Here is a 57,671-nt window from a genome sequence, read left to right as displayed (position 1 = left end):
CTGGAAGCGGGGGAGAAGGGTGTCGACAAGCTGCACGCAGCGGGGTGCCCCGAGGTGACCGGCCAGGAGCAGGGATTCGGTGGCAGGGCGGCCGCGGCGGGCTTGGATTCCTTCAGATCGAGGTAGCTTGCGGCGCGGTAGGCGAGAAACACACCGCGGGTCTTGTCCTAGTGTGATGCGCCGGAAATCGCGGGCTTAAATCTCTTGCTGGTTTTCGGTGGCTGATGGAGTGACCTTGGTGAGGTAATCGGCGAGGGATCTGAGGATCTCGTCGGCGGTCTTGGTCCAAGTGAAGGGCCTGGGGCTCTCGTTCCACGAGACGATCCATGCCCTGATGTCGTCTTCCAGCGCCTTCACCGAGGTGTGGATGCCGCGGCGGATGAGTTTGTCGGTCAGCAGGCCGAACCACCGCTCAACCTGGTTGATCCAGGAGGAGCCGGTGGGGGTGAAGTGGACATGGAATCGAGGGTGTCTGCCGAGCCAAGTCTTGATCTCGGGTGTGTTGTGGGTGGCGAAGTTGTCACACACCAGGTGCATGTCGAGTCCGGCGGGGACCGCCTTGTCTATCGTGACCAGGAACTTCTTGAACTCGATGGCCCGGTGGCGACGGTGCAGTTCGCCGATGACGGTCCCATCCGCGATGTTGAAGGCAGCGAACAGGCTGGTGATGCCGCGAGCAGGGGCTCCAGCCGCGTCTCCTTGATCGTGAGCCCGGATCGCACGACTACGCGGGCCGCGGTGAGCGGCGATGCCGCACACGTGTCCGGGAGCCAGTTGTGCCGGTGTCGGTTCACTTCGAGGGCTGGTCACTGTGATCGTCTTGGAGCGTGTGGCGACGTTCCTGTTCGCGCTTGGAGTACGCGGCTGCCCGGATCGCCTCGTCGCTCTCCAAGCCCGACCCCAACGCGCCGCCCACGGTGGCGACCGAAGCGACGAACCAGGACAACGTCAAGTACTCCTCGGCGTGCAATGGGTTTCGTGTCACGGAAGCGAACACTTGATCATTGAGGATGAACAGCGCCCACACCCAGTTGATGACCATCAAACCCACGTAGCAGACCAGCACCCCGATACCTACGGTCACGACCGTCGAGGCGTTGTAGAGCCGCGCCCTCTGCCTCGCCTCCGGCGAGCTCTCTGCTGATCGGTGCCACAGCTCTGCGTCCACGATCAGCCAGCCGATCATGATCGCGGCAGATCCGACCGTGGCGATCACGAGGCGTGGCGTGCTCAGGGACGCGGCCAGCCTCCAGACAGTGGAGTTCACGGTGGCGACTGCTCCCGTGGCGAGTGCGGCCGCCAGGGCTTTCGACAAGCCCGGAACCAACCGCCACGGCCGGTTGGCGCGGACCATACCGACGAGCACCCGCAGGTAACCGCGCGGCCCGCTGACGACGTATCGAAGATCGTCGGTCTCCTCTTCACCGGTTGGGCCCGGATGAACAGGCGCGAGACGATTGACGAAGGGCCCCAGAAGCGGCCGACATCGTGGAGGTCCTTCAGCCTCAGTAGTTCGCGGACCCGCCAAGCCGAGCACGGCATCTTCGACGGCCCGCCGGGCCCTCGTCTGCAGCCGCAGGCCTCCCAGTGAAGGAAGAGAGAACAGCGCCAAGCCGTGTTCGTGATTCAGATCCACCGCGAGCTTGCGCCCGTGAGAGTGCAGCGGAAGGTCGGTGAGAGCCACGACGATGTCCCAGTTCTCCGCGCTGCCACGGTCCATGATCCGGCGCATCAAAGCGGGCGGGTCCTCCGTCCCGGAGGTGAAGGGCTCACTGACAACCTCGACGTCGAACCGACGCCCCTGGCCCGACTTTTGGGCGAGCCGAGCAGGAAGTGTTCGGGCCATGCGCTGCGCGATCTCCGTCGGCGCGTCCGGATCCGCCAGGAGAGCCACGACCGTAACGCCCTGAGTCGACACCCGCATGAGCGGACCCTCCTGGTCGGCTGTCCCGCGAACCCGAGTGCCCACAGACGCCGCCGAGGTAACGTCGACGCCGCGCGACACGCTGGTCTCCGCCAGCAGGTCGCAGGCAGTACGGCCGGCCCTCCTCGTCTTCCCGGCAAAGGGCTGCTCCCACCACCGGGTCGGCATCGCTTGTGCCACCGCGAACCCGCTCCGGCACGCGCTGCACGCCGCGCCAATCGACCACCCCGCTCTTTTAGCGAACTCCAGTGGCCAGACCGTCATCCCACAATCCGCTCCACCACTATCCGCCAGACCCGTACGGGCCAGCGTCACCGAGCGACACCGCGACCCAGCAGCTTGGGGACCCTGTCTATACGCGTCTGCGCCTAGCAGATCGCAAGTTCCGACAGACGGCCCCTGTCAGTCTCCTGATCTGCTATTCCACTTGCTGGGCCGTCGCCTATATCGGGAGTCCCGAGCTGATCGGACGATCGAGTGTGGCGGTGCTCCTCCTGGCGCTGCAGATTGCCGCGATCGTCTGGCTCGCGGTGCGCCACCGCGCTCATGCCGCTCGCCAGGATGCGCGAGTGGCCGAGATACGCGCACGGCTCGGCAGGCGCACTGACGGGTGGCGCACATGAGGACGGGCTCCGCGGACAATGCGCTCGTAGTCGTCGTCTTCCTGATCTTCGCTGCCGGCTGCCTTTTCCTGTGCGTCATGGCGGCCCCCGACAAGGACGAGTTGGGTGAGTTCTATGTGGGCGGCAGAAGCCTGAAGACCTGGCAGAACGGGTTCGCCATCGCCGGCGACTACATCAATGTCCTGGGCGTGATCACCCTCATCAACATCGTGGCCACCGCAGGCTACGACGGTGCGCTGATGGCAACGACCATGACGTCGTCACTCATCGTCCTGATGGTCGTCCTTGCCGAACCCCTTCGCAATGCTTCCCGCTACACGATGGGGGACGCAGTGGCGGGCGCCTGCCCCAGCGATCGGTCCGCGTTGCTGTCTGCGTGGTCACAATGGCTGTGTGCCTGCCCTCCGTTACCCTGCAGCTGGCCGTGGTTGGCAGCACGATGAGCGCGTTGGTGGGCCTGTCGGGGCAAGGGGCGACCATTTTCTGCATTTTTTTCGTCAGCGCCCTGATGATCTTTTTTCCGACAATGGGCGGCATGCGTGGCGCCGGCATGGTCCAGATCGCCAAGATCATCGTGCTTCTGGGTACCCTGCTTGCCATTGTGATCATGCTGTTGAACCGGTTCCACTGGGACGGGCACGCACTGGTCTCGGCGGCTGAGCACGGCAGCGGGGCCGGTGCTGCCTTCCTACATCCGGGCAGTGCTGTCTCTGCCAGCCGTTGGGACCTGCCCGCTCTTCATCTCACAGTTCTGATGGCGGCCATGGGACTGCCTTCGCTGGTCATACGACTGAATACCGCGCGCGACGCGCGGTCGGCACGCGGCTCCATGCGCTGGGCCGTCGGGTTGACCGCAGGTTGCACCGTCCTGATCGTGATCGCCGGAGTCGGTGTCGCAGCAAGCAGTCGTCGGCAGGCAAGCGGACTTCGGAGGCCTCGGTGGGCTTCTTCAGCTCGCAAGCGCACGTGACACCGGCAGTATCCTACTGTCCGTGTCCGCCTGTGCACTTTTCGCTACCGGGCTCGCCTCCACCGCCGGCTTGATCATGGCCGCTGCGACCTCAGTTGCGCACGATCTGTTCGCGCACGCCATCTACCGGCACCGCCCTCCGGAGGCGCACGAGGTGCGAATTGCTCGCATGGCCACCGTCGTCATCGGCGTCGTGGGAGCCGGACTTGCCGTGCTGGTAAGCGGCATAAACCTGAAGGTGCTGGCGTCAGCGACCTTGTCCCTTTCCGCCTCGGCCGTGGCCCCGGTCCTGCTGTACTCCTTCATGTGGGCCCGCTTCAACAGGACCGGTGCGCTGGTTGCTCTCTACGGGACTCTGAGCCTGGTTGTGGTGCTTCTTGCCTTCTCACCACTGGTCTCCGGTAATCCTCAGGCCCTGTTCCCCGACCGGGATTTCCAGTGCTTCCCCCTAACGTGGCCAGGGGTGATCACCATCCCCGCGGGCTTCGTCCTCGGATGGCTGGGGAGCGTGATGAGCCGCCCAGCCCCAGATTCGGCTTCCTATGCCGACGCACAACGGATCGCCCTCCTGGGCCCCGACGTCGCAGCTGCTCAGAGCACCATGCCCTGAGACATCAGCCACCGGCGATCATGAGGCACGGGCAAACCACGGGTCTGCGCGTGGGCAAGAACGAACTGCCGCGCCGCTGGGCGTTTCTGGCGACGGACCGCCAGGGAGTCCTCGGTGCCATCGACCGGTACCTCGCGGGTGAGCGCGACGCCGGACAGGCCCTGGCCGGGAGCGGCCCGGAAGCCGCGCTCGCACGGGAGACTGCACTCGCGTGGACTCACGGCGGCAAGGTCGACTGGGGCGTGCTCGCCGACGACCGCCGACTCCGGCGTCTGCCTCTGCCTGCCTATCCCTTCGCCCAGGTCAGCTGCTGGGTGGATCAGGACCCCTCCGCACCCTCGGTGATCGAGCCGCTGGTGTTTCGCCACCAACTCCACCCCTTCCTCGGACAGAACGAGTCCGACGTCGACGGCCTGCGTTACGGCATGGACGTCCACCTCGACGACCTGCTCGACTACACGTACCTGCACGACAAGGAGCGTGTCGTCGTCCCCACGTTCCTCGTCGACGCGGCCCTGGCCTGCGCGAGTGTCTCCGGCTTCGGGACCGGTGCGCGGATCCGCGACCTGCACCTGGTGGGCCGCATCGACTGGCCGAAGGCATCACGGCTGGTAACGACCTTCGCCGCCGTCGATGGCTCCGGCCACGGGACCGTGTTCGTGCAGGACGCGTCGGGCGCTCGTACACCGGTCGCCGAGTTCGCCGCGCTGCCCGGCGACGGCCCCGATACCGAACGGTGGAAGGGCACGCCCGACTCGGGGATCGGCCAGGTTGCCCGTGACGCTGTCGGCTCCTTCACCCAGGAAGAGTTCCTCAGGGAACTGGCCGAAGGCGGCATCGAGCGCCGGCGGAGGTCCGACGGGGTGCGGGCAGCGCACTGGATGCCGGGCACCCGGTTGGTGCTCGACCTCACCGCGCCGGACCTCCAGCACAACCACGTGAAACGAAACGTGTCCGTTGAGCCGCCCGTTTTGGCAGCCGTCGCGCACGGCGTACAGCTCGTCGCGAAGCGGGCCGGCATGCCACGGTGGGCGAACCTGGTACCGCACCGGATGGGCGAGGTCGCCGTGTCGGTCCGCGACATCGCCGATGTGGTCCGGGTCGTCCTGGACCTCGTTCCCGGGGACGGAGGGCTCGGGGGGCGCATCCTGCTGCTGAACGGCACCGGCCGGCTCGTCGGCGAACTCACCGACGTGTGGTGGGGTGACGAGGACGCCGCGATGGGGGAGCCTCATCTCGTCCGCCGTACCGTCCCCGATGCCTTCGCGGCACCGCCCGGCGGTGCATCGGGGTCGATGAACGCGCCCGCTTCCCCGCCGACCGGCGCCGGCATGCCGACCGGAGCCGCGTCCGCCGACTCCGGCACCGAGGCGGTCGAGGCCGTCGCCGATGAACTGCGCGTGATCGCGGCCGGGATCCTGGGGTTCGAGGCCGACGAGATCGAAGCCACCACCCGCTTCCACGCGTTCGGGTTCGACTCGATATCGCTCGTCGCCCTCGCCGAGCAGGTGAGTGAACGGTTCGACGTGCCGATCGGTCCGGCGATCCTCTTCGACCTGGACACGCTCGACGCACTGTCGCGGCACCTGGTGACTGAGTTCGATGAGCATGATCTGGCCGGACGCCTTGCCTCGCGGACGGACTTCCGTGCACTGGAGGCCGCTGTACCGCCACCGGGCGCCGAGCAGCCGCTAGCGACCGCACACCAGCCTGTGGCAGCACCGCACCAGGCGCCGACCGCACGGCCCGCGGCAGCGGCGGTCGTAGAGGAGAACCTGCCGAACGGACACGGCACGCAAGGTGCCGACGGTACGCCGATGCCCGTCGCCGTCGTCGGCGCGGCCAGCCGGTTCCCCGGGGCCCGGGACCTCGACGCGTACTGGGCGAACCTGATCGCCGGCGTGGACTCGGTCGGCGCATTCCCGCTCCACCGTTATGACGGCGAATACGCCGCGGCCGCCGAGGCGGCCGACTTCCCGCGGCACGCGGCAGTCCTGGACGACGTGGACTCGTTCGACGCCGGCTTCTTCCGCATCTACCCGCGGGAGGCGGAACTGCTGGACCCCCAGCACCGTCTCGCGCTCGAGACCGTGTGGAGCGCTCTGGAGGACAGCGCGTACCGCCCCGCCGACCTGCCGGTCAACACCGGCGTCTTCCTCGGCGTTTCGGGAAACGACTACGCGACGCTGCTCAGCGCGTACGGCGTCGAGCCGGATGCCTTCACCGCGACGGGCAACGCGCACTCCATGCTCGCCAACCGCGTCTCTTTCGTGCTGGACGTCCAGGGGCCGAGCGAACCGATCGACACGGCGTGCTCCAGCTCCCTGGTCGCCGTTCACCGCGCGCTGGAGTCCATCCGGTCGGGCACCTGCGACATGGCCATCGCGGGCGGAGTGAACCTGCTGCTCAGCACGGGCACCTTCGTCAGTGCCCACCGGGCGGGGATGCTCAGCCCTGACGGACGGTGCAAGACCTTCTCGGACGCGGCGAACGGCTATGTGCGGGGCGAGGGCGTCGGTGCCGTTGTCCTCAAGCCCCTGGCGGCCGCCGAACGCGACGGCGACGCCATCCTCGGGGTGCTGCTCGGCAGCGCGGAGAACCACGGAGGCAGGGCCAACTCGCTGACCGCGCCCAACGCCGGCGCCCAAGCAGACGTCGTGGCGGCGGCTGTCGGCGACACGGACCCGGACACCATCGGGTACATCGAAACCCACGGCACCGGGACGGCTTTGGGCGATCCTGTTGAAGTACGGGCCCTGCGATCCGCCTTCCGGCGCCTGGGCGCCACGAACCGAGGCGTCTGCGGCCTGGGTTCCGTCAAGACGAACATCGGCCATCTGGAGGCCGCCGCCGGCATCGCGAGCCTGCTCAAAGTGCTGCTGGCCATGAAGCACGGCGTCCTGCCCGCCACACTCCACTGCCGGGAGGTCAACCCTTACATCGAATTGGACGGCGGCCCGTTCCACCTCGTGCGTGAGAACGAGACATGGCGAGCACTCGCCGGTCGCGATGGCACCCCGGCACCGCGGCGCGCCGGTGTCAGCAGCTTCGGCTTCGGCGGTTCGAACTGCCACCTGGTGGTGGAGGAGTACACCGCAGGCCCCGACACGCTGCCAAGCGACGATGGCGCGACGGTCCCCGCGGTTGTCGTCCCGCTCTCCGCTCGCACCCAGGGGCAGCTGTGCGATGTCGCGCGCAACCTGCTGACCCATCTTGGCAAGGAGCGTCACGCCGCAGTCCCGCTCGCCTCCCTTGCCTGGAGCTTGCAGGCCGGACGTGAGGCGATGGACGAACGTGTGGGCTGGGTCGTCGAGACCCACGAGCGGCTCGTCAAGGCCCTTGAGGCGTTCGTCACCGACGGCCGCGTCGTTCACGGCGGGGCCCGGGGAACCGTCGAACGCTCCGGCGCCGCTGACGCGCAGCGTCGTGCCACGGCTGACGACACGGCCGGGGACGGCAGCCTTCAGCGGATTCTGCTGGACTGGGTCCAGGGCGCCCAGCCTGACTGGCGGGCACTGTACGGAGCACGCACACCGAGGCGGGCGCACCTTCCCACGTACCCCTTCGCCCGCGAACGCCACTGGATCCCCGGTCAGGCGACGCACAGTGCCTCAGCACCGGCGGCCGATCAAGCACTGGCCGCACCTCTGAGCCCGGACACCGACGCGGGCTCCGCCTCCGAACGGGCGGGAACCGTCCTGTTGGTGCCTCGGTGGGCGCCACAGCCCATCACGGTGGACAGGAAGGCCGTGGCGGCCCCAGCGCGGCGCGTCGTCGTGCTGCACGACGACGCCGGCATCGCGCCGGACGCGCTCGAACAGGACCCCGGTGTGCGGTACGTGACCGTCGCCTCGAAGAAGAAGCGGCCCGACAGCTGGTTCCGCGACGTGACGTGGCAGTATCTGGAGATCGTCCGTGCGGCGGCGGCCGACGAGCGTCCGGGCAGGGCACTCGTACAGGCGGTCATCCCGGCCGGCGGCCCGAAAGACATGTCGTTCGCCCTCACCGGCCTGATGCGCACCGCCATGGCCGAATTCCCCCACATGGCATGCCAGATCATCGGATGTGAGGAGCCCTGGGAAGCGGAGGCCCTCGGTGACGTCCTCGCGGCGGAGGCCCGTGAGAGCGACGACGTGGTGCTGTACCGAGACGGCGCACGCCTGGTGCGCGCGTGGGAGCCCGCCGAGAACCCCCCACCCGGTCAGGAGGGGCCGTTGCGCCCTGCGGGCGTGTATCTGATCACTGGCGGTGCCGGTGGAGTCGGCTCCGTCGTGGCGCGCTGGATTGCCGCCGAAACCGTGCGTGCCACCGTCGTCCTGGTGGGCCGCTCACCCCAAGACGCTGTGATCGAAGCACTCGTCGACGAACTGCGTGCCACCGGCGCGGTCGCCCGCTACGCGCAGGCCGACATCTCCCGCTGGGAGGAGACGCGACATCTGATATCGGGCGTTCGCGAGGAATTCGGCCGGATCGACGGCGTGTTTCATGCGGCCGGGGTGATCCAGGACTCCGGGCTGATCACGAAGACGAACGACGAGTGGGAGGACGTTCTCGCGCCCAAGAGTGATGGCCTGCTCAACCTCGACCGGGCCCTCGGCCAGGCGCCGCTCGACTTCCTCATCGCCTTCTCGTCGGGTGCCGCGGTCACCGGGAACCCCGGGCAGTCGGACTACGCGACCGCGAACGCGTTCCTTGACGAGTTCGCCGCTATCCGCAACGCGCGCGTCGCGGCCGGGGAACGGAGCGGACGCACCATGTCCATCGCCTGGCCGCTGTGGGAGGACGGCGGGATGGAGGTGTCCCCAGCGGCCCTGTCCTACCTGCGGAGCAGCCGAGGCCTGACGCCGATGTCCTCGACCGACGGGACCGCCGTGCTGTCCCGGGCGTGGCGGCTCGCCGAGGACCGGGTGTGGGTCCACCACGGTCGGCTGGCCGATGTGCCGGCCACAGCGCGCCGTGGCAGCGCCGCCGGCTCGACGCGCTCCCGAGAAGAGGCCTCCCCGAGGCGCGACGACGGCGAAAGCCTCCGCCGTCTTGTGCAGATTTTCGCCCGCGTTACGAAGACCCCCGCGCACGCCGTCGACGTCGACCAGCCGCTCGGCTCGGCCGGTCTTGACTCGATCATGGTCATCCAGCTGAACAGAGAACTCGTCCTGTCCTTCGGCGACGTGCCCAGGACGCTCTTCTACGACCTGCCCACCCTGCGGGCGATCGCGGAGCGGCTCGCCTCGGTCGGCGCTGACGCGTCGGCCCTGCCTGCGCCGGACGGACCGGCGAAGCATGCCGCGGACGGGCTCCGGGTTCCCCGTGCCGGCACAGCCGCCCCGGCGACGGTCTGTCAGACGGCGCCGCGGGATACGGCGACGCCCTCCTCGCCGACAGATGAACCCATCGCCGTCATCGGGATGAGCGGGCGATATCCGCAGGCGGACGACCTCGACACGTTCTGGGCGAACCTGCGGGCCGGGCGGGACTGCATCGCGGAAGTCCCTGCGGACCGCTGGCCCTTGGCCGGTTTCTACGAGCGTGACCGCAACAAGGCAGTCGCATCCGGCCTCAGCTACAGCAAATGGGGCGGATTCCTCGAGGACTTCGCCTCGTTCGATCCGCTCTTCTTCCAGATCGCCCCCCGCGACGCCTACGTCAGGACCCGCAGGAGAGGCTCTTCGTGCAGGCGGCGTGGGAAGTGGTGGAGGACGCCGGGTATACGCGCACATCGCTGAGCGGCAACCACCGAAAGCGCGTCGGAGTCTTCGCCGGTGTCACCAAGAGCGGCCATGCGCGCCATGGCGCGGCTCGGCTGGCGTCGGGCGAGACAGTCGTCCCCGCGCTGTCGTTCGCGTCCTTGAGTTCGCGCACGTCGTACCTGTTGGACCTGAACGGGCCCAGCATGACCATCGACACCATGTGCTCGGCATCGCTGACCGCGGTGCACGAGGCATGCGAGCACCTGCATCGGGGGGCCTGCGACGTCGCCATCGCCGGCGGTGTCAACCTCTACCTCCACCCCCTGGACTACATCGAACTCAGCCACGCGGGCATGTTGTCGCAGGACAGTCGCTGCCGTAGTTTCGGCGGCGGCGGGCACGGGTTCGTCCCGGGCGAGGGAGTGGGCTGTGTCCTGCTCAAGCCACTGTCGAAAGCCGAGGCCGACGGCGACCGGATCCTGGCCGTCATCCGTGGCACCAGCGTCAATCACGGCGGACGTTCCAACGGATACACGGCGCCGCGCTCCGGCGCACAGGCCGAACTGATCTCCCAGGCCCTCACACGCGCCGGTGTCTCGGCGCGTGACATCGGATTTGTCGAGGCCCACGGCACAGGCACCGAACTGGGCGATCCGATCGAGGTGCAGGGGCTGACGACAGCCTTCGAACAGCACACCGGCGACAAGCAGTTCTGCGCGATCGGGTCGGTGAAGTCCGCCATCGGACACCTGGAGGCGGCGGCCGGCATAGCCGGTCTGACCAAAGCGGTCCTTCAGTTGCAGAACAGGCAGATCGCGCCGAGCCTGCACGCCGAGGACCTCAACCCGAACATCGCGTTCGAGCGGACGCCGTTCTTCGTCCAGCGTGAGCTGACGCCCTGGCACTCCGAGGGCCGGCCCCGGATCGCGTCTGTCTCCTCCTTCGGAGCCGGTGGGTCCAACGCCCACGTGATCGTCCAGGAGTACACCTCACCACAGCCTGAGGAGCACGTTCCCACCATGACTCAGTCCTCCGCCGACAGCACCGAGCAGCTCGTCGTCCTCTCGGCGCGCACCCCGGAACAACTCGCCGCGAGTGCCGGGAAGCTGGCGGAGTTCGTCACCCGCGATGACGTCGCTCTCGCGGACCTCGCGTTCACCCTGCAAACCGGACGCGAAGCGATGCGCGAGCGTCTGGCGGTCGTCGTCGACTCAACAGCGGACCTGCTGACCGCCCTGCGCGGCTTTCTGAGCGGAGCCTCTGCGGACGACGCCGACACCTTCGTGTACCGCGGCGCCTTCGGCGGCGTCGCCACGGGACTGATCGCCGAACTGACTGACGACGACGCGCGTGAACTGCTGATGGAACGCTGGGCGCGCGCCGGAAAACTGTCGAAGCTGGCCGCGGTGTGGGTCAAGGGGCTGGAGGTGGACTGGAACCTGCTGCACGAGGGGAGCGCCCGCCGCCGTATCGCCTTGCCCACCTACCCGTTCGCGCGTACCCGGTACTGGATCGGGGACCTGACCCCCGTCGCCGCGACCACCGAGGGGACAGGGCGGGACGTGACCACCGAGGCCCTCGCGCCGTCGTCCGCCGAAGGGGCCCACACACGGGTGCACGATGCGGAAGAGGTCCCTTCGGTGTCCGTCGCGCTCGATGTGGAAGTGCCGCGCATCGTCCGCGCCGTCCTCGCGGAGGCTCTGGCCATGCCGGAGACCGACATCATCGGCACGTCCGCATTCGCCGACTACGGACTCGACTCCATCCTCGCCGTCCGAGTCGCGCACGAACTGAGCAAGGCACTCTCGCTCGACTCGACACGAATGTCCTGTTCGACCACAGCTCGGCCCAGCGCCTGGCTGACTACCTGCTGACGTCCCACCGCGACTCCATCGAGCTCACCCGGCCCGCCGAGCAGGCCCTCGCCGCCGAGGGAGATGAGACCGCCGGAAGCACGGCCACGCCGGTCGCCCGTACACCGGCCCGAGCGCCCGGCAGCCGGCCGGACCAGGAACGGCCCCCCATCGCCATTGTCGGCATGAGCGGCCGGTTCGCCGGCTCGGACTCCCTGGACGCGCTGTGGCAGCATCTGGCGGACGGGGACGACTCGATCACCAGCACCACCCGGTGGGACGCCGCCACCGGCGACCAGATGGCCACACACACTGCGAGCGGCGGATTTCTCGACCATATCGACGAGTTCGACTCGCTGTTCTTCAACATCTCAGGCACCGAAGCACGTGGCATGGACCCGCAGCAGCGCCTCTTCATGGAGGAGACCTGGAAGGCCCTTGAGGACGCGGGATACCCGGGCCGTGCGATGAACCAACGACGCTGCGGCGTCTACGTCGGCTGTTGGGCCGGCGACTACCCCGGCGGCGAGGGCGAATCAGCCCCCGTACAGGGGCTGTGGGGCACCATGGGCTCGGTCATCCCGGGACGGATCTCCTACTTCCTCAATCTGAGAGGACCGGCGCTGGCGGTCGACACCTCCTGCTCCAGTTCCCTCGTGGCGATCGACCTGGCCTGCAAGGACCTGTGGTCGGGCGAGACGACGATGGCACTGGCAGGCGGGGTCTTCGTCCAGTCGACACCGCGCCTGTACGATCTCGCGGGCCGGGCCGGAATGCTCTCCCGCTCCGCCCGTTGCCACACCTTCGACGATCGCGCCGACGGCTTCGTGCCCGGTGAGGGAGTCGGCGTCGTAGTACTGAAGCGCCTCGACGACGCCCTCGCCGACGGCGACCACATCCACGGGGTGATCCGGGGGTCCGGCGTGAACCACGACGGCGCCACGAACGGTCTGACGGCACCGAGTTCCCTCTCACAGGAGCGCCTGCTGCGCGAGGTGTATGACACCTTCGGCATCGACGTTCGACGCATCGGCATGGTCGAGGCACACGGCACCGGTACGAAGCTCGGTGATCCGATCGAGTTCGGTGCACTGACGCGCGCCTTCCGCCAGGACACCGACGACACGGCGTACTGCGCCCTCGGATCGGTGAAGACCAACCTCGGCCACACGCAGTTCGCTGCCGGTATCGCCGGAGTGCTCAAGGTGCTCCTCGCCATGCGGCACCGGCAGATCCCGGCCTCGCTCCACTTCGAAGCACCCAACAAGGCGATCGGTCTGGAGGGAAGTCCCTTCTACGTGCCCATGCGCACCCAGCCGTGGAACACCCAGAAGGGGGTGCCGCGTTCGGGCGTGGTGAGCGCTTTTGGGGCCAGTGGGACCAACGCCCACCTCGTCCTGGAGGAGGCACCGGAGCCGGTCCGTGCCCCCCGCGCCGACCGCCCGGCGCACCTCGTTGTCCTGTCGGCCCACTCGCGTGAACAACTCACTGAGCAGGTGCGGCAATTGGCGGCGTACTGCCGCACTCGGCCGGTCCACGACACCGGCGACGTTGCCTACACGCTGATGGTGGGGCGGGAGCACTTCCGTTACCGCTTCGCCTGTGTCGTACAGGACCACGACGAGCTTCTCCGCGTGCTGGAGGCCGGGATCGACGGCCCCCGCGCCGTCGTCGGCGACGTGTCAGCGCGGGGCGTGGAGCGGACGGCCACGCACAACGAACGGGAGCTCCTGCGTGGCTGCGCCGACCCCGCGACCGGTGACGCCCACGCCCTGCGCACGCAACTCCATGCCCTGGCCGGCCTGTTCGTGCACGGGGTCGACCTGGACTACGACGATGCGTTCACCCCGGGCGCGTACCGCCGCGTTCCGCTGCCGACCTATCCGTTCTCTCGAGTACGCCACTGCGCCGCAGCGGATCCCATCGCTGAGGTGCGGTCCCCCGAGCCGTTCGCTGCCCTGTGCGCGACCGCGCCGGTGCCGGCCGAGGCCTGCGAGCAGCGGACCCGCGTCACCTTCGCAGACTTCCGGCGCTTCCTGGACGACCATGTGGTCCAAGGTCGGCGCGTCCTACCCGGCGTTGTGTATCTGGAGATGGCGAGGAAGGCGGCCGCACACTTCCTCGGCGCCTCGCCGACCGGCAAAGTCAGTCTGCGCAATGTCACGTGGGTGCGACCGATCACGGTCGACGACGGCCGCGGCGGCGCGGAACCGGCAGACGTCGAGCTCCTGATTCGCCCCGTGTCCGAGGGCGTCGCGTTCGAGTTCCGTTCCACAGGCGAAGAGCCCACAGTCTTCTGCGAGGGACGGGCCACACTGTCCGAAGACTCGCGCCCACCCCGGATCTCCCTGACGGAGCTGCTCCGTGACTGCCCGACCACCGTGTCCGGCGAACGCATCCACGAGGCGCTCGTGAACCGTGGCATCGACCACGGTCCGGCGCTACGCGCCCTCCAGGAGGCACACACCGGCTCCGGCGTGGTGGTGGCAAAACTGCGGATACCGGACGCCGCGCCACGGTACGAAGAGCCCTTCCTGCTGCACCCCTCGCTCCTCGACTCGGCCATCCAGGCCTCGGTCGCCCTGCACCTGACGGGCGACGGTCTGCCGCAGGGGACCACCGTCCCCTTCGCACTCCGACAGCTCGATGTCTTCGCGGCGTGCACCACGTCCATGTGGGCCGTCGTCCGCGCCACGGACAGTCCGACGGGGGACACGCCTCTCAGCCGCATCGACATCGATCTGCTCGATACGGCGGGGGAGGTGTGCGTCCGCATGACCGGCTACACCGCGCGGCAGGTCGCGGAGCGATCTCCCTCCCTGTTCGCTCCGATATGGGAAGTTCTGCCGCCGCAGTCGCTCACCGAACCCGTCCCAGCTCGCCACGATCACGTACTGGTCGTAGGCGCCAGCGCGGAACAACTCTCCCTGCTCGCGCACCAATACGATCGCATCACGACATGGCCCCTGCCGAGCACGGCCTCCATCGACGAGGTGACGAACACCCTGCGCGCGATGGGACCGGTCGACCACCTGGTGTGGGCGGCCCCGGACATGGCACCCGCAGCGACCGACGCGGCCGGCTTCGTCACCGCCCAGGCGGACGGTGTGTTCGCGGCCTTCCGCATGATCAAGGGCCTGCTGCGCGCGCAGTACGATCAGCAGTCGCTCGGCATCACCCTGGTCACTCGGCGTACCCAGGCCACACACGCCACCGAGCGGACGCTGCCTGCCCATGCGGGGCTGCATGGGCTGTTCGGCTCACTCGCACAGGAGTACCCGAACTGGGCCGTGCGCCGCGTCGACCTGGCCGACGATCCATGGCCGGCGGACTTGACGGCGCTCCCGGTGTGGGAGCGAACCGACTCCTGGGTGCACCGCGCCGGTCAGTGGCTGACCCGGCGGTGGGCGCCCTGCGAGGTCGAGGAGACGCAGCCGACCACCTACCGCGAGGGCGGCGTCTACGTTGTGATCGGCGGGGCCGGCGGCCTCGGTGCGGCCTGGACACGGCACGTGGTGGAGCGCTTCGGCGCCCATGTGGTGTGGATCGGGCGCAGTCCCAGGGACACGACCATCGACACGAGGCTCGCCTCGGTCTGCGGGCGGGGCAGCGTCCGCTACGTACAGGCCGACGCGGCCGACCACGAGTCGCTCCGGGCTGCGTACGACGAGATCAAGACTGAGTTCCCGCGCATCCACGGTGTCGTCCACGCAGCCCTCGTGCTGCGCGACCAGAGCTTCGCCACCATGGAGGAGGCCACTCTGCGCGCCAGTCTGTCGGCGAAGATCGACGCTACCGTCACCACGGCAGAGGTCTTCGACGGCGAGGAGCTGGACTTCGCTCTGTTCTTCTCCTCCGTGCAGTCCTTCGCGACAACGGCCGGACAGGGCAACTACGCGGCCGGCAGCGTCTTCCTCGACGCTTACGCCCGCCTGCTGGACCAGCACTGGACCTGCCCGGTCAAGGTCATGAACTGGGGCTGGTGGGGAAGCCAGGGCAGCGTCTCCTCCGCGTACTACCACCCTCGCATGCACCGGGCGGGACTCGTCTCCATCGAGGCTCCCGAGGCGATGGAGGCGCTCGACATCCTCCTCGGCGGTCCCTGCGACCAGCTGGGGTTCGTCAAGCTCACCGCGATCGACGCATTGACCGCGGTCGAACCGTCCGTTCGGACGACCGTACTGGCGCGGGCGGTCTCCCGGGTGCCCGCGCACGGTCTCACCAGCCAGGAGACCCGGCGGCGGGAAGAGCATCAGGTGCTGCGTGCCGTCGCCGAATGGCGCGAAAAGGAACGTGACCCAGCCCTCGGGCGGATCCTGCGAGCACAGCTCGTCGAGCTCGGAGTGGTGGCCCAGGCCGAGTTGACGCCCTCGGATGCGCCCGACAGCGCCCCCCACGCGAACGTCGAGGCGCGCCGTCGCCGTGCAGGCATTCTGGAGCGTTACCAGCCCTGGCTGCGGCAGGCGCTGTCGGTGATTCCGGAGACCGCGCCGTCCCTGAAAGCCGCGCTTGACGAGTGGGACGAACGACGGCGGTCCTGGTCCGTCGACCTGCTGGGTGTCGACGCCGAACTGGCACTGGTGACTGCGACCATGCAGGCGCTGCCCGACATCCTCACCGGCGTCAGGCGACCGACCGACGTCATCTTCCCCCGGGGCTCCTTCGAACTGGTGGAAGGGTGTTATCGCGACAACCCGGTGGCGGACGCCTACAACCACGCCGTACAGGACACAGTCGTCCGCCTGGTGACCGAACGGCTGCGCAACGACCGGAGCGCGCGGATCCGCATCCTGGAGATCGGAGCCGGCACCGGCGGTACCAGCGCCGGCCTGTTCCGAGCGCTCAAGCCCTTCCAAGACAGCATCGAAACCTACCTGTACACCGACGTGTCCAAGGCATTCCTCAACGACGCTCGCGCAACCCATGGACCCGACGTTCCTTACCTCGACTGCGCCCTGTTCGACGTGGAGAAGCCGCTGGCAGCGCAGGACATGGCGGAGGGTGGCTACGACATCGTCGTCGCCGCGAACGTCCTGCACGCCACCACACACATGCGTGACACCCTGCGCAATGCCAAGGCGGCACTGCGCGACGGTGGTTGGCTGGTGCTCAACGAGCTGTCCCAGTTCGACATCTTCAGCCATCTCACCTTCGGTCTGCTGGAGGGCTGGTGGCTGGCGGAGGACACCGCGCTGCGCATCCCCGGATCGCCGGCGCTCTCCGCCGAGGGCTGGCGCGAGCTCCTGGCAGCCGAGGGGTTCGGCACCATCGTGCCTGTGCTGCCACAGGCGGGCGAACTCGGCCAGCAGATCCTCGCGGCTGAGAGCGACGGAACCGTTCGGCAGGTCATCCGGGACGCGACTCCCCGACCGCTCGTCACACAAGCGTCGCGATGCGACACGGTGACGCCGCGTATGGCTGCGTCGCATGACCAGACGCAGAGGGAACTGGCAACGGTCGATCGGGCACCGGCGGCGGCCGATGCGGCCGATGCGCTCACGAACCATCTGCGCGCCGCGGCCGCCGAGGTGCTGGGCATACCAGCACAGGAGATAGACGTCGCGGTTCCGCTGACGTCGTACGGCCTGGACTCGCTGCTGGTCCTGCAGCTGACCAACGAGATCCGCGCGGACCTGGGCGACGACGTGCCGTCCACGGTGGTGTTCGAGGTCGAGTCCGTGGCCGGGCTGGTGGCGTACTTCCTGGCCGACCGCCCGGCGGCCGTCGACGCTCTGGTGGCCTCCCGGCCCGCCACGGCCGCCGTCGAGTGCTGGCCGCTGTCACGCAGCCAGAGCAGGATGTGGCGCGGGCTCCTGCGCCATCCGGGCGCCTCCACGTACAACGTTCCTCTCCTGTTCGAGATTCACGGGGCCGTGGATGAGGAAGCGCTGAGGCAGGCGTTCCGGTCGCAGACGGAGCGGCATCCGATCTTGGGAGCCGTCTTCCGGGAGACGGGCGGAGTTCCCCATATGGAGCTCGACCGGAAGCGTGGGATACCACTGGAGCGGGCGCACATTGCCGGCCCTTCGCGGGAAGAACAGCTCGACCAGCTGCGGGAGTTGGCCAACCGTCCGTTCGACCTGGCGGTCGGTCCCCTGGCACGGGCCCATCTGGTGACGCTCGATTCCCGCTCCCGGCACCCGCGGCGGCTGCTGCTCGTCACGGCCCATCATCTCGTCATGGACGGGACGTCCGCCGCGGTCCTGATGCGTTCACTGCAAGATGCCTACGGTGCAGCGCTGAGGTCGCAGGAGCTCCCGGCAGCCGACCCCAGTGAGGCGACCTTCGCCGACTTCGTCACTTGGGAGACGGCCCTGCTCGCCGGCCCTGAAGCGGAGCGGCATCGCGCCTACTGGGTCAATGAGCTGCGTGGACCACGCAGCGAACTCGTTCTGCCCCGTGACCGGTGGCACACCGAGAGCCTTGCGCCCCGTACCGGCATCGTACTCGCGAAGCTGACCTCGGATGTGACGGATGCCTTTGTCGCGCAGGCGCGCTCTCACCAAGCCAGTGTGGCTGCTCTTTTCCTCGCGACGTACACCGTCTTTCTGCACGCGCTGACCGGCCAGTCGGATCTCATCGTCGGATTTCCGACAGCAGCCCGCTACGAGGAACGGTTCAAGGACGTCATTGGCCAGTTCGTCAACTGCCTGCCGATCCGGGCCTCCGTGTTCGACGGTGAGAACTTCAACACGCTCCTCAAACGGGTGAGCCGAGCGATTGTGCAGGGCATCGAGCATGGTGCTTATCCTGTGTTGGAGATCGAACGCGCATTGTCGGCGGAAGAAGACGATGTGCCTGGCGACTTGATCGTCACCAATCTGATCTTCCAGAACTTCGAAGGGGCCTCGCTGTTCACCGGGGCGAATGCCGCGGTGTCTGGTCCCCTCGACATCAGGCCCTTCGACGACCTGCCGGACTCCGGCGAAATGCCCGTCACTGTCGAGATCTATCAGGGCCCCGACGGCTACAAGCTGTTTCTCAAGTACGACGCGAATGCCTTCGAGGCATCGACGGCGCAAGCCATGGCGAACGAGCTGTGCCTTGTCATCGAGTACGTGGCGCACGGGGCCAACTTCAGCATCGGTGATCGGCCGTGGCGCGACGGTGTATACGGGCCTGCGAGCCCCCTCACACGCGCCGACGCCATCGACAACTCCCACGAAGGGAACGAACATTCATGACAGGCGTATCCGTCGCCTCGTCAGCTCTTTGGTTGAGGCGTTTCCATCCCGCCCCCGACCAAGGGCCTCGGCTGGTCTGTTTCCCGCACGCCGGGGGAGCAGCGTCGTACTACTTCAAGCTGTCCCGCATGCTGCACCCTTTTATGGAGGTTGTGGCCGTCCAGTACCCGGGACGACACGACCGGCGCTCGGAGGCCCCGGTCGAGAACATCGCACGACTTGCCGACCTCATCACTGCCGAGCTGAAGGCGACCGACTCCCGTCCGACGCTCCTCTTCGGGCACAGCATGGGCGCATTGGTCGCCTTCGAGGTGGCACGCGCGATGGAACAGGGGGGAATCGCTCCGCTCACCCTGATCACGTCGGGACGTCGAGCCCCTTCGACGACACGTGCCACAGCACGTCCAATGCATCTGCATGATGACGCCGAAATTGTGGAGGAGCTCCGCGCCCTGGACGGCACAAACAGCCAGGTACTCGAGAACCAACAGCTGTTGGAGATGATCCTGCCGGCGCTGAGAAGCGACTATCGGGCCGTTGAGACCTACAGATACGTGGCGGGCCCGCGGCTGTTCCGCCCGATCGTCTCCCTCGTGGGGATGAACGATCCTCAGGCCACGATCGACGAAGCCCAGGCCTGGTCCCGGCACACGGCAGGCGGTTTCACCCTGCACGTGTTCGACGGCGGGCACTTCTACCTGGACACCCACGCTGAAGCCGTCGCGCAGGTGATCCGCAACCACTCCGCGGAAGACGTGTCATGAGTCTCGGGCACACCGCGCCGAACGACATCCCCCCTATTGGGAAAGCGGCCTCTTCGGAACAGTTGCGCTCGGTGTTCAGGCAGCACGCCGCCGGCGTCGCCGTCATCACGGCCCAAGGCGACGAGCCAGTGGGATTCACCGCCACCTCGCTCAACTCGGTTTCTCTGGATCCCCCGATGATCTCGTTTGGCATCGCTACGTCCAACGCGTGCTGGCCGGTCATCGCGGAAGCGCATTACGTGGGAGTGCACCTCCTGGCAGATCACCAGCGACAGTTGGGAGCCACCTTCGCCCGCAGCGGCGCGGACCGCTTCGCTCCCCCCACGATCTGGCGCCATGGGCCCGGCGATGTCCCCCTCCTGGACGGCGTCCTGGCACGGCTCGTCTGCCGCGTGGTCGCTCTGGTTCCGGTGGCAGGCCACCGCATCGTCGTGGCCGAAGTGTTAGACAGCGATCTCGGCGACCACGGCGGACCACTGGTCTACCAAGCCGGCCAATTCCACCGTCTCCAACCGATGTCATGACAGGCGAACGTGCTTGAGCACCTGTCAGGGCGGTTGCTGAGCGGTATTCACTCGATTCAAAAGGCTGAAATATGACGACCCATCGACATGTCGTTCATGTCGCGCTCGACGATCACTCGCTGGACGTGGACGCACTCGATTTCGACAACTACACGCTCACGTTGCTGGTGGACCGCCATACCGCCGGACGACTCCCGAAATCCGTGCTGGGCAGGTTCGCCCGTGTCGGCGTTCTGGATCTGCCGGACGGGGCGGGTGTGGAGGGCTACGACCGCGTGGTGGATGAGATGATCGACCTGGTGAAGGGGTTCTCGAAAGAGCTTGGCGACCCCTCGGCCATCGTGGGTCTGTACGAGTACACGACGTTGCCGGCGGCGCGCCTGCGCGAGCACTTCGGGATCCCGGGCACCGACGTCGGGACCGCGCTTCGCTTCCGTGACAAAATCCTGATGAAGGAGTCGCTGCGCGACGTGGTCCGGTTACCCCGATTCTGGCCCGTTGGAGCGGCCACGACCGAGGCGGAGCTGGCGGCTATCGCGGCAGAGCTGCCCGGAAAGGTCGTCCTCAAGCCCGCCCGGCAGGCTGCCAGCATTGGCGTCAAGGTTTTCCACCGGAGTGCGGACCTCCTGGAGTACGCGCGCACCACTGGAATCCAGGACAACCATGAGGTCGAGGAATTCATCGAGGGGACGATCTGTCACATCGACGGCGTTGTCCGGGACGGACGCATCCTCTTCCTCAGCGCTGCCAAGTACTTTCTCGGCAACAACCTCACCTTCGAGGACGAAGGCGAGTCGTACGGTTCGGTCACCGTCGACGATGCGGAACTGGTCGAGCGGATAGCGGCCTTCACGGACCGTGTCCTGGTGACACTGGGACTGCGGGACAGTTCCTTCCACCTTGAGCTGTTCCTGACGCCGACCGGCGAGCTGGTGTTCCTGGAGATCGGCAGCCGCTTCGGAGGGGGCTACAACAGCCGGCACCTCAGGACCGTATACGGCATCGACCTGGTGGGGGAGTCGATCGCGGCCTGTATGAACCTGCCGTCCGCGTTCACGACACCCACGACCCATCTCAAGCTCGCGACCGACCACCAGGGCGCCTCCGGCTGGTTCTACTCCGCCCTCTCAGAGAGGGCCCGCTGCCGGGTCAGGCGCATTCACGGCCTCGACAAGATACCGAGTTCCGTGGTCTACGCCGAAATACCCGAGATCGGTCAGCCGCTCAACGACGGGCCGGGTCTGCGGACGCCGTCCGGCAGCTTCGTCCTGGCTGGTGCCAGCTCTGCACATATCGAGCGGGACATGCGGCAGATCAGCTACTCGTACTCCGTCGAGGTCGACGTGGACGCCCGGTGACGCATCAACACCGACGGGCAGCGCGGGCAACCCCTTAACCCAGGCTGCCATCTGAAGCTGCCCATCACGACCTGTGTGAGAACAGGTTTCTCGCCGATCTGGCGAAACGAAAGTCGCGCCAACGGTGAAGCGCACGACAAACCAACCGTATCGCTATAGAAAAGAGCAATTATGCGGGTTCTTGGGATCAACTGGAAGCTGCACGACAGCTCGGCAGCACTGATCGACGGTGACGGCCGGATCCTGGCGATGGCTGAGGAGGAGCGGTTCATCCGTCTCAAGCACGCGCCAGGACGTTTCCCGGTCCACGCCGCTCGACACTGCCTGAAGGTCGCCGGGATCACCTGGCGCGACCTTGACGCAGTGGCCATGGGGTGGGACATGCGTCGCTTCCGGACCTGGCAGGACTCCGAGCGGGCCGAGATGTACGGCGAGTTGTTCGGCCCCGAGGCGGCGGGTGAGGCGGGACCGGAGTTCGTCTTCGTCGAGCACCACCTGGCCCATGCCCTGTCATCCTTCTACGCCTCCGGATACGAGCGGGCCGGCGTCCTGGTCGTCGATGGAAGCGGTGAGCTCGAATCCGCCTCCATCTACGCCGGCGATCGCACCTCGGGTCTCACTCTCAAACGGCGGTGGGCGCGCGGGTACTCAATCGGCTTGATGTATGAAGCCGCATCCGATCTGCTGGGCTTCGGAAGGTTCGGCGCGGGCAAGACCATGGGTCTTGCTCCTTACGGTGCGGACAGTGACAGCACACTCCTTCCCATGGGCGACCTGATCGGCGACGGAACGTGGCAGTCCAAGCCCCCCTTGGATGTTCCGGCCGATGTGCACTCCGAGACGCTGATCAAGGAGTGGAAAAACTACCTGTCCAGTCGGTTCGGTGTCGTGACCAGCGACACGGAACACCTGGACCGCGACCCGGTGGCGGTGCGCATGGCCGCCAGCGCGCAGCACACCGTGGAGGAGGCATACCGCGCCTTCCACGCTGAGACGGTCTTCCAAGCCGGCACCCCAGAGATCTGCCTGGCAGGGGGAGTTGCTCTGAACTGCGTCGCCAACGGCAAGCTCCCCGAACCGGTCTATGTCCCCCCCTTCCCTCACGACGCCGGCGTTTCGATCGGTGCGGCATGGTCGCTCTGCCCGCCGAAGCACCAAGGCGTACTGGAGTCGCCGTATCTCGGCACTGACCTGTCCGTCAGCGGGCAGCAGCTTGACGCACTGCACCGGTCGGGCTTCACAGTCACCGAGTTCACACAGGATGCCGTAATCGAGTTGCTGCTGGCGGGCGCTATCGGCTCGGTGGCCCAGGGCCGCGCGGAGATCGGGCCTCGGGCACTTGGGCACCGGTCGATCGTGGCTATACCCGATCCAGCTGATGTCCGGAACCGGATCAACACGCTCAAGAACCGCGAGCAGTGGCGTCCGTTGGCGCCCGTGACCCTGCCCGACTACGCACCGTCGCTGTGGCCGAGCCAGGGCCAGCGCGAACGCTACATGGTGGGCAGTGCCGTCGTATCCAGTCACGCCCGGAAGGTCATGCCGGCGGCGATACACCCGGTCGACGGAAGCACCCGTCCACAAGTGATCACGCCGGGACAGGCCCCGGTTGTCGAGACCCTTCTGCATGGGCTCAGGGCCGCCGGAGCGCCGCCGGTGCTGGTCAACACCTCGTTCAACGGCCGTAACGAACCCGTCGTGGACACCGCCGCAGACGCGGTGCGTACCTTCACCGACATAGGGCTGGACTTTCTGGTCCTCGGCGACCATCTCATCCGGCCCAGGGCATAGGCACGTGTTCCAACGGGTGAAGGCGACCAGGCCAGCGGATAAGGGGGAGGCAGAGAGCCCCGGGCAGCGGCGCGGCGGCATGTTCTCGGTGTTGCGGGAACGGAACTACCGGCGATTCGCGCGCTCTCAGATCGTGTCGCTGATCGGGACCTGGATGCAGCGGGTCGCCCAGGACTGGCTGGTGTTGAGCCTGTCCGGGGGTAGTCCGGTGGCGCTCGGTGCCGCTGCCGGGCTGCAGTTCCTGCCGATCCTCTTTCTGTCGCTGTGGGCCGGTGTGCTGGCCGACCGGGTGGACAGTCGCAGGACCTTGATGATCTTGCAAACCCTGATGGCGCTCTCTGCACTAGGGCTCGGACTGCTGGATCTCACCGACACCGTCCAGCTGTGGTCCGTCTACCTGTTCTGTCTTGTCCTTGGCTGTCTGTCAGCGTTGGACGCACCCATATTCGAAACCTACGTCGTCGAGATGGTGGGCACCGAAAACGCCGGCAGTGCCGTGGCACTGAATTCGATGAACTTCAACGTAGCCCGGATCATCGGGCCTGCCGTGGCCGGCTCGGCAATCGCCTGGGCTGGTACCGGCTGGGTCTTCATTGCCAACGCCGCGAGCTACGCGGCGGTGGTCTTCGCCCTGCTGATGACGGACAAGCACAGCTTGTATCGGATACCTCCCGCGCCACGAGCACCCGGGATGGTGCGGGAGGGGCTTCGATACCTGCGCGGACGGGCAGATCTGGGGGCACTCATGGTCCTGGTGCTGACGGTCGGTGTGTTTGCGAACTTCACGGCGTCCCTCGCAGTCGCGGCGGTCCAAATCTTTGCCCTGGGAGTCGACGGTTACGGATACCTGTCCACGATGCTCGCCCTCGGGATGCTGCTGGGAGCGGCTGGGGCGGTCCGACGTGGGGTCCGTGGACGACCCCGACTGCGGGTTTCCTTTGTCTGCGCAGCAGCGCTCGGCAGTGTGGAGGCGGTACTCGGACTGATGCCGACCGCATGGCTCTTCGGGTTGGTGCTGATTCCAGTCGGTGCTGTTCTCACGCTGTTCGTCACGGCAGCTCACAGCACGATCCAGCTCTCGGTTCCCCCATGGGTGCGGGGGCGCGTCATGGGCTTGTACATGATGGTCCTTCTGGGCGGCACCCCCCTCGGAGCACCCTTGAGCGGATGGCTGGCCCAAGTGCTCGGCGCTCGAGCGCCTTTCCTGGTGGGCGGCGCGGTTCTTGCGCTCGCCACCCTCCTTTCAGCGCTCCTTCTGCTCCGACGAGATGTTGCCTACGCCGCCTCAAGTCCTGGGAGCGACGGTGCAGATGACCGAGTTCACCGACACAGCAGTTACTGAGGATCGTCCTCGGACGGCACGTGCTCTCTACGCCCAACGGCCGCGGAAACCCGGGAGCGGACGCTGCGACCGATACTGCCCGGGACAACACCTCAAAGGAGATAACGAGCATGCCAGTAAGTTTCGTAGGCGGTTCTGAAATGACCAATGACGGTTCAGAGATACGTGCACGCTCTGGCCCGATGTTCGACAAGGACTACACCCTTCGCCTCGCGCAGGCGCTTGAAGAGTCCGGCTGGGACCACATGTTGATCGCCTACCGTTCCAACTACCCGGACCCTGCTCAGGTGGCCGCGTACCTGGCCTCGAACACCGAACACCTCGGTTTCTTTCTGGCGCATCGCCCGAACGTGTCCTACCCGACCTTCGCGGCCACCACGTTCGCGACGTTCGACCACGTCACCAACGGTCGGCTGACACTGCACGTCATCAGCGGAGCTTTCGACGACGACCAGCAGCGTGAAGGCGACTTCCTGACCAAGGACGAACGGTACTCGCGCACACGCGAGTACATGCAGATCGTCAAGAAGGCATGGACATCACGGGAATCGTTCGACTACGAGGGTGAGCACTACCGCTTCTCCGACTTCGTCAGTGACGTTTTCCCCGCGCAGCAGCCTCGGCCTGCGCTCTCCTTTGGCGGCTCGTCTGCGTCGGCCTACGCGGTCGGCGGCGCGGAAGCGGACATCTACGGGCTCTGGGCGGAGTCCCTCGCCGGCACGGCCGAGCAGATCAGCTCGGTATATGCGGCGGCTCGCGCGGCCGGCCGCACCCAGATGCCGCGCCTGTACTGCGGTTTCCGCACCATCCTTGGTGCCACGGAAGAGCAAGCCTGGGAGAAGGCACACCGTGTCGTCGACCAGATTCATGCGCGCAAACGAGGACTGAGTAAGAGCCAGGACGTCGCTTCCTACCGTCTGCGACAACTCGCCGAAAAGGCAGAGCACTACGACCGCTGCCTATGGACGGGGACTGTGGCTGCCACCGGCGGCGGGGGTCCCGTTGCGTCCCTCGTCGGCACACCAGAGACAGTGGCGGCAGCGTTGCTCGACTATGTCGATCTGGGAGTGGAGATCATTGCGGCACATGGCTACGACTACCTTGAGGATGCAGTCGAGTTCGGCCGTGAAGTCATCCCGATCGTGCGCGAAGGAGTTGCCAAGAGGGACGCTCAACTGCTGAACGAGATTTCCGCGGGGGGCGACAGCTGAAGGGCCGGAGGACTCTCCGCTCGTTCTCTGAGGCAGCCCCAGTCGGGCGAGGCCGGCGTAAGCGAAGAGGCGGGCGGTGGTGGGAGAGCCGGCGCCGTCCGCAAGGTGACCGGCGGCAAGAGAGCGTTCTCGACCGCGATACCCGGCATCAGGGTCAAGAGTGTTCCGAGTCATTCGGACCTCCTGCGGACGGCCGAGTGCTGCACCGGGCCGGGTCGTGATCGGACATCTCCTTAGCGTCTCCAATGGCGCCTTGGGCGTCCGACAGGGGAGAACAGCCACGCCGGTCCCACAAAGCAGCAACAGCCTCGCATGATCGTGAAGAAGACAACGGAGGAGAGAGATCCGGAGTGGCACCCGCCTGGCTTCCCGCCTTCGGACGACGTGCGCTGTCTCGCACCGAGGTGTCACACGAAGGGGGAACCCGTAGTGAGGAGTATGACACTCCTGTCGGAGCTCTTTCCGCCCGACATCCAGACAGCCGAAGAGTTCACGGACCCGAAAGGAGCGTTCCTTTTTCCTGAAGAAGAAGCCTATATCGGCAACGCGGTGGACAGCAGATGTCGAGAGTTCACTACCGCACGGCTGTGCGCCCGTCGGGCGCTCACCGCACTCCGACACCCGGCCGTGCCGCTGGTGCCGGGTGTGCAGGGTGCGCCCATTTGGCCGGCGAGTATTGCGGGATCAATAACCCACTGCGCCGGCTACCGGGCCGCAGCAGTCGCCTGGCGGGCGATGCCGTGTCCCTGGGGATAGACGCGGAACCGCATGCCCCGGTTGCGCCAGGCATCATCGGGATGGTGGCCCTTGCGTCGGAGCAGGCCTTGCTCGTCGAACTCACCAACCATGACCCCACCGTCCATTGGGGCCGCCTCCTGTTCAGTGCCAAGGAGTCCCTGTACAAGACGTGCTTTCCGCTCGTCGGGCAGCGGCTCGGCTTTGACGACGCCTCGATCGACATCGATCCTGACGCCCGCCTGTTGCGAGCCCACCTGCTGCGAACAAGCCGAGATCGGGAAGGCAGACGACTCCATGAGATCCATGGCCGGTGGCATGTAGGGCGTGGCTTGGTTCTCACCGCCTTCGCATGCAGGCCGTAGGAACCAGACCGCTCGACTTGTGGAGCGCCCACCATCCCCTCACGCTCGGGCCCCTCCCTGTGCGCAGCCGCCGGCCCGTCCGCGACCACCACCTCAGCGCCACGCTGGCCGGCGACCCCAACCTCGCCGAGCTTCACCGGCGGGAGGGCGTGCGAACGGGTTCGGAGCCACTCGCTTGTGTGCCGGACCTCCGAGTTTGGGCAACCCCCAGCATTTGCATGATCGGGCCGTGCCAGGTTGCGTTGATGATCGAGGCTGAGCGTCTGACACTGCGCCGCTTCCAACTCGCCGACGCGGCTCCGCTCGCGGCCTACCGCAACGACCCGGATATCGCCCGATACCAGGCGTGGCCCTCTCCTCTCACCCCCGAGACCGCCACCACACGGGTCCGCAAGTACCGGGAACAGGACCGCGAATAGCCCGGCTGGTTCCAGTACGCCATCGAGCTCACGGCCGAACGCAGCCTGGTCGGAGACCTCGGCGTGCTCCTCCACGACAACCGGATGGAGGCCGAGCTGGGCATCACCCTCGCTTTGGCCCCCCACCGCAGCGGATACACCCTCGAGACTGTCCAGGCCGTCCTGGAGCACCTGTTCGGCAAGGGGCTTTACCGGGTCTCCGCGGAATGCGACATCCGAAACGCCCCGTCTGCGCGCCTCCTGAAGCGTGCTGGCTTCCAACTGCAGGGCGGGCGGCCGGAGTTTACCGTGGACATCAATACCGGTGAGGGGACTGACACGCTTCTCTTCGGCCTGCTCGCCAGCCGCTGCCGGGAACCGAGGAGCCCGGACGGCGTGACTCAGCCGGATCGCCCAGCCCACGGCAGGCGAAGCAGCGGCGGTGTCAGGGGCTGATCGGGTTTCGCGGGCTCACCCCGGTGCCCGCATACACGCCGGGGTCCAGGGACCGCAGGGTGGCGTCCTCCCCGGCCTGCCGGGCCACGATCACCGAGGACATCGGATACAGCACCCGCCAGTCCGCCTCACTAGGAGCAGTTCATAGCGGCGGCAACTCCTCGCGGGCGGGTGCCCGACGCAGTCGGCACCCAGCCGCAGGGGACGCCGGCACGTGCGGCGTCCCCTACAGCAGTACCTACCTGGGTCATTCGGCTGTGACTGCGGCAAGCAACTCGCGGCGCACGGGGCCGGGATAGTGATAACGAGAAGCCCCGGCGCTCAATTCGGCTATCCGCTCTTTGAGACCGGGCCTTGCCAACACCTCCGGGTTCGCGAGGAGGCCGGTCACGTCGGCGACGGCACGCAGGACATCAGGGTCCTTCGCGCGTGCCGCTTCGAGTGCTACGCGCTTCTGCCAGAAGGGATCGTCCGTCGTGTAGCGCCGGCCCACCATCTCGTGATCCACCTCGGCCAGGCGGTGCCGGTCCCAGGCGTCAAAACCACGCCAGAGTGGCAGCAGATGACGCTCCGTCGCGGCGGCGAACGTCATCGAAAATGCCGTGGCGTCCTTCGTGTCAACAAGGCGCATTGTGTCCCGGAGCAGTGCAGCGTGCCGGAACGCGGTGGTCATGCCAGCGCCGAAGAACGGGTTGGTGGAGGCCCATGCGTCTCCCACTGCCACGATCCCGGTGACCACAGGCGCTCCAGCTACGACGACGGAACGGTGCGCGCTGCGTAGACCACCGGTGGCGATCACATCCGTGACGGGCTTCCCTTCAGCCCAAGGTGCTTCGGTTGGGTAGAGCTGTATCGCTCGGTGCCAGGCATCGCGGTTGCTCAGACCCCGGAGTTCCTGATCGCGGTCGGACGTCACGAACGTCACCGACCAGGTTCCGGAGTCACCGGGCAAGACAAGGATGCTGACGCTGTCGTGCTGAAAACCCGCCCATGGCGGCATTCGGGAGCCTGGGTCTTCGGAACGGAAGAACCGCGTGTAGTAGCGGAAACCCGCCTCCGCCCGCTGCTCGTACGGCGCGAGTCCCGCATCCTTGAGCATTGCTGCCCCGCTCGCAGCCCGGCCGGAGGCATCAACGACCAATTCGGCGTTGATCTCCTCGCCCCCCTCAGAGGCTACCCCTGTGACGCGCCGGCATTGGCCTGCGCGGGGCTCCTCCGTACACAGCCGGTTGACCCGGAGGCCACGTCGCACGGTAATTCCGGGGTGTTCCTCCGCCACGGCAAACAAAGCGGCCTCAAGTACAGGACGCCGTACGGCCACTGTCTCGAACCGGCCGTCATCCTCGCGCGGGCCGTCTATCCCCCCGACATGCCATGCTCCTGCGATGATGTTGTGGCTGACGGCGCCCAGGTCGAGCATACGGTCCACCGACTCGGGAGACTCCTTGGCCAGTAGGCGGAACCCTCCTGGCAATAGGAGGTGCGCCTGTGAAAACTGACGCACGCCGGGGCGCTTCCAACCGGCATACAGGTCGTCTCCCTTGCCCTTGGGGGGCGGTGGATCGCGGTCGACGAGGGTGACCTGCCTGCCTTCCGCCGCTAACAAGATTGCAGTCATCAACCCTGCCGGGCCGCTGCCCAGGATCAATGCGTCCGACACGGCTGCGTATATCCCTTCTGTGTCCGATGAAGTTCGGAAGTAACACCACACCAGAGCTGGTTCGGCGCTACTGAGCGCCACCGCCGAGCCGTACTCACGAGTCCATGCCCACCGTCTTCCAGAACCGCAGCAAGGCAGCGGCACCCTCTTCGGGAGCGCTCAGCATCCACCAGTGACCTTGGCCCGGCAGGCATTCCACATGCGCTCCGAGACGCTCGGCGACCTTCTGAGAGTTGATCTGGTCGTCGTAGGGATCACTCAGGGGCTGGACCACCAGGCCAGGGGCTGCTGTCCGAGTCAGGTCCGCACCCCAATGAGCGTATGGGTTGGGCGTCGCGGAGCGGTAAAGGTCCAGGATGCAGCCAGCCATGGTGGCGTCGAGTTGTGCACCCATGCCCGAGGCATCCTCGGCGGGAACACCTGCGGCCGTAAGCGCAGCAGTGGCAACGGTTGTATTCCCCCGTATGGTCTGCGCCCACTGTTCTCCTGCCCCCGAGGTCTGCCACAGTTGGGCCAGATCGTGCCAGACATAGTCGGGGTGAAGGATGGACGCGACGTCCATCGCCCAGCTGCGCAGCGGCAGGAAGCCCAGCATGGCGACGCGTGCCACAAGAAGTGCGCCCCAGTCGTGCCCCACCAGGTCGACAGGTCCTGAGATGCCACTCAACTCGCCTGACAGCCAGCGGACGTAGTCGTCCATCGTCGCACCGAACCCGGCTGGCCGCGGCGTCGAAAAACCGGGCAGGTTCAGGGCGAGAGATTCAGCTTGGAGGTGGCGCCGCAGTGGGTCCCAAAGGCGCCCGGTCTCGGGTACTCCGTGGACGAAAACAGCGGTCATCATTTTCCCGACATATGAATGGTCAGCTTCGCTAGTGGCTCTCTTGAGGCTCGTGTGCGTAGCTCATGGGGTGCTCCATGACCTCAACTCCGCTGCTCTGTGGGCTCCCCACGGACTGTTCGCTGCCAGGGTGTGCACGACGGGCCGGAGCATGGCCGGTCGATGAGGCAGACCGTCCCATCAGTTCCCCCTGTCGTACTCGACTGGATTCCCGCCCACTCAGCTGCCTGTTGGAGAGATGAACCCATTGGCTCTCCGACAGTGACCTCCGCAAGGAGATGCCACAAGACCATCAGGGCCGGAATAAAGCTGCCGACGCCCGGAATAAATCGCGCTTCCATGTCCCAGGCCTGTCGTCTCAGGAACGGTCTTCCGTGGGCCGTGCGGGCTCGTGCTCTCAGCGTTCGTCGGCTCGGGGTGGGGGGCTTCTATTCAGCGCAGAGCCGCCGTTGGTGTCAGTCTGATCCCATAGAAGACCGGCCGAAGCGTCAGGGCCTCCACTGGCTTGCTCGAGGGCATGGGATGCTGTTTGAGCGGTTTGGTCAGGCGTCTGGTTATGGGCGGGCAGCAGTCAAGGGTCCTTCGCTGCTGGGTTCTTGCGGCCGCTACCAGGGCGTCGAATGCGACCAACTGGAAAGGGTGTCAGCTCGTCTGTGAGTTCGGTGAGTCCTTTGCGCACCGTCGTTTCGCTGACGCCGGCCGCGCGCGACACCGCGCGTGTTCCTCCATGCCCAAGGTCACGGGCCTCTGCGGCCAGCAGCAAGCGCCGCTGTCCTTCGTTGAGATGAGGGAGCAACACCCCCAGCCACGACGCAAGTTGATTGGGTTTCAACTGGAACTGGAATATGGCGTACAGACACGCCCTGGTGGGATGTGCCCAAGCTGTACGGGCCGTGGACCACGCTGCACACCCGGTTTCGTCGACGGGCGGCGGACGGCACGTTTGAGCGGGTGCTTCGCGCAGCCCCGGCGAAAAGAGGAGGCCGCCGGCGTCATCGACCGGCTGGTGTCGGTCGACTCCAGCATCGTCCGCGTCCACCAGCATGCCGTCGGGGCGCTCGAGAAGGGGTTTCCGCAGCGGAGTGAGCGGCCCGCCTGAAAGATGCCCGATCATTCGCATGGCCTGTCACCAAGGGCACCTGCAGGTGCAGGGCGTACGGGCCTGGTCCGGACCGTCCTCATCGACGTGCCCCGCAGGCGCTGAAGGACTTCACGGGATAGGACACCGAGCAGGGCCGCCTCGCGACCGGATCGATCACCTCCACCACGACCGATGCCGAACTTGGCCGGTGGGCCAGCTGCGAAGACTGGACGTGGTCGGCGCGGACATCGCCTGACCCGGCCCCCGACACAGACGCCCTGGAATCCCGCGTGACCGAGCGCCGTGGGCTTGTCGCCACGGCGATCAGCTCGGGCCGCGGCGACACGGAGATCCCTGCATGAGGCTGCTTGTGGGGGATCGGCCGCCACACGGGGCTGTGAAGAGGCCTGACGTTACACAGCAAGGTTGCCGAACAGGGTTCAGGCGGCAGCGAGTTGGAGGAAGTCAGGAACGCCCTCAGCTTGGGCGTAGGGCTGGAAGCGGGGAAGGAGGTCGTCGATGAGGCGGACGCAGCGGGGTGTGCCGAGACGGCGGGCCAGAAGGAGGGATTCACTGGCGGCGGCCGCGGCGGGTTCGGGCTCCTTGAGGTCGAGGTGGCTCGCAGCACGGTAGGCGAGGAGAACGCCGCGGGTCTTGTCCCGGGCCGACGGCAGCAGCTGTTCGCCCTCGTTGATGAGCTGGTGGGCGCGGGCGGTGTCGCCGAGGTCGAGGAGGGCCTGGCCGGAGTCGACGGCGAGGTCGGCCTCGGACACCCAGGCGCACCAGGAGGGCCGATCGCCGCCAGCGTCGCTGAGATGCTGCTCGGCCGCGGCCAGGGCCCGCTGCACGGCGCGCCGTTCCCCTTGGTCGCCTCGCGCGGCGAGGGTGCGGGCCAGGCGGAGCTGCAGCAGGCAGCGGGCGGCGGGGTTCTCGGCGCGGGTCAGGGCGTGATTGAGGATGTGGGACGCGGTGGTGTGGTCGCCTCGCCAGGCGGCCTGGTAGGCGAGGTCGCTCAGCAGGCCGGCGCCCACGTCGTGGTCGCCTGCCGCGTGGGCGTTGTGCAGGGCGGCGATCCAGTTCTGGCTGGCGTGGGTGTGGCGGCCCAGGTCGAAGCGGTGCCAGGCGACGGTCTGGGCCAGGGAGGCGGCCAGGGTGTGCAGCCGCAGGCCGAGGTCGGCCGGGTAGCGGCCGTGGTCGAGCAGGTCCGTCACCGTGGCCAGGTGGGCATCCAGCAGGGCGGCGGTGTGCTGGCGCTGCTCCGTGGGCAGCGCGGCAAGGTGCCGGGTGGAGTCCTCGATGAAGGTGACGAGGTCCTCACCGACGAGTGTTCCGGCGTGTACCCGGGTGAGGTCGGCGGCCGGGCCGACCGCCCAGTCCGCGGCCAGCGCGGACACGGCACCGCCGGAGATCGTGAAGAACGTGCGGCGGTCCATCTCTGATCGAAGGGCCTCTCTGAGGGCGGGTACGGAGCTGCCTGGGCCGAGCGGCACCACGCCGTCGGTGGTGAGCGGCAGCCAGTTCGGCCAGTCGTTTGCCCGGACGATGTCCGCGGGCCAGCCGAGGGATTCGGCGATGTAGAGCTGGGATTCGTCGCTGGGCTGCACGCCACGCTCCCACTTGCGTACCCGCATCCGGTCGGTGCCGGAACGCAGGCCCCGGCGGCCGGCCGCGGCCCGCACACCGGCGGCCAGGGCGTCCTGGGTCATGCCGCGGGCGATCCGTGCCGCCGCTGGCGGGTGCTGACTGCTCGCTTCCACGTACTCCATGTAGCAGTCACCGGCGTGCATCTGGACGGGCGGCCGTCCGGTGCCGATGCCGAGCTCGACGATCCAGTCCGGCGGCCGCGGCCGGTTGCGCCGGCCGTTTGGACACGCAGCGTTTACTTGCCTACAGCCCGTTGACCCATGGGACTTGTTAGAGTGCTACTCGTTGGTAGCAATCAAGTGGGGGGCGGGGATTCTGTGGCGGCATCGCCACAGCTTTCCGGCGGGGTGCCGAGAAGGGTGACCTGGCAAGGGGGCCGGGTCGACCCGGGGCTTCCGCGTGTACGTATCACGCGGACATCGAACTCCAGTTCCCTCGCCCGCTGATCCGAACGGGTGAGACTGTCACATGGTTCGTACTCTGGTCGATTTATTGACCGCGCACGCTTCGCAACAGCCCGACCGCACCGCGTACCGGTACCTCGTCACGGGTGACTGTGACGGTGAGATCCAGGACATCTCCTACGGGCAACTGGCCCGCCGCTCCCAGGCCATCTCCGCCTGGCTCCAGGAGCGCGGTCTGGCCGGCTCCCGCGCCATGCTGTTGTATCCGCCCGGCCTCGAATTCGTCCCTGCGTTCCTGGGCTGCCTCGCCGCCGGTGTCATCGCCGTGCCGGGGGTGCCCCCGCGGGGACGGTCGCAGAACCACCGGGCCCTGATCCGGATGAAGCGGCTGATCGCCGACGCGGACGCCAAGGTGATCCTCGGCGGACGTGAAGTCATGGGCGCCCTGGGCGAGTTGGCGCAGCACCTGCCCGAGATGGACGGGATCACCTGCGTCACCACCGAGGACATCCCCGGCGATGCGGCCGGCTCCTGGCGCGAACCCGGCCTCACCGCCGACTCGGTCGCCTTCCTGCAGTACACCTCTGGCTCCACCTCCGCCCCGCGCGGCGTGATGGTGACGCACGGCAATCTGGTGGACAACGAACGGGTCGTCACGGAGCGGATGGGGCACACCCCGGACACGATCGCGGAGTACGGCCACGAGATGTACGTCAGCTGGCTGCCCGTGTACCACGACATGGGCCTCATCGGCCCGGTCCTCAACACGGTCTACCTCGGTGTGACCGCCACGCTCTTCTCGCCGCTGCACTTCCTGCAGCAGCCCCAGCGTTGGCTCAGCGCGGTCACCCGCTACCGCCCGCACACCAGTGGCGGCCCCAACTTCGCGTACGAGCTGTGTCTGAAGCACGCCACTCCCGGGCTCCTGGGGGAGCTCGACCTGAGCAGCTGGAGGGTCGCCTTCAACGGCGCCGAACCGGTTCGGGCCGCCACTTTGCGACGGTTCAGCGAGACCTTCGGCGCGGCCGGCTTCCGCCGCGAGGCCCTCTACCCGTGCTACGGCCTCGCCGAGGCCACCCTGATGGTCACCGGCGGCTCGGTGGACGCCGCGCCGACGCTGCTCGACGCCGGGGGGAGTGGCCCGCACGCGGGCGCTGCGGACGCGGCGGCGGTCGGCTGCGGTCGTCCCGGCCCCGGCCTGAGCGTGGTGATCGCCGACCCCGAGGGGCAGGAGGAGTTGCCCGAGGGCGAGGTCGGCGAGATCTGGGTCGGCGGCGCGAGCGTCGCCAAGGGGTACTGGCGCAACGCCCTCGCCACCCGCGAGACCTTCCGGGCCACGCTGACCGGCCGTGAGGGCCGCTTTCTGCGCACCGGCGACCTCGGGTTCCTGCGGAACGGCGAACTGTTTGTCACCGGCCGTCTCAAGGACCTGATCGTCATCGACGGACGCAACCACTACCCGCAAGACCTGGAGTTGTCGGCTGAGCTGTCGCACCCGGCGCTGCGGCCAGGCTGCACGGCCGCGTTCTCCGTGGACGGCGCCGCGGAGGGCGAGCAGCCCGTCGTCGTCGCAGAGGTGGCCCCCGAAATGGCGGGCGAGGCGGAGAAGATCGCCGATCAGGTCCGCAGCGCGATCGCCGAGGCCCACGGCCTGTCGGCGCGCGACGTCGTGCTGGTCCACCCCGGCACCATTCTGAAGACGTCCAGCGGAAAGATCCAGCGCCGGGCCACCCGGGCCGCATACCTCGACGGCACCTTGTCCGTGCTCGGCGTGCCCGTACAGAGGTGACGTCACCCGTCACCGGTGGGGCGCCCGCACCGGTGACGGTCCGCCCGAGGTACCCGCCGCACGGGACCCGCATCCGTCCAACTAGGCGGCCGTACCGGTCCCGTTCCGCGCGTACGGAAACCGCCTGAACCACCGTTCCTGAGGACACCTGACCCATGCCTGCGAACGAGTTCCCGAAGCAGTCCGCCGAGACGTCCGTCACCACATCCGAGGAACTGCGCGCCTGGCTGGTGTCGGCCGTCGCCGAGGCCGCCGGGCTCGACCCGCTGGCCGTCGACCCCGACCGGCCGATCGCCGAACTCGGCCTGGGGTCACGCCAATTGGTGAACATGGCCGCGGAGCTTGCCGCGCGGACCGGCCGGCCGGTGGAGCCGTCCCTTGTCTTCAACCATCCCACGATCACCGAGCTCGCCGACGCGATCCTCGGCGAACGGCCCAAGGCGGACGACGACTTGGCGCCGGGCGACGCCCCCGTGCGGGCGAGCGGCGGTGACATCGCGATCGTCTCAATGGCCTGCCGGTTCCCCGGTGGCGCCGACGACCCCGAGGCGCTGTGGCGGCTGCTGGCCGCGGGCGAGGACGTCATTTCCGAGGTACCGAAGGGCCGTTGGGGGTCCCAGGGGCTATTCGACCCCGACCCGGTGGCTGTCGGCAAGGCGTACAGCCTGCGGGGCGGCTTCCTCGACGGCATCGACCACTTCGACGCCCCCTTCTTCGGCATCTCGTCGCGAGAGGCCGCGGCCATGGACCCGCAGCAGCGGCTGCTGCTGCAGACGAGCTGGGAGGCGATCGAGCGGGCCGGGATCGTCCCCAAGGCGCTGCACGGCAGCTCCACGGGCGTCTACATCGGCCTGTACGACAGCGGATACCTCGCTTCGGCCTCGCTTGCCCAGCTCGACGGGCACATCGGCACGGGCTCGGCGCCCAGCGTGGCCTCCGGGCGCATCGCCTACACCCTCGGTCTCCAGGGCCCGGCGGTCACCGTCGACACAGCCTGCTCGTCGTCCCTCGTCGCCCTGCACCTCGCGGCCCGGGCGCTGGCGGGCGGCGAGTGCGACCTCGCGCTGGCGGGCGGCGCGACACTGCTGGTGACCCCGCGCGGGCACGTCGAGTTCAGCAGGCTGCGCGGGCTGTCGCCGTCCGGACGGTGCAGCCCGTTCTCGGCCGGCGCGGACGGAGTGGTGTGGGCCGAAGGCTGCGGTGTGGTCCTGCTGAAGCGGCTCGCGGACGCCCGCCAGGACGGCGACCGGGTCCTCGCCGTCATCAAGGGCTCGGCAATCAACCAGGACGGACGCAGCCAGGGACTGAGCGCCCCGAACGGACCTGCCCAGGAACGGGTGTTGCGCGCGGCCTTGGACGCCGCCGGTATCGAGCCGGACGACCTGGACTACGTGGAGGCACACGGCACGGGTACCCCGCTCGGCGATCCCATCGAGGGCCGGGCACTGGCCGCCGTGTTCGGACCGGGCCGCCCGGCCGCCCGGCCGCTGGGCGTCGGCTCCCTGAAGTCCAACATCGGTCACACGCAGGCCGCGGCGGGCATCGGCGGCGTCATCAAGACGGTGCTGGCCCTCGGGCACGAGCAGATACCGGCGTCCCTGCACGCCGAGGCGCTCACCGAGCACATCGACTGGGCGGGCAGCGGCCTGCGCGTGCCGGGCGGCGCCCAGGCGTGGCCGCGCAGCGGCGACCGGCTGCGCCGAGCGGGAGTGAGCGCGTTCGGGATCAGCGGCACCAATGCGCACGTGGTGCTGGAGGAGGCGCCACAGGATGTCGTACGGCCAGGAGCGGAAGCGGAGCCGTCGGGTACCGCGACTCTCTTCCCGCTCTCAGCCGGTACTCTTCCCGCCCTCGAGAGGCAGGCCCGGCGCCTGCATGAATTTCTGGCCGGACAGCCGCAGTTGCCGGTGCGGGCGGTGGCCGCGACGCTGGCCCACCACCGTACCCACTTCGAGCACCGGGCCGTCGTCCGGGCAAGCAACCGCGACGACCTGCTGATGGCCCTGCACGGACTGGCCGGGGGACGGCCGGAGACGGACCTGATCGTCGGTCCCCAGCAGACGGCCCCGGCAGGCAAGTTGGCGTTCGTCTTTCCGGGCCAAGGCGCCCAGTGGGCCGGCATGGCCCGCGACCTGCTTGCGCACGACCCGGTGTTCGCCGACGAACTCGACCGCTGCGACGGCGCCCTGCGCCCGTTCACCGAGTGGTCGGTGGCGGCCGTCCTGCGCGGCGACGCGGGCGCGCCGTCCCCGGACCGCGTGGATGTCGTCCAGCCGTTGCTCTTCGCCGTGATGGTGTCCCTGGCCGCAGTATGGCGGGCCCGTGGCGTACGGCCCGATGGGGTGATCGGGCACAGCCAGGGCGAGGTCGCTGCGGCCTGCGTCGCCGGAACTCTGAGTCTCAACGACGCGGCGGCGGTCGTCGCCCTGCGCAGCCAGGCCCTGACCGGGCTGTCCGGCACCGGCACCATGGCCGTCGTCGCCCTTCCCCACACCGACGTCGAGGCCCGCCTCGAAGGTCTGGACGGACGGGTTTCGATCGCCGCCGTGAACAGCGGCCGTTCGACGGTGATCTCCGGTGCCGTGGAGCCGCTGGCGGCGCTCCTTGCCGACCTCGACCGCGAGCAGGTGTTCGTCCGTCGCCTCGACGTCGACTACGCCTCCCACAGCACTCAGGTCGAGCAGGTCCACGGACTGATCGTGGACGAACTCGACGGCGTCACCACGTGTCCGACGTCGGTCGCCTGGTATTCGACGGTGACCGGTGAGCCGGTCACCGAGGAACAGGAGGCCGACTACTGGTACACCAACCTTCGCGAACCCGTCCGCTTCGCACCCACCGTCGAGCGCATGGCGGCCGACGGCTACCGCTACTTCGTCGAACTCAGCCCCCACCCGTCCCTGCTCACCGCGCTGCACACGATCGGCGAGGACTGTGGCCGCGAACTGGTCGCCGTCGGCTCGCTCCGCCGAGACGAGGACGGGCCCGCGTGTCTGGACCGCGCCGCCGCCGAACTCCACGTCCACGGACGGAAGATCGGCTGGCGTCGTCTGATTGCGGACACCGTGCCCGCGGACCTGCCGACCTACGCCTGGGACGCGCAGCGCCACTGGATCGAGCCCGAGTCCGCCGCCGGCGCCCCCGGCCTGTTCGACCGCTCCGCGCACCCGTTGCTCGGGATTCAGCTGCAGTCGGCGGACGAAACCCGCTGGACCTTCCGCAACGAGTGGTCCCCGTCGACCACCGACTGGCTGCCCGATCACACCGTCTTCGGCCAGACCGTGGTATCGGGTACGACCCTGATGGAGCTGTGTCGCGCCGCCCTCGCCGTGGCCCGCCCGGACGAACCGGCCGACGTCACAGACCTGCTCCTGCTCACGCCCCTTGTGCTCTCCGTCTCCGGCACGGTCGAAGTGTCCGTCGAGGTCGTCACGGCCGGCCCCGTTCCGGAGATCACTGTGCACAGCCGCCCGCGGGGTCAGGAGGCCACGGGCTGGACCCTGCACGCAACCGCCTCCGCTGACGCGGCGGCGCCGGTGACGGCGGGGCAGCCTCCGGTCCGGCCGGAGACGGCCGAACCCGGGTGGAGCCCGGAGACGTACGAGCGGCTGACCGGGCTCGGCCTGGGCTACGGACCCGCTTTCCAGGGCGTACGGGAGGCGGTGGTGACCGGCGGCGAGCTGCTGGCCCGGCTGTCGCTCCCGGACGCTGCCCGTGACCTGAGTGACCCCTACCCGGTCCACCCGGCGCTGCTGGACGCCGCGCTCCACGTGGCCGCCGCGTTCGACGCCTGCGACGGCCGGGTGCTGCTGCCGGTCGCGGTGGGCCGCTGCGCCCTGCATCACGGGGGCGCGAACGAGCTCATCGCGTCCGTACGGCGGACCGGCGGCTCCGGCACGGACCTCACGCTGGATGTGACGCTGTGGGACACCGACGGTATCCCGGCCGGCAGGCTGGAGGGCGTGCGGCTGCTGGCCGCGAATCCGGCGGACCTCATCAGCGGCTCGGAGAACGGCCGGCACCTGTACGAACCGGCGTGGACGCCGGTGACCGAAGAGCCCTCTGAAGGACCGGACAGCGAGTGGGTCGTCGTCGGCGACCCGTCCGACCCACAGGCCGCTGCGGCGCTCAGCGGACTCGAGGCGGCCGGGATCCGGCTCCGCGAGAGCGGCGGTGACGTCCTGGTGCGGTTCTGGTCTCTCCCGGCCGAAGACGACGAAATCGCCCTTGCAGCACACGAGCTGGCGGCAACAGCCCTGGCCGAACTGCAAGCCCTCATCTCGCATGACGTAGCGCCCACGCGGACCGTATGGGTGACCCGCGGTGCGGTCGCCGCCGGTGACGTGGACACGGTGTCCGGACTGGCACAGTCGGTCCTGTGGGGCCTGGCCCGCAGCGCCCGCATCGAGCACCCGGACCTCGGACTGACCCTGCTCGACCTCGACGGCTCCGACGATCCCGCGGACGCCCTGCGGGCCGCAGTGGCGCATCGCGGTGAGCCCGAACTCGCTCTACGTTCGGGCACGCTGCTCGCCCCTCGGCTGGTTCGCGCCCGCGCCGCCGATGCGGCCGTACCCGGCTCGGTGCCCACGGACGGCACGGTATTGATCACTGGAGGCCTGGGTGCCGTCGGTCGCCACATCGCCCGCCTCCTGGCCGAACGCGGCGTTCCCCGCCTGCTGCTGGCGTCACGACAGGGCACCGCCGATCCGCGCGCCGCCGAGGTCACCGAGGAACTCGCCGCGCTCGGAGCCGAGGTCGAGGTGGCGGCGTGCGACGTCGCGGACGCGACGGCCGTGGCCGACGTGCTCGGCAGTATCGGTGACGAGCTGCCGCTGAGGGGCATCGTGCACTGCGCCGGCGTCCTGGACGACGGGGTGGTCGCCGAGCTGACGCACGAACGCCTCGCTCGGGTGCTGCGCCCCAAGGTCGACGGCGCCGCCCATCTGCACCGGGTCACCGCCGACATGCCGCTCGAAATGTTCGTGCTGGTCTCCTCGGCTGCCGGTGTCGCAGGCAACGCGGGCCAGGCCAACTACGCGGCCGCCAACGTCTTTCTCGACCAACTGGCCCACCATCGGCGGGCCTTGGGCCTGCCTGCCGTGGCGGTCTCGTTCGGCGCGTGGGCGGGCGAGGGCCTTGCCGCCGAACACGCCGACCTCGCGGGGCTGGCCCGTCTCGGCCACCGCGCCCTCACCCCCGACCAGGGCCGCGACCTGGTGGAACTCTCCCTGCGCCGGAGCACCCCGCACCTGGTCGCCTGGGCCCTGGACCTCACTCGCCTGCGCGAGACCATGGCCGCCGCGGGTGGCCCCGCGGCTGCCTTGTGGCGCTCGCTGCTGCCCGCGCCGCGCACCGGCCGGGACGGCAGCGACGCCCTGGCGGACCGCCTGGCCCGGCTGCCGGAAGCCGAACGCGCCGAACGGGTCCTGGCCCTGGTTCGCGAAGAGGCGTCCCGCACCCTCGGTCTGCGCTCGGCGGAGTCCGTCCGCCCCGACCAGCCACTGCGCGAGCTCGGCATGGACTCCGTGAGCGCGGTCGAACTCCGCAACCGCCTCGCCGCCGGCCTGGGCGCCCGGCTCCCCGCGACCCTGCTGTTCGACCACCCCACCCCGGCCCGTCTCGCCGAGTACTTGCTGACCAACGCCCTTGCGACGAGTGGACGTACGACCCGCCGCAGCGATCCGCGTCCCACCCGCAGCACGACCGCGCCGACCGACGAGCCGGTGGCCGTCGTCGCCATGGCCTGCCGACTGCCGGGCGGAGTGAGCGACCCGGACGAACTGTGGCGGCTGGTGGCGGAGGGCCGCGACGCGGTCGGCCCGTTCCCGGCCGGACGCTGGGACGTGGAGTCGCTGTACGACCCCGACCCGGACGCCCCGGGCAAGTCGTACGCCCGGGAAGGCGGCTTCTTGGACGACATCGAGTCCTTCGACGCGGGCTTCTTCGGCATCACCCCGAGGGAGGCGGCGGCCATGGACCCGCAGCAGCGGCTGCTCCTGGAGACGGCGTGGGAGGCACTCGAGCGCGCCGGGATCGTGCCCGCCCGACTTGCGGGCAGCACCACCGGCGTGTACGTCGGCATGTTCGGCAGCGACTACCTGTCGGGCTCCCGGCTCGACCAGCTCGACGGCTACGTCGGCACGGGCTCGGCGCTCAGCGTGGCCTCGGGCCGGCTCAGCTATGCGCTCGGGCTGCACGGTCCGGCGTTGACGGTGGACACAGCGTGCTCGTCGTCGCTGGTGGCGGTGCACCTGGCGACGCAGGCGCTCCGGTCGGGCGAGTGCGACCTGGCACTCGCCGGAGGTGTGACACTCATGGTGACGCCGGGGACCTTCGTCGAATTCAGCCGACTGCGGGGCCTGTCCGCGACCGGACGCTGCCGTTCCTTCTCCGACGACGCCGACGGCGCCATATGGGCCGAGGGCGTCGGCATGATCGTACTGAAGCGGCTGAGTGACGCCCGGCGCGACGGTGACCAGGTGCTGGCCGTGGTGCGCGGCACGGCCGTCAACCAGGACGGCCGCAGTCAGGGGTTGTCCGCGCCCAACGGTCCGGCTCAGGAGCAGGTGATCCGCCGAGCCCTGGAGCTGTCCCGGCTTCAGCCCGCCGACATCGACTACGTCGAAGCGCACGGGACGGGCACGACGCTGGGAGACCCCATCGAGGCGAACGCCCTGTCGCAGGTCTTCGGCGACTCGCGCCCCCACGACCGCCCGCTGTACCTCGGCTCGCTCAAGTCCAACCTCGGGCACACGCAGGCCGCTTCGGGCGTGGCCGGGCTGATCAAGGTGGTCCAGTCGCTGCGCCACCAGACCCTTCCGGCCACCCTGCACGCGGGCACGCCCAGCCGGCACGTCGACTGGGACGGCAGCGGGCTGCAGCTGCTGCAGCAGGCGGCGGCCTGGCCGCCGGCGGGGCAACGGGCCCGGCGTGCCGGGGTCAGCGCCTTCGGGATCAGCGGAACCAACGCGCATGTGATCGTCGAAGAGGCTCCGCCGGTCGAGGCCGAGCAGGCGAGCGAAGTCCCGCCCGGGAAACGGTTGTTCGTGGTGTCCGGGCGGAGCGAGGCTGCATTGCGAGGCCAGGCAGCGCGGCTGGCCAGGCACCTGAGCGAGGACATCGCGCTGCCGGATGTCGCCCACACCCTGGCGCGGCACCGCAGCCACCTGGAGTGGCGGGCGGCGATCGCGGCGGACGACCGGGACGAACTGAGGGCGCGTCTGGACGCGTTGGGAGCCGGACGTACGCCGCTCGCACTGACCCGCGAGGAGCAGTCGGGCAAGGTGGCCTTCGTCTTCTCCGGACACGGCGGCCAATGGCCGGGCATGGGCGTGGAGTTGATGGCCGGGTCGGAGGCGGTCTGCAAGGAACTGACCCGGATCGACGAGACGGTGCAGCGGCATGTGGGTTGGTCGGTACTCAATGTCCTGCGGGCCCCCGAGGAATTCTCCCCGCTCGACCGGACCGAGTACCTGCAGCCGGTGCTCTTTGCGGTCAACGCGGCGCTGGCAGCCGCCTGGCGGCAGCTCGGGGTCGCCCCGGACGCCGTCATCGGGCACAGCCTGGGCGAGATCGCCGCCGCCTACAGCGCAGGCGCCCTCACCCTCGACGACGCGGTGACCGTGGTGACCGGGCGCGCCCACGCCGTCGTACCGCTGGTCGGACAGGGCGGCATGGTGTCCGTGGAGCTGGCCCGCACGGAAGTCGAGGAGCTGCTCGCGCCGTACGCGGACCGGCTCTTCGTCGCCGCCGTCAACAGCGGGACCTCCACGGCGGTCGCAGGCGACGCCGATGCGCTCGCCGAGCTGCGCCGGGCCCTCGACGAGCAGCAGATCCCCGTACGACGGCTGTCGACGCCGTTCGCCTCGCACACTCCGCTGATGGAACCCGTGCGCGAGGAAATGCTCGACCGGTTCTCCGGCATCCGGGCCGGGCAGGCGTCGACCCCGCTGTACTCGACGGTGCTGGCCGAACCCGTGCCCGGTGACCGGCTGGACGCCGGCTACTGGTACGCCAACCTCAGGCAGCCCGTCCGTTTCGCGGACACGGTCCGACGGATGCTGGACGACGGCTACCGCTACTTCGTCGAGCTCAGCCCGCACCCCTCGCTGCTCTCCTGCATCGAGGCGGTGGCTGCGGAGGCCGGGATCGACGCGGTCGGCGTCGGCTCGCTGCGTCGGGAACAGGGCGGACACGACGTGCTGCTGCGCAGGGTCGGCGAGTTGTACGCCGCCGGGCACACGCCCGACTGGCCGGTACTGTTCCCGCACGGCCGCCGCGTCGACCTGCCCACATACGCCTTCGCCCGCGAGCGGCACTGGCTCGCGCCCGCCCCGGCCACAGCGGCAGGCTCCTCGCCGATCCTCGGTACGCACATCGAGTCCAGTGACGAGCCCGACCGGCACACCTTCCAGAGTGAGATCGACCTGGGGGACATCCGCTTCGCCTATCTGACCGACCACCAAGTCGGCGGCGAGGTCTGGCTGCCCGGCGCCGCCTTCCTGGACATGGCACTGGAGGCGGCGTCCGCCGTGGCGGACGGCCGGGAAGTACGCCTGGCCGACGTCAAGTTCCTGAAGCCGCTGCGCCTGGGCGAAGCCGGCCCGTTCGGCTGCAACTCGTCCTGCAACCCGCCGAAGGCGGCTTGCGGGACTTCACCATCGCATCGGCGGCTGCGGGTGAGCGCGGCACGCGGTGGGAGCAGCACGTCATCGGACGCGTTGCGCCGGTCTGCGACGAGCCGACCGCCGACGTTGCGCTTCGCGGCGTGCGCGAGCAGTGCCTCGAAGCAGTCGACCTGCCGGCCGTCTACGCCGGGTTGACCGCCCTCGGCATCGACTACGGCCCCGCCTTCCGAGGGCTCGAGGAGGGCCACCGCACGCACGACCAGTCCCTCGGCCGACTGGCCGCCAGGCCCGCAGCGGGTCACCTCCTGCACCCAGCGGTTCTCGACGCCGCTTTCCACACGGCCGCCCTGCCCGGCGACGCACCCGGGGACCGCGCGTTCGTGCCCGCGGGGGTCGCACGCCTGCGGTTCACCGGGCTGCGCGGCACTCCCGCGTGGGTGACCTGCCAGCTGCGCTCCACGGCCCAAGACACCGCCGTCCTGGACCTCAGGATCTGGGACGAGGACGAGCAACTCCTCCTTGAGGCGGAGGAGTTCGAGCTGGCGGCGCTCTCGCCGCTGAACGGGTCGCTCTTCGAGACCCGCTGGCAACCGCGGCCGGTGGCGCAGGAGCCGCCCACCGAGGGCAGTTGGCTGATCCTGGCCGACGAGAGCGGGGCGGCCGCGGAACTCGGCAAGCGGCTCGGTTCCTTTGTGCCGCATGTCATCGCCCGCAGGGGGACCGCGTTCGGCGTCGAGGGGCCCGGCCGGTACGTGCTCGACCCGGCCGATCCGCAGCACCTGGCCCGGCTCCTGGACGAGGCGTTCCCGGGCGGAGCGCCCGAGCGGGTGATTCAGCTGTCCGCGCTGGATGCTCCACCCGTCGGCGATGTCGGTACGGCCAAGGAGGCGGCACGGCTGTGCTGCCTGAGCACTCTGCACCTGGTGCGCACCCTCGCCGACCGTCCGCACGGCCGGCCACCGCGCCTGTTCGTGGTCGTGCGGGGCAGCCAGGCTGCCGGTGACAGCACCCAGGTGACCAACCCGCAGCAGGCACTCGCCTGGGGCTTCGGGCTCGCGGTGGCCCAGGAGCACCCGGAGCTGTCGACCACGCTGATCGACCTGCCGCCCACCGGCGGTGTCGGCGACCTTTGGACACAGCTGAGGCACGCGGACGACGAACGGCTCGTCGCCCTGCGCGGGGCGGGCCGACTGGTGCCGCGCCTGGCGCGCACCCACCCGGACGACGGCGGCCACGGCGAGACCAGCGCGGACGGCGTGCACCTGATCACCGGCGGCCTCGGCGGCCTCGGCCGGGTCGTCGCCGAGCGACTGGTCCGCCGCGGGGCCCGCCGTCTGGCGCTGATGAGCCGGGGCACACCCGACGCCGAGACCGCGACCTGGATCAAGAGCCTTGAAGAGCGAGGCGTCACCGTGCACATGGCGCGCGCCGACGTCGCCGACCGGGACGGCCTGGCAGCGGCTCTGGACGCCGTACGACGGACAGCGGGCCCCATCGCGGCGGTGGTGCACGCGGCCGGTGTACTCGACGACGCCACCGTGGCGAACCTGACCGACGAACGCGTCCTGCGCGTGCTCGCCCCCAAGGTCCTGGGCACCGCCCTGCTCACCGAACTGGCCCCGGAAGCGGGAACATTGGTGTTGTTCGCCTCGGCGGCCGGACTCCTCGGCTCGGCCGGTCAGAGCCCGTACTCGGCGGCGAACGCCTTCCTCGACGCCTGGGCGCACCACCTCTCCCACCGCGACCGTCGGGCGCTGAGCCTGGACTGGGGTGCCTGGGCCGGCGTCGGCATGGTGTCCGCGTCGGGCACCAGAGCCGCCGAGACCAGCCGCTCCGGCCTGATCGCCTTCTCACCGCACGAGGGCGGCGAGCTGTTCGAGCGCGTGCTGGCCACCTCCCGCTGCCAGCTCGCGCCCCTGGCCCTGGACTGGGAGATGCTGACGCTCGTTCCCGACGTGGCACGCACCCGCCCGATCCTGGGCGACCTGGTGACCACCCCGACGGGCACGGCCGCCCCGGACGACCTCGTCAAGAAGGTGTTCGCGGCCACCAACGACCGGGACCGCGCCACCCTGCTGGAGGCGTACATACGGGCCAGGGCCGGCGAGGTCTCCGGGGGAACGGTGGACGTGTCCGCGACCACCGCCCTGAAAGAACTCGGCCTGGACTCCCTGATGCTGGTGCGGCTGCGCAACGCCTTCGCCCGTGAACTGGGCGTGGAACTCCCGGCCGCGGTGTTCGCGGCGTCCGACATCCGCGGCCTCGCCCGGGCCCTGGGCGAGGCCCTGCCGGAGCGGGAGACCATGGCGCAGGAGCAGCCCGACCACCTCGGCCAGGACGTGCCGCAGACCGAACTGCGGCCCGCGACCCGCGATGTCGTACGCCTGCTGCGCAGCGCCCGACCGGGCATGCCGGACGCGGCGCACGGCATCGGCCTGGCCGTACGGCTCACCGCGCCGACGACCCGCGAGACGCTCACCGCCATCCTCGACCGGCTCGTCGCCCGCCACGCTGCCCTGCGCACCGCGATCGTCACCGGCAGCGAAGGCGGGTGGCAACTGCTCGTGGACCGCGAGGCGGCCGAGCCGCTCCTGCGCTGGACGACCGCCGAGGGCGAAGTCGACGCCGCCGATGGGCTGCGCCGACTGCTGGAGCCTGCCTTCGATCTGGCCGGCGCGCCATTGTGGCGGTTCGAGCTCGTGGACGGCGGTGCGCGGGGACAGATCCTCGTCTTCGGCGCCCACCACGCCGTGAGCGACCTGCAGTCACTGCTGCTTGTGGCCGGGGAGATCGACGCGGAACTGTCCGGCACCCCGCTCGGTGATGCCGTCACCAATCGCGACATCGCCCTGCTCGTCGAAGCCCAGCAGAGCGGACCGGGGGCGGATGCCGAGTGGCGCGAGGCCTTCAACGGCAGCGAGCGGCTCGACCTGACACTCGCCCGGCCGCGCCCCGCGACACGGTCGTACCGGGCCGGAAGCGTGACGGTGCCCCTTCCCGACGGCCTGATGGAGCGGGTGTCGGCAGCCGCGAGCAGCCTGGCGATCACTCCCGCCGCCTTCTGCCTCGGCACGCTGACGGTGCTGCTTGCCAGGATGCGGGAGCGGGAGCGGTTCGTGCTCGCCGTGCCCGTCGACACCCGCGTCCACGCCGACGCCTTCGACGCGGTGGGCTTCTTCGGCGTACCGGTACCGTTCCCGGCCGAGGCCCGGGCGGACGAGGCGGTCGGCGAGGTGCTGCGCCGCACGGACCGCCGCCTGCAGCAGGTACTGGCCAAGGGCGCCATGTTCTCGGACGTCCTGGCCACGCTGGCCAGGCAGGGGCTGCACCGGCCAAACGCGCCGCTGGTCGAGGTCTACTTCAACTATGTGCGCTCCTCGCGCCGCCTCACCCGCATGGAGGTGCTGCCCGCAGGCACCGGCTACTCCGATCTCGACCTGATGATCACCATGACCCCGGACGCGGCGCGCATCCGGCTCGACCACAACCTGGACATCCTGGATGCAGCGGCCACGGCCGAACTGGGGAAGGAGTTCCTGCGGCTGCTCGGTGAGACGGCCCAGGACCCGACGGCACTGGTACGGGCCGCGCAGGCTACTGCGGCCAAGGCCCCCGCTGCCGAGATTGCTGCCACGCCGGCGCCGCGCCGGTCCCTGGCCCTCGCCGCGACCTTCGCCCTCGGCCATCTGCCCCTGATGTGTGAGACGGCGGTCAACGACGGGGCCACGGACGGCGGTCTGACGATCGCCGAAGCGCCCTACCATCACGTGCTCGCGAGCCTTAAGGACCCCTCCGGCGTCCTCGCCGACCCCTCGACCGCCGTGGGCGTCGTGCTGCTGCGGGCAGCGGACCTCGAACGCTTCGGGCCCGTCGACGACGCAGTGCTCACCGAGCTGCGCACCGCCTACCCGGCTGCACTGAAGGCGCTGTCCCAACGCACCCGCACGCCACTCGTCGTCGGCTTCCTCCCCTGCGCACGGGGCGAGGACCGCCTGACGCAGTGGGAGCGCGGGATTGCCGCCGACCTGGCCGAGCTGCCGGGCATCGCGGTCATCGGCGCCGACGACTGGACCCGGCACCACGCCGTCGGGGAACACTTCGACGAGCGGACCGAGCGGCTGGCCCATCTGCCCTTCACCCCGCCCTTCCAGGCGGCCGTGGCCCTACGCCTGGCCGAGGTTGTACGGGCGGTGCTGCGCCCCGTGCCGAAGGTGATCGCGGTGGACGGCGACGACACCCTGTGGGGCGGGGTGGCCGGCGAGATGGGACCCGAGGCGGTCGACCTGACCGGTCCTCGTGCCCGCCTCGCGCGCAGGCTGCTGCAGTGGCGGGAGGCGGGCGCTCTGCTGGCGCTGATCAGCAACAACGACGAGGCCACGGTCCGCGCCGTCCTTAACCGCCCCGGCAGCCTGTTGAAGCCGGAGCACTTCACCGTGCTCTCCGCCGGCTGGGGCCCGAAGCCGGGCCGCCTGGCCGAGGCGGCGCGCACGCTCAACCTCGGCCTGAACAGCTTCCTGTTCCTGGACGACAACCCGGCCGAGATCGCCAAGATGCGGTCGGTGCTGCCGCAGGTGCTGTCGGTGACCTGCCCGCAGTCGACTGAACTGGACGAGTTCCTGAGCCGGTTGTGGCCGCTCGTCCCGGCCGCGGCGACCGCCGAGGACGCGCTGCGCGCCCGGTTCTACGAGCAGGAACAGGAGCGGGAGGCCGTCCGCGAACAGGCCGGTTTCGAGGAGTTCCTCGCCCGGCTTGAGCTCGAGGTCGGCATCCAAGCCCTGTCCGACGCCGACGTCCAGCGGGCCGAGCAACTTGTGCGCCGCACCAACCAGTTCACCCTGCGCGCCCGGTCGGCCGACGGCGGCGATGTCGCCCGGTGGCGGGAGCGGGGCGAGGTGTGGACGGCCGCGGCGCGCGACCGCTTCGGTGACTATGGCCAGATCGGCCTGCTCGCGCTGCGCGCCGAGGGCGACCAACTCGACGTACTGGCCTGGCTGATGAGCTGCCGGGCGCTCGGCCGGGGCGTCGAGGAGCGCCTGTTGCAGTGGCTGGCCGACCGCGCCGAGGAAATGGGCTGCGCAAAGGTCCGCCTGACGGCGGAGCGCACCCCGCGCAACGTACCCGCCCGGCGGCTGCTTGCCGCGCTCGGCGGCGGTGACCAGGACGACGAGCGCCTGGAGGCCGTGACCACGCCGGACCAGCTGCGGGCATTCCGCTCCTGGGAGCAGCAGTGAGGCAAAGGACCGTGCACATCATGAAGGGCTCTCATGCGTGAGTTGAACGAGGACGCGGCGGCGTACACCGGACAGCGGACGGCCGCCGAGTCGATCGAGCGGGGCGGCGGTGGGCTCGGCGTGAGCGACCTGCTGGCCAGGGTGACGGCGGCGGCCACCGCCGCCGGGAACGGTGCCGCACACGCCCCCACCAGGGACGTGGACAGCGTGGCGGCGACCATCGCGGCCGCGGCGGGCCGCTATCTGCCCGGCGGGAACCTGCCGCCCGACACCGACTTCTTCGACGCCGGAGGAACCTCCGTCCACGCCGTGGAACTCGTCGCGGAGTTGGAAGACAAGCTGGGCATCGAGTTCGACCTGGACGAGGTGTTCGCCGACGCCCGGCCGAGCAGCCTTGCCCGACGCTGGATGTCGGCAACGGGCGATTCAGGGACCCCGGCGAGCACCTCGTCGACCCGGAGCACCGACCCGCGCTCCGCGGCGGGCACCCTTGCGGCCCTCGCCCCGGGCACCCTCCCCGTCCCGTCACCTCCCACCCAACCGGCTTCGAGGGCGCGCCACCTGGCCGGCACCGGCGACGACGCCTGCCCCCGGGCCCGCCGCGAGGACCTCGACCAGATCCTGGCCGACCTCGCGCTCGCAGACCGCCTGCCCTTCACCGACGTGCCCGAGCCGCTGCCGCCGCGCCGGATCCTGCTGACCGGCGCCACCGGCTTCCTCGGCAGCCACATGCTGCTCGACCTGCTGCGGCACAGCGACGCCCACGTGTACTGCCTGGTCCGTGCGGCGGACGAGGAGGCGGCGGTCGCCCGGCTCGGCGCGGCGCTGACGAGCTACTCGCTTCCCTGGTCGTCGGAGGTCCGCCGACGGGTGACCGTGCTCCGCGGCGACATCCGGCAGCCGCGCCTCGGCCTGTCCGACGAGCTGTGGCACACTCTGGCCCGCGAACTGGACAGCATCGTCGGCGTGGCGGCGGCCGTGGACTTTCTGCGCGGCTACCAGTCGCTGCGCGCGAGCAATGTCCTGGGCACGCTGACCTTGGCCGAACTCGCGGTCACTGGCCGGCCCAAGCCGCTCCACCACATCTCCTCGATCGCGGTCTTCAACGAGGTCGGCATCACCTCCATGGGCGAGGACGATCCGCTCGCCCACGTCGACCGCCTCATCTCGGGCTACGACCAGTCCAAGTGGGCCGCCGAGGTCGCCCTGCGCCGGGCCCGCGACCACGGCCTGGTGGTCACGGCACTACGGCCCGGCGGCATCGGCGGCCACAGCAAGTCCGGCGCCTACAACCCGCAGGATCTCAGCAGCGGCCTGATCTCGGCCTTCGGCCGCTTCCGCACGGTGCCCGCCTTCCGGTACCTGAACGCGGCCCCCGTCGACTGGGTCAGCCGCGCCGCGGTCGCCGCGATCTGCGAACCCGACGCCTGGGGCTACGACTACAACCTCACCGGTGTGCCCAACACCCTCGACGACGTCGTACGCGACATGGCGCTCGGCGGCATGCACGTTCGCGTCGAGGACTGGGACGAATGGCGCGCGGACGCACTGGCCCGCCTGGAAGCCGACCCGGTTCCCGAACTCGCCTTCCTGACCAGGGTGTTGCAGAGCCCCACAGCGCAGAAGCTGTGCGAGGCGACCCTGAAGGGTCCGGCGGCAGGCGGCGAACGCACCACCGCGCTGGTCGAGGCGCTCGGGCTGCCGCCCGCGGTCCGCTACGACGCACAGGCCCAGCTCAAGACGTTCGAGCGGCTCGCTCAGGACGGCCTCGCCCGCTTGCCGCACAAGGACGACCAGCCCTACCTGTGGTTCGCGGAGACGACCGAGGGCGGCGTGGGCCCGGTCGGCGCCCCCGCCGACACCCCCTGCTCCATGGCGCTGACCCTCTCCATCGCGAGCATGTACCAGTTGGTGAAGGAACGCCGGGTGGACGTCACCGGCGAGGTGGTGTGCCCGGCGGTGCACCCCGCACCGCTGGCCGTCGAGCGCGGCGACGTCTGGATCCGCCACGAGGAGGGAATCCCGCAGGAGCACGGCCTCAAGCATCAACTCCTGTACTACCGGCTGCGGTTGCGCGATGCCGACGGCGGCCACTGGTGGCTGGAGGGACGTAAGTACGCGCGCGCCCGGCGCGACCTGTGGCGGCAGACCCGCGCGCTGACCGTCCACATCGGCCGCGAGGGCGAGTCGTCGGCGAGCCTTGCGGGCGAGGTCGTCGTGCCCGCCGATTCCTACGTCCGCGACCAGATCGACGGCATCAAGGTCGACCCGCGCCTGACCAGCCAGGAGAAGCGGGCCGCGAAGCTGACCTGGCTCGCCTGGTTCGGCCTGGAGATGGGCCGCGGTCTGCTCGGCCCCTTCGCCCGCGCCGCCGCGGACCTGCTCGACCTGCGCCGCACCCCGACCCTCACGGAGCAGCACCGATGATCTTCAGGACGACGAACTCCCGCCCCGCCCGGCCGGCGCTGCGCAGGGTCCGGACAATGCCGACCCCCCGCCGCCTCCACCACCGCCTCGATCCGGCAGCCGTCGAGGAGATCTTCTTCCGGGCAAGCGACGGCGCGCGGCTCGGCCTGACCCGCATCGACACCGGCGAGTCGGACCGGCCTGCCGTGCTGCTCCTGCACGGACACACCGCGTCCGCCGACATGTTCCTGCTGCCGGAGACACGCAACCTCGTCGACGTGCTCCTTGACGACGGCTACGAGCCCTGGCTGCTGGACTGGCGGGGCAGTTGCCGGCTGCCGTACAACGAGACCGGGCAGACGTACACCTACGACGACGTGGCCCTGTACGACCTCCCCGAGGCCGTCTCGTACATCCGCGAACGCATCGGCGACCGCGCGCTGTTCGTGGTCGCCCACTGCATCGGCTCCCTCACCCTCTCCCTGAGCATGGCGGCGGGGCTGGTGCCCGGCCTCGCGGGCGTGGTGTCCCAGGGTGTTTTCCTGACCCCGAAGCTCGCGGGCCGGACATCGCTGCGTATGTCGGTGGCGGGGGAGTTGCTGAAGACCCGGATCGACCACATACCGGTCGACTTCCGCAAGGTGGGCCTGTGGTCGAAGTACACCCCGCTGTTCGCGCTGGCCTCCCGGAAGGCGAACTGCCCGGACCCGACCTGCCAGATCCTGCACAACTCGGCCTGGGGCACGGGTGCCTCGCTCTTCGTGCACGAGAACCTGTCCGGGGCCACCCACGACCGGCTCGCCGAACTCCTGGGCCCCGCTCCGCTGTGGATCCTGCCCCACCTGCGCCGTATCGAGCTGGCCCGCAGCGTGGTCCGCTGGCATGACACCGACCACCGCTACCGGGCCTTGCCCCCCAACGCCCTCGATGCGGCGGGGGGCATCGCCACCCCCGTCCTGCTGCTTTCGGGCAGCGAGAACGGGCTGTGGCTGGACTCCCAGAAGCTCTGCCAAGAGATCCTCGCCCGCCGGCAGCCCCACCTCGACGTGTCGTACACCGAGATCCCCGGCTACGGTCACCTGGACACATTTATCGGCCGGGGCGCCGCCCTGGACGTGTTCGGGCACATCCTCGACTTCCTCGGCAAACGGCGGTGACGGCCGCCGCGGGGCCGATGACGGAACTCGCCAGCCGGATGGACCTTCGACGGGGTCCGCACCCGCTTTCCCGGCCTCGCCGACGGCAGCTTCAAACCCAACGGCCGGTTCGGGATCGGCTTCTTCTCCGTGTTCATGCTCGGCGAGCACGTCGAACTGATCACCCGCCGCTACGAGGCTCCATGGCGGACGCCCGGTGTCTCACCTTCCACCAGGCATCCGCCCGCCCGCTGCTGACGGCCCTGCCCGCCCCGTACCGGACGGCACCGGGCACCACGGTCCGCATCCGGCTGCGCAAGGACCCCTACGAGGCCGAAGGCATCCCGCGGCACACCGACGATGAACGCCTCATCCAGCTGGTGCGCCGCCTGGTGCTGGAGAACGCGGTCCCCATCCGCGCCTGGGAACCCGGTGCCGCCCAGCCGGAGACACTCCAGCCCTTCACCCTCGCCGACGGGACACCCGAGGACGTCTTCGACCGCCTCTACCCCAGCCTGGCCGACACCTGACGGGTGGGCACCAAACTCATCGGTGCGGCCGCACTCGCGTCCACGCTTGCCGCACAGCACCCCTGACCTCGGCATGCGCGCGCGTTGGGCATGGTCATGATCGCCTCGGCCTCGGCGGCCGTCGATGAGCAACGCCCACCCCGATGAGACTCACTGCGCTTCCCGGGGGGCGCCATATTGCGGGTACGGGTGCGTACCCGTACCCTGGCAGTGGTGGGAAGGAGGGTCTACGTGGCTGATGCCAATATCCGGATCCCTGAGGAGGCACGTGACCGCCTTGCGGAAGTCGCCGCTGCCGAGGGCCTGTCCCTGCGCGCCTACCTCGCACATCTCGCCGAAACCGTCCTGACCCCCACTGAGCGGGCCGAGCGGGCCGAGCGGGCGCGGGCAGTGCTCAAGGATTGGAACGGTTACGACCCCGATCCTGCTCAGCAGGCAGAACTCGACGCAGAGTTGGACCGACGCCTGGGACAGGCGGGCGCTGCGTGAGCACGGCCCTACACGTGATTCTCGACAGCTCCGCCATGGTGGCTGCCGCCCGCGGCAACGCCCTGGCGTCCCGGCTGATACACCGCGCGCATACCGAGTCCGGCTGGCTTCTGCACGCCACGACCTGCGCCTTGATCGCGGCGGACCGGGAACGGAGGGGAACAGCTGAGCATGTTGCCGCTCTGCCTGGTCTTACCTTCTTGGAACTCGACCTTCCCGCCGCCCTCGCGGTGGCACCCGGGCACAGCGACTGGGCCCTGGCACACACGCTGTACGCGGCCCAGCCCAGCCCAGACCGCCCGGCGGGAGCTGTCATTGCCACCACTGCAGCGTCCTTGTGGGCACCTCATCCGGTTCGCACACTCGACCTCAACCCGTAGCCCGCACCCTCAAGCACATCGTGCGGCGCAGTACCGGTCCACTGCGTAACCGGGGATCCGTCGGGGCATGGCCCTAACTGTCCCTAACAAAGCCGTTGGGCGTGGCGGTGGGTGATCAGGCAGACGGCGAGGCCGAGGAATGCTTCGTGGATGTCGTCGCGTCGTTCCCAACGGATGCGCATCGCGCACCACATCATTAACGCCCAAGAATCCCGCCGTATGGTCGGCGGGTTCGGCGCCGTCGTTTCCGCGGGCCCGGACGACTTCGACACGTCCGGAGATGAGACCGGCAGACCGCCGAGGGCCCGGACCGTCATCACCACCGCGGCCCCCGTCGCCACACCGAAACCGGCGTGCGCACCGCCCGCGTCCACCACCCGCCCCGCGACCGCCGTGGCGCCTACTATTCCTGCCGCGACTGCGGAGTTGCCCCGGGCGAACGCCTGGTTGAGGACGGCGCGCGACCGACGACTCTGGCCGCCTCGCACTTGTTCGCGGCTCGCCGGTGTGATGGCGATGGCGCGGTGTCTGGCGCCGGGGCTTCGTTGAGGAAGCCTGAGGCAACCATCCGGGCTCTGCCGTCAGGCGCCGGACAACGGGGTGGCGCCAGGACTCTGTCAGTCTGTTTCGGGGAGGGTTCGGGGTAGTCCGAAGCGCGTCATGACGTTGGTGTTGAAGCCGGTGATGTTGGTGATGTGGTCGCCGGCGGTGGTGATGGCCAGGAGGACGTAGGCGCGGTAGACCCTGGTGTGGGGGTCTGCCAGGTACAGGCCGAAGGCGGGCCGGCCGTTGGCGCGGGTCGGCACCGCCCTCGTAGGGCTACTCGCCGAGGAAGTCCGACTCTCCATGCCGCCCGCGATGCTGGCCCACACGCCGAGCGCCTTGTGCCGGTCGCCACGAACAGCACCAGTGCGCACAGCGGGAGGTTTCCCAGCTGCGGTCCGGGCTCTCGTATGTGCCGGTGAGCGTCGGCATCGGGTTCGGCTCGACCGTGGCGACGAAGATGTTCGTCCGGACCAGTACCCGTCCGATCATCGTCTCCGGCGCGTTCCCCGTCTACACTGTCCGCGCCGGCAGGGCGGGGTCGCCCTGTTGCCGGGCTACCGCACGGACGTCACCGGCCTGACGGCGGACGAATCGCGGGCCTTGTTCGTCCTGCTTTCGGCTTCCGCCCACACCGACCTCGGTCTGGGCAGGCCCTCGGTTCTGCCCTGCGCAAGGTCATGACTGCGCTGCCCGCCTCGCACCGGCCGGATGCCGACCGGATGAGCCGGCTCATCCTCATCGACCTGGTCCGCTGGGGCGGCACTCCCGCCATCCGCTGCGCGGCGGTCGACCTCGCCGCGTTCCAGCAGGCCGTCTTCGCAGACCGGCGAGTGAGACTGCGCTACCGCCACGGCCGGTACAACCGCGTCCGCGTCTACGCCCTGGATCCCTACGGACTTGCGAACAAAGCCGGCGTCTGTTACCTGGTCGCCGACCACCAGGGCGAGCCCAGTCTCTTCCGCACGGACCGGGCACAGACCGCAACTGTCCTGACTGCCCCGCCCGCCGCCGCGCGGACACCGAACTGGGCCGACGTCTGGGAGTACCTGCGCCGCAGCATCGACGACATCCCCACCCCGCTCGCCGTGACCGTCCGCGTCCGCGACCACACCCTGGCCCTGTTCCCTGCGCGTTCACAAAGCCGACCTCGCCCCCTCCCACAAAAGCGTTCACGCACGGCGGGCGCCCACGAGGGATGGACCGAGGTCGACCTGCTCTTCCAGTTACTCTTCGGCGCCACTGCCCACCTCGCCTTCGGCCCCGCCCTCGAGGTCCTCGCCCCCGACGACCTGCGCCAGCGCGGACTTTGCGGGCCACCGCTATGGCTGCGGCGGTCAGGAGGGCCGAGGCGACGTTGCGGGTGAGGTCGTGCAGGAGGAAGTCCTGAGGGTGGTCGAAGTGCATCAGTGGTGACGCCCCCTCGTGCTCGTGCAATGACCGAGGCGTCCACCGGTTGGACGCTGACGCTGCCGACGACGGGTACGAGGTCGTGTGTGCTGTCACGCCGAGGCCCTGCGCGCCCTCGTCCAACTGATCCCGGCCGCGAATCCAGGCCTTCGACTTGGGCATCAGGCCGGTCTCCACGCTGATCGACGCCCCCAACGTCTCCTCCGTTGTCGTCGCAGTGCTGGCAGGCATCGCCGGGCGATCGTGTCCCTGACCCAGGCCAGGCCAAGCGCTGCTCGGCGTCTTCATCTCGGTCACCACCATCCAACCGCCGCGGACATCGGCGTACCCTGTGCTTCCAGCTGGAGCGAGGCGCGCGGATCCCTGATCGAATTGCTGCTGATCCCGGTGGAGGCGTGCTGACGCTCAGATTCCAACGCGCTGCCTGGCCGTACATCAGCTGGCCTCCAGAGGCAGATGAAGCCGCGTCCCGTCCGGGTGCGGCACATGCTCACACGCCGACCGGCCGGCCTCACGGACTGGCGGAGCGGGTTACTGCGCGGCCTGTGACCCCGCCGGGCGAACGTGCCCGGCCATTACACCGACAGGAACGTGTCGCGCTTGACCGGGCCGAAGGGGAGCAGCACGCTCCCCACGAGGAGGCCGAAACCACAGGCCACCATGGTGCCCACGTTCGAGGATTGCGGCGGGCAGACCAAGGAGGGGCCACGGGTGCAGGACAGCCGCAAGGGACGGCAACTGACGCTGCGTCACGGCGCGCGTTCTGCAGTCGCGGTCGAGCTTGACCCGACACTCCGTTCGTACCCCATCGGTGAACGCGCGGTGCCGCAGGGATTCGCGGCACAGAACCGGATCACCGGCGGGCGTAGCCAGATCCTGGTGCCGTGGCCCAATCGGACCGCGACGGCCGCTACCGCTGGAATGGGCAGGACCAGCGGCTGCCGCTCACCGAGCCGGCCGGAGGTGACGCCCTCCACGGACTGCTCCGGTGGACCTCGCGGCAGGTGGTGGAGTCGAGCGACAGCTGGGCATCCCGTATGTCTCGCTGTGGCCGCAGCCGGGCTACCCGTTTCTACCTGTACGTGCGCGGCGCTCGTCGACCTCGGACCGGGGGAGAGGCGGACTCCGGTCCGAGGCCCCCCTCGACGCGGACTCCGAGGAATTCGCCGCACCGGTGCATCCCTGGGGCAGCCGCAGCCGCAGCCGCAGCCGCAGCCGCAGCCGCAGCCGTGGTCATGTGCGTCAAGATGCCACTGTCACCTCGTGGCCGCGCTGCGCGTCCGGCCCGCCCTCTGCTGGCGGCAGGAACACCGACCCGTCTCATCACCACGCGCCGAAAGGGCCATACGTGACGACGAACCAGGTGCTCATCGGAGTGGGCCTGACCCTGGTCCTCGCCGTCGGATCGCAGATCCTGGCGAGCCGCCTGCGCATCCCAGCCCTCATCGTCCTGCTGCCGGTCGGCTTCGCCGCCGGCGCCCTGACGGACGATGTCGACCCCGAGCTCCTGCTGGGGCCGGCCTTCTCACCGCTGGTGTCGCTGGCCGTCGCCGTGATCCTCTACGACGCGGGCCTCGGCCTGGACCTGGCGAGGCTGAGAGGGCACACCCGCCGTGTCGTCGTCAGGCTGATCTGGATCGGTGTCCTGATCACCTGGATCCTCGGCGCGCTCCTGGCGGCACCTTTGCTGGGCATGTCCCAGCGG

General features: G+C 69.2%; 28 protein-coding genes and 6 pseudogenes. 26 read left to right on the top strand and 8 right to left on the bottom strand.

All coding sequences use genetic code 11. The annotated features are described in order from the left end of the window. Window positions 1-195: 195 nt before the first annotated feature. Window positions 196-672 (bottom strand): annotated as a pseudogene (locus ACGFYN_RS38300) (transposase); the annotation flags it as partial. A gap of 118 nt (window positions 673-790) precedes the next feature. After that, window positions 791-1,924, bottom strand: a complete 1,134-nt coding sequence (locus ACGFYN_RS38295; protein ID WP_393870591.1) for a hypothetical protein — start codon at window positions 1,922-1,924, stop codon at window positions 791-793. Window positions 1,925-2,543: 619 nt separating this feature from the next. Between ACGFYN_RS38295 and ACGFYN_RS38290 the strand changes: the two genes are divergently transcribed. From ACGFYN_RS38290 to ACGFYN_RS38220, 15 genes and pseudogenes are all read left to right on the top strand, one after another. Continuing rightward, entirely contained in the window at window positions 2,544-2,990 is a 447-nt protein-coding gene (locus tag ACGFYN_RS38290; protein WP_393870590.1) for a hypothetical protein, read from the top strand. Next, on the top strand, window positions 2,972-3,517 hold the full coding sequence (locus ACGFYN_RS38285; RefSeq protein WP_393870589.1) for a hypothetical protein: 546 nt from the start codon (window positions 2,972-2,974) through the stop codon (window positions 3,515-3,517). Before ACGFYN_RS38290 ends, ACGFYN_RS38285 begins: the two co-directional genes overlap by 19 nt. A 22-nt stretch (window positions 3,518-3,539) precedes the next feature. Then, window positions 3,540-4,127: a hypothetical protein gene (locus ACGFYN_RS38280; RefSeq protein WP_393870638.1), complete on the top strand. Its 588-nt coding sequence runs from the start codon at window positions 3,540-3,542 to the stop codon at window positions 4,125-4,127. Continuing rightward, window positions 4,013-11,041: pseudogene (locus tag ACGFYN_RS38275) on the top strand (beta-ketoacyl synthase N-terminal-like domain-containing protein); the annotation flags it as partial. The gene ACGFYN_RS38280 and the pseudogene ACGFYN_RS38275, both read left to right, overlap by 115 nt. 134 nt (window positions 11,042-11,175) lie before the next feature. After that, window positions 11,176-11,688 carry a phosphopantetheine-binding protein gene (locus tag ACGFYN_RS38270; RefSeq protein ID WP_393870637.1) on the top strand — a complete coding sequence of 171 codons (513 nt, stop codon included), beginning with the start codon at window positions 11,176-11,178 and terminating at the stop codon, window positions 11,686-11,688. Window positions 11,689-11,852: 164 nt separating this feature from the next. Then, a complete protein-coding gene (locus ACGFYN_RS38265) occupies window positions 11,853-18,851 on the top strand; it encodes an SDR family NAD(P)-dependent oxidoreductase (protein ID WP_393870588.1) in 6,999 nt (2,332 codons plus the stop codon). Continuing rightward, complete coding sequence (locus ACGFYN_RS38260; protein WP_393870587.1) at window positions 18,848-19,615, top strand: thioesterase II family protein; 768 nt, start codon at window positions 18,848-18,850, stop codon at window positions 19,613-19,615. The genes ACGFYN_RS38265 and ACGFYN_RS38260 overlap by 4 nt, the downstream gene beginning before the upstream one ends. Next, window positions 19,612-20,139, top strand: coding sequence for a flavin reductase family protein (locus ACGFYN_RS38255; protein WP_393870586.1), 528 nt, complete (start codon window positions 19,612-19,614; stop codon window positions 20,137-20,139). The genes ACGFYN_RS38260 and ACGFYN_RS38255 overlap by 4 nt, the downstream gene beginning before the upstream one ends. A 71-nt stretch (window positions 20,140-20,210) precedes the next feature. Beyond that, window positions 20,211-21,497 carry an acetyl-CoA carboxylase biotin carboxylase subunit family protein gene (locus tag ACGFYN_RS38250; protein WP_393870585.1) on the top strand — a complete coding sequence of 429 codons (1,287 nt, stop codon included), beginning with the start codon at window positions 20,211-20,213 and terminating at the stop codon, window positions 21,495-21,497. A gap of 171 nt (window positions 21,498-21,668) precedes the next feature. Beyond that, complete coding sequence (locus ACGFYN_RS38245; RefSeq protein ID WP_393870584.1) at window positions 21,669-23,288, top strand: carbamoyltransferase C-terminal domain-containing protein; 1,620 nt, start codon at window positions 21,669-21,671, stop codon at window positions 23,286-23,288. Window positions 23,289-23,367: 79 nt separating this feature from the next. After that, complete coding sequence (locus tag ACGFYN_RS38240; protein WP_393870583.1) at window positions 23,368-24,630, top strand: MFS transporter; 1,263 nt, start codon at window positions 23,368-23,370, stop codon at window positions 24,628-24,630. A 110-nt stretch (window positions 24,631-24,740) separates the two neighbouring features. After that, on the top strand, window positions 24,741-25,841 hold the full coding sequence (locus ACGFYN_RS38235; RefSeq protein ID WP_393870582.1) for an LLM class flavin-dependent oxidoreductase: 1,101 nt from the start codon (window positions 24,741-24,743) through the stop codon (window positions 25,839-25,841). Between the two features lie 312 nt (window positions 25,842-26,153). After that, window positions 26,154-26,597, top strand: coding sequence for a 4'-phosphopantetheinyl transferase (locus ACGFYN_RS38230; RefSeq protein ID WP_393870581.1), 444 nt, complete (start codon window positions 26,154-26,156; stop codon window positions 26,595-26,597). Between the two features lie 41 nt (window positions 26,598-26,638). Then, window positions 26,639-26,941, top strand: a complete 303-nt coding sequence (locus ACGFYN_RS38225) for a 4'-phosphopantetheinyl transferase superfamily protein (protein ID WP_393870636.1) — start codon at window positions 26,639-26,641, stop codon at window positions 26,939-26,941. After that, a pseudogene (locus tag ACGFYN_RS38220) lies at window positions 26,929-27,795 on the top strand (GNAT family N-acetyltransferase). Before ACGFYN_RS38225 ends, ACGFYN_RS38220 begins: the two are co-directional and overlap by 13 nt. Window positions 27,796-28,042: 247 nt before the next feature. On the opposite strand, the gene ACGFYN_RS38215 reads toward ACGFYN_RS38220, so the two are convergent. The 4 genes and pseudogenes from ACGFYN_RS38215 to ACGFYN_RS38200 all read right to left on the bottom strand — a co-directional run bounded on the left by ACGFYN_RS38215 (window position 28,043) and on the right by ACGFYN_RS38200 (window position 33,140). Further along, window positions 28,043-29,455: an NAD(P)/FAD-dependent oxidoreductase gene (locus ACGFYN_RS38215; protein WP_393870580.1), complete on the bottom strand. Its 1,413-nt coding sequence runs from the start codon at window positions 29,453-29,455 to the stop codon at window positions 28,043-28,045. A gap of 94 nt (window positions 29,456-29,549) precedes the next feature. Continuing rightward, a complete protein-coding gene (locus tag ACGFYN_RS38210; RefSeq protein ID WP_393870635.1) occupies window positions 29,550-30,293 on the bottom strand; it encodes an alpha/beta fold hydrolase in 744 nt (247 codons plus the stop codon). Between the two features lie 574 nt (window positions 30,294-30,867). Continuing rightward, window positions 30,868-31,050: pseudogene (locus ACGFYN_RS38205) on the bottom strand (ISAzo13 family transposase); the annotation flags it as partial. Window positions 31,051-31,814: 764 nt separating this feature from the next. Then, the gene (locus tag ACGFYN_RS38200; RefSeq protein WP_393870579.1) at window positions 31,815-33,140 is read right to left on the bottom strand and encodes an XRE family transcriptional regulator; all 1,326 of its coding nucleotides are present in this window, start codon (window positions 33,138-33,140) and stop codon (window positions 31,815-31,817) included. A 346-nt stretch (window positions 33,141-33,486) separates the two neighbouring features. Here ACGFYN_RS38200 and ACGFYN_RS38195 point away from each other — a divergent pair, with 346 nt between their 5' ends. The 8 genes from ACGFYN_RS38195 to ACGFYN_RS38160 all read left to right on the top strand — a co-directional run bounded on the left by ACGFYN_RS38195 (window position 33,487) and on the right by ACGFYN_RS38160 (window position 54,013). Then, window positions 33,487-35,211, top strand: a complete 1,725-nt coding sequence (locus ACGFYN_RS38195; RefSeq protein WP_393870578.1) for a fatty acyl-AMP ligase — start codon at window positions 33,487-33,489, stop codon at window positions 35,209-35,211. Between the two features lie 155 nt (window positions 35,212-35,366). Then, window positions 35,367-44,036: an SDR family NAD(P)-dependent oxidoreductase gene (locus ACGFYN_RS38190; RefSeq protein ID WP_393870577.1), complete on the top strand. Its 8,670-nt coding sequence runs from the start codon at window positions 35,367-35,369 to the stop codon at window positions 44,034-44,036. Further along, a complete protein-coding gene (locus tag ACGFYN_RS38185) occupies window positions 43,982-49,072 on the top strand; it encodes an SDR family NAD(P)-dependent oxidoreductase (RefSeq protein WP_393870576.1) in 5,091 nt (1,696 codons plus the stop codon). Before ACGFYN_RS38190 ends, ACGFYN_RS38185 begins: the two co-directional genes overlap by 55 nt. Window positions 49,073-49,105: 33 nt before the next feature. Next, window positions 49,106-51,499, top strand: a complete 2,394-nt coding sequence (locus tag ACGFYN_RS38180) for a thioester reductase domain-containing protein (RefSeq protein WP_393870575.1) — start codon at window positions 49,106-49,108, stop codon at window positions 51,497-51,499. A gap of 56 nt (window positions 51,500-51,555) precedes the next feature. Further along, window positions 51,556-52,635 (top strand): alpha/beta hydrolase, encoded by a 1,080-nt coding sequence (locus ACGFYN_RS38175; RefSeq protein ID WP_393870574.1) that lies wholly within the window; start codon window positions 51,556-51,558, stop codon window positions 52,633-52,635. A gap of 182 nt (window positions 52,636-52,817) precedes the next feature. Further along, window positions 52,818-53,144, top strand: coding sequence for a hypothetical protein (locus tag ACGFYN_RS38170; protein WP_393870573.1), 327 nt, complete (start codon window positions 52,818-52,820; stop codon window positions 53,142-53,144). A 231-nt stretch (window positions 53,145-53,375) separates the two neighbouring features. Next, entirely contained in the window at window positions 53,376-53,633 is a 258-nt protein-coding gene (locus ACGFYN_RS38165) for a hypothetical protein (RefSeq protein WP_393870572.1), read from the top strand. After that, window positions 53,630-54,013, top strand: a complete 384-nt coding sequence (locus ACGFYN_RS38160; protein ID WP_393870571.1) for a hypothetical protein — start codon at window positions 53,630-53,632, stop codon at window positions 54,011-54,013. Before ACGFYN_RS38165 ends, ACGFYN_RS38160 begins: the two co-directional genes overlap by 4 nt. 83 nt (window positions 54,014-54,096) lie before the next feature. On the opposite strand, the pseudogene ACGFYN_RS38155 reads toward ACGFYN_RS38160, so the two are convergent. Next, window positions 54,097-54,195 (bottom strand): annotated as a pseudogene (locus ACGFYN_RS38155) (IS5/IS1182 family transposase); the annotation flags it as partial. Window positions 54,196-54,630: 435 nt separating this feature from the next. Beyond that, window positions 54,631-54,819, bottom strand: a complete 189-nt coding sequence (locus ACGFYN_RS38150; protein WP_393870570.1) for a hypothetical protein — start codon at window positions 54,817-54,819, stop codon at window positions 54,631-54,633. Between the two features lie 417 nt (window positions 54,820-55,236). Between ACGFYN_RS38150 and ACGFYN_RS38145 the strand changes: the two genes are divergently transcribed. From ACGFYN_RS38145 to ACGFYN_RS38135, 3 genes and pseudogenes are all read left to right on the top strand, one after another. Beyond that, entirely contained in the window at window positions 55,237-55,923 is a 687-nt protein-coding gene (locus ACGFYN_RS38145) for a WYL domain-containing protein (RefSeq protein WP_393870569.1), read from the top strand. 185 nt (window positions 55,924-56,108) lie between these two features. After that, window positions 56,109-56,394, top strand: a pseudogene (locus tag ACGFYN_RS38140) (DUF389 domain-containing protein); the annotation flags it as partial. A gap of 920 nt (window positions 56,395-57,314) precedes the next feature. Beyond that, window positions 57,315-57,671, top strand: a 357-nt coding sequence (locus tag ACGFYN_RS38135; RefSeq protein ID WP_393870568.1) for a cation:proton antiporter, incomplete at its 3' end; no start/stop codon positions are given.

The sequence above is a fragment of the Streptomyces sp. NPDC048419 genome, assembly GCF_043200415.1.
Lineage (GTDB): Bacteria > Actinomycetota > Actinomycetes > Streptomycetales > Streptomycetaceae > Streptomyces.
The sequence above is the reverse complement of the archived record's forward strand: the minus strand, read 5'-3'. Positions and strand labels throughout refer to the sequence as shown.

Excerpts from the sequence above, each read along its gene's own strand:
- ACGFYN_RS38295 (WP_393870591.1), bottom strand. The coding sequence starts at position 1,924 with ATGCGGGTGTCGACTCAGGGCGTTACGGTCGTGGCTCTCCTGGCGGAT.
- ACGFYN_RS38290 (WP_393870590.1), top strand. The coding sequence starts at position 2,544 with ATGAGGACGGGCTCCGCGGACAATGCGCTCGTAGTCGTCGTCTTCCTG.
- ACGFYN_RS38270 (WP_393870637.1), top strand. The coding sequence starts at position 11,176 with ATGGAACGCTGGGCGCGCGCCGGAAAACTGTCGAAGCTGGCCGCGGTG.
- ACGFYN_RS38265 (WP_393870588.1), top strand. The coding sequence starts at position 11,853 with ATGAGCGGCCGGTTCGCCGGCTCGGACTCCCTGGACGCGCTGTGGCAG.
- ACGFYN_RS38260 (WP_393870587.1), top strand. The coding sequence starts at position 18,848 with ATGACAGGCGTATCCGTCGCCTCGTCAGCTCTTTGGTTGAGGCGTTTC.
- ACGFYN_RS38255 (WP_393870586.1), top strand. The coding sequence starts at position 19,612 with ATGAGTCTCGGGCACACCGCGCCGAACGACATCCCCCCTATTGGGAAA.
- ACGFYN_RS38250 (WP_393870585.1), top strand. The coding sequence starts at position 20,211 with ATGACGACCCATCGACATGTCGTTCATGTCGCGCTCGACGATCACTCG.
- ACGFYN_RS38245 (WP_393870584.1), top strand. The coding sequence starts at position 21,669 with ATGCGGGTTCTTGGGATCAACTGGAAGCTGCACGACAGCTCGGCAGCA.
- ACGFYN_RS38240 (WP_393870583.1), top strand. The coding sequence starts at position 23,368 with ATGTTCTCGGTGTTGCGGGAACGGAACTACCGGCGATTCGCGCGCTCT.
- ACGFYN_RS38235 (WP_393870582.1), top strand. The coding sequence starts at position 24,741 with ATGCCAGTAAGTTTCGTAGGCGGTTCTGAAATGACCAATGACGGTTCA.
- ACGFYN_RS38230 (WP_393870581.1), top strand. The coding sequence starts at position 26,154 with ATGATCGTGAAGAAGACAACGGAGGAGAGAGATCCGGAGTGGCACCCG.
- ACGFYN_RS38225 (WP_393870636.1), top strand. The coding sequence starts at position 26,639 with ATGGTGGCCCTTGCGTCGGAGCAGGCCTTGCTCGTCGAACTCACCAAC.
- ACGFYN_RS38210 (WP_393870635.1), bottom strand. The coding sequence starts at position 30,293 with ATGACCGCTGTTTTCGTCCACGGAGTACCCGAGACCGGGCGCCTTTGG.
- ACGFYN_RS38200 (WP_393870579.1), bottom strand. The coding sequence starts at position 33,140 with ATGGAGTACGTGGAAGCGAGCAGTCAGCACCCGCCAGCGGCGGCACGG.
- ACGFYN_RS38195 (WP_393870578.1), top strand. The coding sequence starts at position 33,487 with ATGGTTCGTACTCTGGTCGATTTATTGACCGCGCACGCTTCGCAACAG.
- ACGFYN_RS38190 (WP_393870577.1), top strand. The coding sequence starts at position 35,367 with ATGCCTGCGAACGAGTTCCCGAAGCAGTCCGCCGAGACGTCCGTCACC.
- ACGFYN_RS38180 (WP_393870575.1), top strand. The coding sequence starts at position 49,106 with ATGCGTGAGTTGAACGAGGACGCGGCGGCGTACACCGGACAGCGGACG.
- ACGFYN_RS38175 (WP_393870574.1), top strand. The coding sequence starts at position 51,556 with ATGCCGACCCCCCGCCGCCTCCACCACCGCCTCGATCCGGCAGCCGTC.
- ACGFYN_RS38170 (WP_393870573.1), top strand. The coding sequence starts at position 52,818 with ATGGCGGACGCCCGGTGTCTCACCTTCCACCAGGCATCCGCCCGCCCG.
- ACGFYN_RS38145 (WP_393870569.1), top strand. The coding sequence starts at position 55,237 with ATGACTGCGCTGCCCGCCTCGCACCGGCCGGATGCCGACCGGATGAGC.